General features: G+C 41.6%; 50 protein-coding genes and 1 tRNA gene (1 of these 51 running past the window's edge). 30 read left to right on the forward strand and 21 right to left on the reverse strand.

Annotated features, from left to right (window positions below):
• Positions 1 to 138 precede the first annotated feature (138 nt).
• Entirely contained in the window at positions 139 to 3,186 is a 3,048-nt protein-coding gene (locus V7K60_RS25165; RefSeq protein WP_334929432.1) for a hybrid sensor histidine kinase/response regulator, read from the reverse strand.
• Between the two features lie 5 nt (positions 3,187 to 3,191).
• Here V7K60_RS25165 and V7K60_RS25170 point away from each other — a divergent pair, with 5 nt between their 5' ends.
• The gene (locus V7K60_RS25170) at positions 3,192 to 3,515 is read left to right on the forward strand and encodes a hypothetical protein (protein WP_334929434.1); all 324 of its coding nucleotides are present in this window, start codon (positions 3,192 to 3,194) and stop codon (positions 3,513 to 3,515) included.
• A gap of 5 nt (positions 3,516 to 3,520) precedes the next feature.
• On the opposite strand, the gene V7K60_RS25175 is transcribed toward V7K60_RS25170, so the two are convergent.
• The 6 genes from V7K60_RS25175 to alr form a co-directional block, all read right to left on the reverse strand.
• Positions 3,521 to 6,334, reverse strand: a complete 2,814-nt coding sequence (locus V7K60_RS25175; protein ID WP_334929436.1) for a methyl-accepting chemotaxis protein — start codon at positions 6,332 to 6,334, stop codon at positions 3,521 to 3,523.
• A 62-nt stretch (positions 6,335 to 6,396) separates the two neighbouring features.
• Positions 6,397 to 6,894: a chemotaxis protein CheW gene (locus V7K60_RS25180; protein ID WP_334929438.1), complete on the reverse strand. Its 498-nt coding sequence runs from the start codon at positions 6,892 to 6,894 to the stop codon at positions 6,397 to 6,399.
• 4 nt (positions 6,895 to 6,898) lie between these two features.
• On the reverse strand, positions 6,899 to 7,276 hold the full coding sequence (locus V7K60_RS25185) for a response regulator transcription factor (RefSeq protein ID WP_069071198.1): 378 nt from the start codon (positions 7,274 to 7,276) through the stop codon (positions 6,899 to 6,901).
• Between the two features lie 62 nt (positions 7,277 to 7,338).
• Entirely contained in the window at positions 7,339 to 8,406 is a 1,068-nt protein-coding gene (locus V7K60_RS25190) for a response regulator (RefSeq protein WP_334929441.1), read from the reverse strand.
• Positions 8,407 to 9,055: 649 nt separating this feature from the next.
• Positions 9,056 to 9,137: transfer RNA gene (locus tag V7K60_RS25195), tRNA-Leu, on the reverse strand.
• A 142-nt stretch (positions 9,138 to 9,279) separates the two neighbouring features.
• Entirely contained in the window at positions 9,280 to 10,467 is a 1,188-nt protein-coding gene (gene alr / locus V7K60_RS25200; RefSeq protein ID WP_334929443.1) for an alanine racemase, read from the reverse strand.
• Between the two features lie 410 nt (positions 10,468 to 10,877).
• Here alr and V7K60_RS25205 point away from each other — a divergent pair, with 410 nt between their 5' ends.
• The 13 genes from V7K60_RS25205 to V7K60_RS25265 all read left to right on the forward strand — a co-directional run bounded on the left by V7K60_RS25205 (position 10,878) and on the right by V7K60_RS25265 (position 21,763).
• Positions 10,878 to 11,375: an HNH endonuclease gene (locus tag V7K60_RS25205; RefSeq protein ID WP_094349059.1), complete on the forward strand. Its 498-nt coding sequence runs from the start codon at positions 10,878 to 10,880 to the stop codon at positions 11,373 to 11,375.
• A gap of 662 nt (positions 11,376 to 12,037) precedes the next feature.
• A complete protein-coding gene (locus V7K60_RS25210; protein WP_334929445.1) occupies positions 12,038 to 13,321 on the forward strand; it encodes a DHH family phosphoesterase in 1,284 nt (427 codons plus the stop codon).
• 172 nt (positions 13,322 to 13,493) lie between these two features.
• Entirely contained in the window at positions 13,494 to 13,964 is a 471-nt protein-coding gene (locus V7K60_RS25215; RefSeq protein WP_334929446.1) for a DUF29 domain-containing protein, read from the forward strand.
• A 121-nt stretch (positions 13,965 to 14,085) separates the two neighbouring features.
• Complete coding sequence (locus V7K60_RS25220) at positions 14,086 to 14,580, forward strand: hypothetical protein (protein ID WP_334929448.1); 495 nt, start codon at positions 14,086 to 14,088, stop codon at positions 14,578 to 14,580.
• A gap of 202 nt (positions 14,581 to 14,782) precedes the next feature.
• Positions 14,783 to 15,337 carry an HNH endonuclease gene (locus tag V7K60_RS25225; protein ID WP_334929450.1) on the forward strand — a complete coding sequence of 185 codons (555 nt, stop codon included), beginning with the start codon at positions 14,783 to 14,785 and terminating at the stop codon, positions 15,335 to 15,337.
• 31 nt (positions 15,338 to 15,368) lie between these two features.
• Positions 15,369 to 15,635, forward strand: a complete 267-nt coding sequence (locus V7K60_RS25230; protein ID WP_334929452.1) for a hypothetical protein — start codon at positions 15,369 to 15,371, stop codon at positions 15,633 to 15,635.
• A 169-nt stretch (positions 15,636 to 15,804) separates the two neighbouring features.
• Positions 15,805 to 16,299 (forward strand): phosphohistidine phosphatase SixA, encoded by a 495-nt coding sequence (gene sixA, locus V7K60_RS25235; protein ID WP_334929454.1) that lies wholly within the window; start codon positions 15,805 to 15,807, stop codon positions 16,297 to 16,299.
• A 108-nt stretch (positions 16,300 to 16,407) separates the two neighbouring features.
• Complete coding sequence (locus V7K60_RS25240) at positions 16,408 to 17,544, forward strand: citrate synthase (RefSeq protein ID WP_334929456.1); 1,137 nt, start codon at positions 16,408 to 16,410, stop codon at positions 17,542 to 17,544.
• 275 nt (positions 17,545 to 17,819) lie between these two features.
• Positions 17,820 to 18,938, forward strand: a complete 1,119-nt coding sequence (gene nuoH / locus V7K60_RS25245; protein ID WP_292775066.1) for an NADH-quinone oxidoreductase subunit NuoH — start codon at positions 17,820 to 17,822, stop codon at positions 18,936 to 18,938.
• 236 nt (positions 18,939 to 19,174) lie between these two features.
• Positions 19,175 to 19,759 (forward strand): NAD(P)H-quinone oxidoreductase subunit I, encoded by a 585-nt coding sequence (gene ndhI, locus V7K60_RS25250; RefSeq protein ID WP_104906370.1) that lies wholly within the window; start codon positions 19,175 to 19,177, stop codon positions 19,757 to 19,759.
• Positions 19,760 to 19,855: 96 nt separating this feature from the next.
• Complete coding sequence (locus V7K60_RS25255) at positions 19,856 to 20,470, forward strand: NADH-quinone oxidoreductase subunit J (RefSeq protein ID WP_334929458.1); 615 nt, start codon at positions 19,856 to 19,858, stop codon at positions 20,468 to 20,470.
• Between the two features lie 60 nt (positions 20,471 to 20,530).
• Positions 20,531 to 20,836 (forward strand): NADH-quinone oxidoreductase subunit NuoK, encoded by a 306-nt coding sequence (gene nuoK, locus V7K60_RS25260; RefSeq protein ID WP_006199065.1) that lies wholly within the window; start codon positions 20,531 to 20,533, stop codon positions 20,834 to 20,836.
• Between the two features lie 6 nt (positions 20,837 to 20,842).
• Positions 20,843 to 21,763, forward strand: coding sequence for an NAD(+) kinase (locus tag V7K60_RS25265; RefSeq protein WP_334929460.1), 921 nt, complete (start codon positions 20,843 to 20,845; stop codon positions 21,761 to 21,763).
• A gap of 9 nt (positions 21,764 to 21,772) precedes the next feature.
• On the opposite strand, the gene V7K60_RS25270 is transcribed toward V7K60_RS25265, so the two are convergent.
• On the reverse strand, positions 21,773 to 21,895 hold the full coding sequence (locus V7K60_RS25270) for a hypothetical protein (protein WP_334929462.1): 123 nt from the start codon (positions 21,893 to 21,895) through the stop codon (positions 21,773 to 21,775).
• Between the two features lie 55 nt (positions 21,896 to 21,950).
• A complete protein-coding gene (locus tag V7K60_RS25275; RefSeq protein WP_334929464.1) occupies positions 21,951 to 23,720 on the reverse strand; it encodes a pentapeptide repeat-containing protein in 1,770 nt (589 codons plus the stop codon).
• Between the two features lie 548 nt (positions 23,721 to 24,268).
• On the opposite strand from V7K60_RS25275, the gene V7K60_RS25280 reads away from it, so the two are divergent.
• From V7K60_RS25280 to V7K60_RS25290, 3 genes are all read left to right on the forward strand, one after another.
• A complete protein-coding gene (locus V7K60_RS25280; protein WP_334929466.1) occupies positions 24,269 to 27,298 on the forward strand; it encodes a zinc-dependent metalloprotease in 3,030 nt (1,009 codons plus the stop codon).
• Between the two features lie 130 nt (positions 27,299 to 27,428).
• Positions 27,429 to 27,974 carry a hypothetical protein gene (locus V7K60_RS25285; protein WP_334929468.1) on the forward strand — a complete coding sequence of 182 codons (546 nt, stop codon included), beginning with the start codon at positions 27,429 to 27,431 and terminating at the stop codon, positions 27,972 to 27,974.
• A gap of 153 nt (positions 27,975 to 28,127) precedes the next feature.
• Positions 28,128 to 28,463 carry a XisI protein gene (locus V7K60_RS25290; protein WP_334929470.1) on the forward strand — a complete coding sequence of 112 codons (336 nt, stop codon included), beginning with the start codon at positions 28,128 to 28,130 and terminating at the stop codon, positions 28,461 to 28,463.
• 185 nt (positions 28,464 to 28,648) lie between these two features.
• Here the strand turns inward: V7K60_RS25290 and V7K60_RS25295 are convergent, their stop codons facing one another.
• On the reverse strand, positions 28,649 to 29,380 hold the full coding sequence (locus V7K60_RS25295) for a DUF1995 family protein (protein WP_334929471.1): 732 nt from the start codon (positions 29,378 to 29,380) through the stop codon (positions 28,649 to 28,651).
• Between the two features lie 236 nt (positions 29,381 to 29,616).
• Here V7K60_RS25295 and V7K60_RS25300 point away from each other — a divergent pair, with 236 nt between their 5' ends.
• The 4 genes from V7K60_RS25300 to V7K60_RS25315 all read left to right on the forward strand — a co-directional run bounded on the left by V7K60_RS25300 (position 29,617) and on the right by V7K60_RS25315 (position 34,089).
• Positions 29,617 to 30,429 carry a DUF2382 domain-containing protein gene (locus V7K60_RS25300; protein ID WP_334929473.1) on the forward strand — a complete coding sequence of 271 codons (813 nt, stop codon included), beginning with the start codon at positions 29,617 to 29,619 and terminating at the stop codon, positions 30,427 to 30,429.
• 460 nt (positions 30,430 to 30,889) lie between these two features.
• Positions 30,890 to 31,861 (forward strand): DUF2382 domain-containing protein, encoded by a 972-nt coding sequence (locus V7K60_RS25305; protein ID WP_334929474.1) that lies wholly within the window; start codon positions 30,890 to 30,892, stop codon positions 31,859 to 31,861.
• Between the two features lie 257 nt (positions 31,862 to 32,118).
• Positions 32,119 to 32,997 (forward strand): YsnF/AvaK domain-containing protein, encoded by an 879-nt coding sequence (locus tag V7K60_RS25310; protein WP_334929476.1) that lies wholly within the window; start codon positions 32,119 to 32,121, stop codon positions 32,995 to 32,997.
• 177 nt (positions 32,998 to 33,174) lie between these two features.
• Positions 33,175 to 34,089, forward strand: a complete 915-nt coding sequence (locus V7K60_RS25315; protein ID WP_334929478.1) for an ion channel — start codon at positions 33,175 to 33,177, stop codon at positions 34,087 to 34,089.
• 20 nt (positions 34,090 to 34,109) lie between these two features.
• On the opposite strand, the gene V7K60_RS25320 is transcribed toward V7K60_RS25315, so the two are convergent.
• Positions 34,110 to 34,304, reverse strand: coding sequence for a hypothetical protein (locus V7K60_RS25320; RefSeq protein ID WP_334929480.1), 195 nt, complete (start codon positions 34,302 to 34,304; stop codon positions 34,110 to 34,112).
• Positions 34,305 to 34,564: 260 nt separating this feature from the next.
• On the opposite strand from V7K60_RS25320, the gene V7K60_RS25325 reads away from it, so the two are divergent.
• Positions 34,565 to 36,283, forward strand: a complete 1,719-nt coding sequence (locus V7K60_RS25325; RefSeq protein WP_334929482.1) for an alpha/beta hydrolase — start codon at positions 34,565 to 34,567, stop codon at positions 36,281 to 36,283.
• 169 nt (positions 36,284 to 36,452) lie between these two features.
• On the opposite strand, the gene V7K60_RS25330 is transcribed toward V7K60_RS25325, so the two are convergent.
• The gene (locus V7K60_RS25330) at positions 36,453 to 37,709 is read right to left on the reverse strand and encodes an HlyD family efflux transporter periplasmic adaptor subunit (protein WP_334929484.1); all 1,257 of its coding nucleotides are present in this window, start codon (positions 37,707 to 37,709) and stop codon (positions 36,453 to 36,455) included.
• Positions 37,710 to 38,866: 1,157 nt separating this feature from the next.
• On the opposite strand from V7K60_RS25330, the gene V7K60_RS25335 reads away from it, so the two are divergent.
• Positions 38,867 to 39,688 (forward strand): SDR family NAD(P)-dependent oxidoreductase, encoded by an 822-nt coding sequence (locus V7K60_RS25335; RefSeq protein ID WP_334929486.1) that lies wholly within the window; start codon positions 38,867 to 38,869, stop codon positions 39,686 to 39,688.
• Between the two features lie 314 nt (positions 39,689 to 40,002).
• On the opposite strand, the gene V7K60_RS25340 is transcribed toward V7K60_RS25335, so the two are convergent.
• Positions 40,003 to 41,241: a ScyD/ScyE family protein gene (locus V7K60_RS25340; protein WP_334929488.1), complete on the reverse strand. Its 1,239-nt coding sequence runs from the start codon at positions 41,239 to 41,241 to the stop codon at positions 40,003 to 40,005.
• Between the two features lie 504 nt (positions 41,242 to 41,745).
• Between V7K60_RS25340 and V7K60_RS25345 the strand changes: the two genes are divergently transcribed.
• The 3 genes from V7K60_RS25345 to V7K60_RS25355 all read left to right on the forward strand — a co-directional run bounded on the left by V7K60_RS25345 (position 41,746) and on the right by V7K60_RS25355 (position 45,700).
• Positions 41,746 to 43,242: a glycosyl hydrolase family 57 gene (locus V7K60_RS25345; RefSeq protein WP_334929490.1), complete on the forward strand. Its 1,497-nt coding sequence runs from the start codon at positions 41,746 to 41,748 to the stop codon at positions 43,240 to 43,242.
• A 216-nt stretch (positions 43,243 to 43,458) separates the two neighbouring features.
• A complete protein-coding gene (locus tag V7K60_RS25350) occupies positions 43,459 to 44,616 on the forward strand; it encodes an FIST signal transduction protein (protein WP_334929492.1) in 1,158 nt (385 codons plus the stop codon).
• Between the two features lie 7 nt (positions 44,617 to 44,623).
• Positions 44,624 to 45,700, forward strand: a complete 1,077-nt coding sequence (locus tag V7K60_RS25355; protein ID WP_334929494.1) for a sensor histidine kinase — start codon at positions 44,624 to 44,626, stop codon at positions 45,698 to 45,700.
• Between the two features lie 37 nt (positions 45,701 to 45,737).
• Here the strand turns inward: V7K60_RS25355 and V7K60_RS25360 are convergent, their stop codons facing one another.
• Positions 45,738 to 47,096, reverse strand: coding sequence for a sensor histidine kinase (locus V7K60_RS25360; RefSeq protein ID WP_334929496.1), 1,359 nt, complete (start codon positions 47,094 to 47,096; stop codon positions 45,738 to 45,740).
• A 240-nt stretch (positions 47,097 to 47,336) separates the two neighbouring features.
• On the opposite strand from V7K60_RS25360, the gene V7K60_RS25365 reads away from it, so the two are divergent.
• A complete protein-coding gene (locus tag V7K60_RS25365; protein WP_334929498.1) occupies positions 47,337 to 48,104 on the forward strand; it encodes a Uma2 family endonuclease in 768 nt (255 codons plus the stop codon).
• Between the two features lie 133 nt (positions 48,105 to 48,237).
• Positions 48,238 to 49,410: an S-layer homology domain-containing protein gene (locus V7K60_RS25370; RefSeq protein WP_334929500.1), complete on the forward strand. Its 1,173-nt coding sequence runs from the start codon at positions 48,238 to 48,240 to the stop codon at positions 49,408 to 49,410.
• Positions 49,411 to 49,941: 531 nt separating this feature from the next.
• Here the strand turns inward: V7K60_RS25370 and V7K60_RS25375 are convergent.
• Positions 49,942 to 50,379, reverse strand: coding sequence for a CAAD domain-containing protein (locus V7K60_RS25375; protein WP_334929502.1), 438 nt, complete (start codon positions 50,377 to 50,379; stop codon positions 49,942 to 49,944).
• 1,043 nt (positions 50,380 to 51,422) lie between these two features.
• On the opposite strand from V7K60_RS25375, the gene V7K60_RS25380 reads away from it, so the two are divergent.
• A complete protein-coding gene (locus tag V7K60_RS25380) occupies positions 51,423 to 53,096 on the forward strand; it encodes a sensor histidine kinase (protein WP_334929504.1) in 1,674 nt (557 codons plus the stop codon).
• 219 nt (positions 53,097 to 53,315) lie between these two features.
• Here the strand turns inward: V7K60_RS25380 and V7K60_RS25385 are convergent, their stop codons facing one another.
• The 6 genes from V7K60_RS25385 to V7K60_RS25410 all read right to left on the reverse strand — a co-directional run bounded on the left by V7K60_RS25385 (position 53,316) and on the right by V7K60_RS25410 (position 56,470).
• Entirely contained in the window at positions 53,316 to 54,017 is a 702-nt protein-coding gene (locus V7K60_RS25385) for a carbonic anhydrase (protein ID WP_334929506.1), read from the reverse strand.
• A 28-nt stretch (positions 54,018 to 54,045) separates the two neighbouring features.
• Entirely contained in the window at positions 54,046 to 54,357 is a 312-nt protein-coding gene (locus V7K60_RS25390) for a P-II family nitrogen regulator (protein ID WP_334929508.1), read from the reverse strand.
• A gap of 4 nt (positions 54,358 to 54,361) precedes the next feature.
• Positions 54,362 to 55,330: a sodium-dependent bicarbonate transport family permease gene (locus V7K60_RS25395; protein WP_334929513.1), complete on the reverse strand. Its 969-nt coding sequence runs from the start codon at positions 55,328 to 55,330 to the stop codon at positions 54,362 to 54,364.
• 452 nt (positions 55,331 to 55,782) lie between these two features.
• A complete protein-coding gene (locus V7K60_RS25400; RefSeq protein WP_334929515.1) occupies positions 55,783 to 55,923 on the reverse strand; it encodes a hypothetical protein in 141 nt (46 codons plus the stop codon).
• Positions 55,924 to 55,973: 50 nt separating this feature from the next.
• Complete coding sequence (locus V7K60_RS25405; protein ID WP_334929517.1) at positions 55,974 to 56,195, reverse strand: hypothetical protein; 222 nt, start codon at positions 56,193 to 56,195, stop codon at positions 55,974 to 55,976.
• A 137-nt stretch (positions 56,196 to 56,332) separates the two neighbouring features.
• Positions 56,333 to 56,470, reverse strand: a complete 138-nt coding sequence (locus tag V7K60_RS25410) for a hypothetical protein (RefSeq protein ID WP_334929519.1) — start codon at positions 56,468 to 56,470, stop codon at positions 56,333 to 56,335.
• A gap of 201 nt (positions 56,471 to 56,671) precedes the next feature.
• On the opposite strand from V7K60_RS25410, the gene pcrA reads away from it, so the two are divergent.
• Positions 56,672 to 57,671, forward strand: the beginning of a protein-coding gene (gene pcrA / locus V7K60_RS25415) for a DNA helicase PcrA (RefSeq protein ID WP_334929521.1). 1,325 nt of this gene lie beyond the right edge of the window; the window shows 1,000 of its 2,325 coding nt (coding positions 1-1,000); the start codon lies at positions 56,672 to 56,674; its stop codon lies off the right edge, out of view.

A 57,671-nucleotide genomic window follows, 5' to 3' on the forward strand; every position in this document is an offset into this window, starting at 1 on the left:
AAGCACCGAATCATTGAGGAGCCGTGTGAGTTGGAAACTCTCATGCACGGTTTTGAAGACCAACGGGGTTGGTGACAACCTCGTTGAGTTTAATCGCCCTACGAAAATATTTGAAACTTAATTATGAATTATCAATTTTTAATTAGAAGCTGCCTTTTCTGCAACAGGATGAATTATTTCCTCCAGCGTTTGCAATAATTCTTGCTCGTTATAAGGTTTAGAAAAGTAAGCCCGTGCCCCCAATTGCATAGCTAGTTGCCGATGTTTATTGCTGCTACGAGAAGTTAACATCGCAACTGGAATATTTTTTGTATCAACGTCTGAATTTACCTTACCTAAAAAGCCATAACCATCAAGGCGAGGCATTTCAATATCGCAAATTACTGCCTCAACTTTCAATCCACTATGAAGTTTTTCTAAGGCATCTTGACCATCTTTAGCTTGCTCTACTTGATACCCTCCTTTTTCAAGGGTCAGGGCTAAAAAGCGGCGAACATTAATTGAATCATCTACGATTAAAATTGTGCCTTTGTGCTTAATAGATGCTGCTGATATTTTGTCTTCATCAAAAATTAGAAACGGTGTTTTTAACCTTGCTGATGGTAATTGAGTGCCTCTAGGTGTCCGCGGATTGGTAGCAATGCAATACAGCAACTCATTGACATTCACTAGTGGCACTACTCGACCATCACCGAGAATTGTGCAGTTGCTAAAACCTTCAGGTAAAGGTATATTCCCTTCAACTTGGCGAATAGCAACTTCTTGTTCGCCCCAACAACGGTCTATTTGGATTGCAACTGGTTGATTATTACCTTTGACTACTAACACACTGTTAGTACTAATGGCTGCCGGAATTTCCAACTCTGAGCTATCGTAGCGTAGGCAATTAAACTCTAAATAACGAGTTAGGCGAATCAGTGGCAGCATGGTTCCTTGCCAATTTAAAACTTCGCTACCAGCCATTTCAAAAACTCGCTCGTCTTGGAGTAAAGATATTTCTGAAATGACATCTGTGGGGAATGCTAATAGAATTTTATTGATTTCTACCAGCAGAACTCGGGCAACGGAAAGTGTAAACGGCACTGATAAGGTGAAGGTAGTACCAACTCCTGGTTCCGTATCAACTTTCACATCTCCTCGAATCAGTTTGAGGTTGTTGCGAACCACATCCATACCGACACCGCGACCAGATAATGCTGTGACTTGTTCAGAGGTAGTAAAACCTGGTTCAAAAATTAGTGATAATAGTTCTTCATCACTAGCATTAGCGAGTAAAGAAGCATCCAATCCCATAGCTAGGGCGCGGGTGCGAATTTTCTCCAGAGAAATGCCCCAACCATCATCACGGATAGTAATGAGAGTACGATTACTGCGGTGAGTAGCTGTAATTTCAATCAATCCTTGTTCTGGTTTACCCAAAAGGCGACGCGTCGCAGAGTCTTCGATACCATGATCGAAAGCGTTCCTTAATAGGTGCATCAAAGGTTCGTTTAAAGCTTCTAAAATGCTGCGTTCAATTAAAGTGTTGCCACCTTCAATTTTTAACTGAACATTTTTCCCATACTCGACATTTAAATCGCGCAAAGCTCTGGGAAAACGTTCAATTAAATCAGACAGCGGCCGCATTCGGATGTGATTTAGCTTGGTCTGTAACTGTTTCGATGTTTTGTTGAGTTTACGAGCAATATGGTCTGTATCATCTACACTGAGTTGCACATCTGTTGTGACTTCCTGTACCTGAACAATGGTTTCCATAACTTCCTGCGATCGCAGGTTTAATTCGTTATAGCGATCCATTTCTAAAGCATCAAATTCTGTGTTTGTATCTTGTACTTGGTGGACATTTTCAGCTTGTAGCTGTGCCCCATTAGACATGGTAGCTTGAGTAGAAATTTTGTCGGAGACTATACGTAATTCCTGGTTTTCGCGGTCGAGAACTTGGACTCGCTGGTTGAGGTTACGAACGAGTTTGCGTAATCTTTCTAGTTGCGAGTTTAACCCATTGCGCTGAACAATCAGTTCGCCAAATAAATCATTAATTTGCTCTAGTTGTTTGCTAGGAACTCGGACGCTATTTTCATGACTTTCTCGTTCTTTACCAACCGCAACTGGCTCTCCTTTGCCTTCGCTAAATTTGGCATCTGGAGGATTCTCTTCTTTAGCAAATATTGTATTGTGTTCAGTGATATTAACAGCATTTACGTCGTCGGCAAATTCTGCATCTATAAATGTAAAATTGGCTGCGATTGCTTCATCTTTAACCCAAGTTTCTGGAGTTATCTCTGCTTGCCAAACCGCTGTTGACACTACTTCTGTGTCGAGGACATCTGTGGGGAAAAGCTGTGGTATTACTTCTGCTGGTAATAATGGCTGGGATTGCGTATAACTACCCAAGTCAATTTCTGTAGGCAAGTTATCTAACTGATTTGTCAGCACCAAAGCTTGCGATCGCCGCCATGCTTGCAATGCTAACTGGGCAATTTCGGGAATGCGTTCCCCGAAGGGGTTGTCGAAGACATCGCTACTAACAGTTTCCAAATGCTGCGTTACCGACTCACAAAGCTTGCTAAAAGCTGGCAACTGGAGCATTTCTCCCAAACCGCCTAATTCAGCTGCCAGAATCGTAATTTCTTCATGCAATCCGGGCTGTTTGGTATCTGCCAATATAGATTCTAGACGCTGCAAACACTCTTCTACTTCTGTGGCAAATAGCAAAGGAATAACGTCTTGCCCGTCCTCTGGGGATAGCATAGTTGAGGCATCTTCTGGAGTGGGGTCGCCCAAGCGATCGTGTAACTCATCAAAGATGGGATAACAAAAAGTTGCTAACCACTGATCTTCAACAACATTCCCTTCTGCAAGCAATTCTACAATTTGACGCAGCCAGTCAACTCCAGATAGCAATAAACTTTGCAACTGAGTATCAATTTCTAAAGAATTTTTTTTAGTTTTTAAAACTTTAAAGGAATCTTCCAGACGGTGAGATAAATCACTTAGTGATTTAAATCCCATCATCCCTGCGCCACCTTTTATAGAATGAGTGGCCCGCAGTGCAGCATTGATTTTATCTAAATCGATGCGGTTACTAGTATCAATTTCTAGCAATACCCCTTCTAAGGTATTTAAGTAATCTGTTGCTTCTTCCAGAAACTGCATCTGGATTTCTAATTCTTTGTCTTGTAGCATGGTTTTTGTCCTTAGTCATTGGTCATTGGTCATTAGTCACTTGTACTGAGCGTTCGCGTAGCGTCTCGCAGAGAAGCCGAAGTATTGGTCATTGGTCATTAGTCACTTGTACTGAGCGTTCGCGTAGCGTCTCGCAGAGAAGCCGAAGTATTAGTCATTGGTCATTGGTCATTAGTAAAGGGACAAATGACAAGGGACAAATAACAAAAGTCATTCGTCATTGGTCATTAGTAAAAGGACAAAAGACAAATGACAACAGACAAATAACAAAAGTCATTCGTCATTGGTCACTAGCAAATCGCAAAGGACAAAGGACAAATGACAAATGACAAACTTAACTAACTTTGAAAGCCTCGACAGTCTCTTGCAATTGCTGGGAAATGTCCACAGTTTGTTGCAGAGATTGGGAAACTTGGTGAGAAGAATCGCTGGTGCGTTGTGATATAGCAGCGATATCTTTCATCAATTGGCTAACACTTTGTGATGTTTCAACCTGAGATGCTGTTGCAGTAGAAATCGACTGCACTAAGGAGTCAATTTGACACGATACATCTAAAATTTCACTCAGACTTTGTTTCGCCTCCTCTACAATTCGAGTACCTTCTACCACTTGGGTAGTGCCTATTTCCATTGCTTGCACTACTTCACTGGTTTCTCGTTGGATATTTTCAACAATTTGTTCAATTTCTTGGGTTGCTGCGGCACTCCTAACTGCTAGTTCGCCGACTTCTTCAGCCACCACGGCAAAACCTTGACCTTCTTCACCCGCACGTGCTGCTTCAATGCCGGCGTTGATAGCAAGCAAGTTGGTTTGAATCGCGATTTGGTTAATCAAGGAAACCACGCGAGAAATTTGTTGCGAAGACTCTCCCAAACGTTTCACTTTCTTGGCAGTTTCACCCACAGTTTCCCGCAAAGAGAGGATATTTTGTACTGTCAAATCCATCGCGTGTCCGCTATTGGTGGCGGTGTGAGCAGCATGGTTAGCAATGAAGGCAGCTTTTTCGGCACTTTCGGCTACAGCTTTCATTGATTGGGTCATTTGGTCAACAGCATCAAGGGTGTGGTTGATTTCGGCAGCTTGGGTGAGTGCTTCCTCTGCTAGGTGGCGGATGGCTCCTTCGTTAGAGCCAATGGCACTATTCACATGGATAGCAGCTTGTTTAACTTGGGTAACAATATCCCGGAGGCTTTCCACAATGGAGTTGAAAAAGTCGGCAACAGTGCCGATTTCACCAGCGGTTACGTCTGCACGTACTGTCAAGTCGCCTCTAGCTGCACCTTCTACGTCGTTGAGTAGTTGTAAAAGTTGTTGTTGCAGTGTTTCGTCTGATCCACTCACAGTTACATCTCTGACTTTTTCTATCTCTTCTAATAACTTGGCTTGTTCTAAGGCATAGCCGACTTGAGTTGCTATTTGTTGAAACAAGTCAATTTCTGCCTGTTGCCAAACACGAGGAGTTTCGCAATGATGAGCAATTAATAAGCCTAAAAGTTTTTCTTGGGCAAGAATCGGTACGATTAAATGACCTTTGACAGCAAATTTTTCCAACAGTTGGATATAACCGTCAGCGTTTTTCAGACTTTGGTCTTGATGAATATTGGCAACTACTTGCACCTCTTCATTGCGATCGCTTTTTAGATAATGTTCTCGAAAATAGGGGTCATCAATTTCCACTCCCAGCATTTCCGGCCAATTACCAGTTACCGATTCCGCAACGACAACGCCAGCCAAAGTACCTGGATTCAGACTATAAATGATTACTCGGTCTGTTTTGAGGATTCGCTGAACTTCTTTGACTGCTGCATGATAAATATCTTCAGTTTTGAGAATTCTCCGAATCCGTAGGGTAATATCTGCTAGTAATTTTGCCCCTTCAACGTCCAGTTCCTGTTGCTGTTCCTTAACTAAAACCTGCAATTGTTCAGCCATCAGGTTGATATTTGCACTCAATACCCCTAATTCGTCTTCTCTTTCAATTTCCAGACGGGTATTAAATTTACCTTGACCTAACTTTGCTAATGCCGCAGTTGCATTGAGAATTGGCTGTGTAGTCAGTTTAGCTAACCGAGATGCGATCGCACCCACAATCAATGCTGTCAGTGCTGTGCCGATGGCTATAGTCCACAACAATTGTCTTTGCGGCTCAAATACAGTTGCGGTGTCTGTAGATAAAAGTACCTGCCAGTTTAAATCAGGTAAGCCATCTAGGGTACTAAGTGGTACGTAGCTAACTAGCTCTTGTTTTTTGTGAGTTTTGGGAACTTCTATAAAACTATCTACCTTTTTAGCTGCTAGCAGCTTAGGTAAATTAGAATACTTTCCCTTGGCCTCTTTCCCCAATAATTCCTTTTGGGGACTCAAGAAAACCGTTCCCGAAGCATCGAGCAAATGGTATTGTTGTCCATTGGCTACGTAGTTTTTGATGACTTCCCCTAAAGATTTTACGGGCATACGTGCTTGTACCACGCCAATAGTTTGACCTGTTCTTGTCTCTTTCACAGGTGCGGCTAGATAAATACTCACAACACTAGTATTTTTTGCTGCTTCTGGTTTGCTAATGACAGGAGTATCTTTTTGTAAAGCGTCTTGAAAATAGATACGGTCTTTTTGATTTTCCAAGGGTTCCCCGCCTGTGGACTGAACAATCAAGTTACCTTGGCGATCAAAAACAGCAATGCTGTCATAAGCTTTGTAGGCTTCGACAAACCGATCTAAGACTGCTTGCTTTTCTTGAGTACTAATACTAGCTTGAGAACTTGTCAAAAATAGCAAGTTTGATATTACCTGAATATCACCGTAGCGTCCCAACATAAAGCGGTTAACTTTATCACTTAAGCCAGTGGCTTCAGCTTGTTGAGATTGAGTAATTTGCTTAGTAATAGATTTGTTAGCAAAACCAAAAGCGATCGCACCGATGCCCAAAACTGGTATTGTACCGATTGCGATCGCTAAAATAGTCGCTTTCTTAACCAATCCCAGCCTTGTAAAAGAGGCAATCCCCTGATTCAAAGAAGAATTATTAGCACTTTCAGTAGTCAGCTTAGTTGGTAGTTTTACTACAGTCCCAATGGCTTTTTGAGATGAAATCAGTGGTGCTCGATTTTGAGCGCTATTACCTTGATTCGTGTTGGTTTTATTAAACATAAAAGTAGTTCTCCTAAGTATGTGAATAAGAACACTAAAAATCTTTTTTTTAGTAGTAAACCCTAATCACTGCGGAGAATAGAAGACTGCACAATTGCCTGTGCATCTAATACCAGTAATATTTCTTTCTGTTGCACAACGCACCCACATAAATAAGGAACTAAACTGGATGCCACTTGTCCGATAGGAGAATGAATATCATCAACGATGAACTTAGTTGTACCTTTTATTTCTTGTACAACTAAGCCCAACACTAATGATTCCACTTGGATAACGATTACATTGTATTGGCGCAGTCGGTAATCTAGGTATTCTAAATTGAGCATTCTTGGTAAATCAACTACCCAAATTATCCGACTCCGCCAATTCATTAATCCTAATATGCAGGACGGCATATTGGGTATTGACGTAATAGATTCAACAGACACAAGAATTGCTTCTTGCGTATGCCTCATTGATAAAACAGCAGTTGTTTGTTGATTAAGCTGAAACTTCAGATAACCATCTGCTAAATTATTTGGGATTGGTTTTGAAGAAAGAGTAATGTTTGTACTAGTCATTAATTCAAATTACCACTGATTTAATAGTACGTAGGAGATGTTCGCGGGTATAAGGTTTAGTTATATAGGCATCTGCACCTTGTCTCATTGCCCACAAACGGTCAATCTCTTGATTTTTGGAACTACAAACCACAATCGGCACTTTTGCAGTAATCGGATTTCTTCTTAGAGAACGACATAATTCAAATCCGCTCATTTCTGGCATTACTACATCAGTAACGATCGCATCTGGTTTTTCTAACACAGCTTTTTCTAAACCCTCTTTTGCACCACTTGCTTTAATTACGTTGTAACCACTCTCTTTCAGATAATGGCTCATTAATTCCAATTCGCTGGGAGAATCTTCTACAATCAAAATTGTGCCAAGCAAAGTCAGGCTCACTATTAAATCTCCTAAAAAAATAAATTAAACATATTTTGTTATTTTTATTTGCCTTATTTTAATCAACCAAGATGCTTAAAAACCATTTTTAGCAATTCTGATTGTGTAAAAGGCTTAGTCAAATATCCTGACGATCTGACCATTTTAGCCTTTGCCCTGTCAATAAATCCTGTTCTCCCAGTCACCATAAGGATCGGTGTATTTTTAAAAACTGAATGTTTACGTAATAAGGAACATAGTTCATAGCCATCTAAACTTGGCATTTCAACATCTAGTAAAATCAAATCGGGCTTACTGCGCAGAATTTGCATTAAAGCTTTTACCGGATCGTTGATCATCACAACTGAAAATGTGTTTTCATCCAAAAAGTGCTTAATGGAATTCAAAACAGTTTGGCTATCATCAATGCAGGCAATTGTATATAGTTTTTTGCCAACAGCTGACTGAGTAGTTTTATTATTATCAGGAATATCAAAATTGATTGGTATTGGCAATTTTTGTCCAATCTTTATTTGCATCTGTGGCTGAACTTGAGACGTTTGTGTTGTAGAAAAAACTTGGGAACTCCCACCAGCCGGAATTGATGACTGAATATTTTGCCGATTTCGTAACTGCTTTTGACAGTGTTCAACAAGTAACCGTAAATCCAGGCGACAGAACTTTGGTAATTCATCCAAAGAGCTTTCTGGACTGAATTCATAGCTACCTTCTTTTAAACACAAAAATGATTCCATTACTTCTTTTGCCAATTCGTCTATCAGGTTTCCTGCTTGCACAGAGGTAATATAGTCCTGATTTACTAACCAACAAATAGCTTGGTAATCCGCATTTGATATTGATTGATGTTCATTCTTCATCTCAAACATCAGCCGCATCTGTACACGAGTGGCGCTGTTGAGAGCAGGAATTTGCTGACTCAAGCGCCGTAAGTGACTGTCAAGGCGCTCAAATAGTTTATCTGAATAGGAGGCATAAGTAAGTTTACCGTCCTCTAGATAGATTGACCAAGAAACTATCCCGGTAAATACGCTTAAGCAACCCGTAGCACGCCGACTAGTTAATTGTGCCAACAGAGATAGCGGATGTAGTTTCTGGAACAACCTGTAGCTACCTATAGGAGTTGTGCTCATTTTGCTTTTACTTCAGCTAAAATTCGATACGTGTAAGCTAAATTCGTGTAGAGTTATTCCACAATTAAAATCAAGTAAAAAGCATTAAACTTTTGTATTTTAAAGTACATCAGTTTACGTCTAGGTTTGTGGTGAAACTCAACGAGAGTAGCGTATTTTGAGATGAGCAAATCTTAGTAAATTCGTAAATTGTGATTAATCTACTTAGTGTTACTGAGATTTATAAACATCTTTCGAGAAATAAGACATAAAAATGTCAAGACTAGATGAAGCCACTTTCCATTGAGTAACCCCAATCTGACCAGAGAAATAATACTGATTTTGTTGATGGTAATATCTTTGAACTTCTGTATTTACACTTAAGTAAAATCTAGTTTGTAAATAAATAAGAACTAAATGAAGCCACTTTGCATCGGGTAACTTCAAATCTACCTCAGTAATAATACTTATTTATTGCTTTTAGCACATGTATTTTTTATTATTTATATTTAAAAACGTAGATTAAACATTCTGCAAAAGGGAAGTTTTGCAGAGTGTTTTACCGCCGATTTTTATATAAGCCATATTTAAATAGGCTGGTAACTATCCTTGAAGTTTTCACTCAAGTACTAAGTACCAGCCTAAACAAGGCAATTTAATTTATCAAAAGTGCGGATGAAAGGACTTGAACCTTCACTCCTTTCAGAACTAGAACCTAAATCTAGCGCGTCTGCCAATTTCGCCACATCCGCATCATCAGTTTACTATCATAGCATAATAAATTATTTTTGGGAATAGGGAATAAGGAGGACAAGGGGAAGTTATCGATCAATCTCTCCCTTGTCTTCCCCCCCTTCCCTGTCCCCCTTGTCTCTTCTCATGCCCCATGCCCAATTACATGACTGCAACACGAGGCAGACGATGCTTAAATCCACAGAGAATTTCCCAAGAAATAGTGTTTAATTGTTTTGCCCAGTCGTCCGCTGAAATTTGTTCTTTTCCCTGTTCTCCTAATAAGGTGACTACTTCTCCTTCTTGGATATTAGGTATGGTACTCACATCCAGCATCAACTGATCCATTGTAATTGTCCCGATTTGCGACACCCGCTGACCGCGAATTAACGCCTGCATTTTGTTGGAAAGACTGCGAGGAACACCATCAGCATAGCCAATTCCCACAACTGCGAGGCGAAGTTCGTGTGGGGCAATAAATTGATGCCCGTAGCTAACACCAGTTCCTGCAGCAATTGTTTTAACTTGGGTGACTCGTGCTTTAAGTTGCAAAACGGGCTTGAGATTGATCGCATTTTGTAAATGCGGTGCTGGATATAGTCCGTAAACAGCTAAACCTACACGTACCATGTCGTAATGCAGTGCTGGATTTGTGAGTGCAGCAGCTGAGTTTGCCAAGTGCAAACAGGGTACTTGAATTCCCATTGCTTTGATTTGAGCGATCGCATCCTCAAATCGTTTATGCTGTGCCTCCATTGCCGTGGTATCAGGATCGTCTGCTGTCGCCAAATGAGAATAAATACTGGCAATCTCAAGATGCGGTAATCGCTGCACTAATTGCACAAATTCGCCAGCTTGCTGCCAATCAGTTCCCAATCTAGACATTCCCGTGTCTAATTTAATGTGTACGGGCACTGGAGAACCATGATTCATCGATTCTAAGGTATCAGAAAATACTAAAGCTTGTTTAGGGCTACAGAGTGTGGGCTGAAGTTTCCATTGTGCGATCGCATGAATCTGCTCTAGTGTATGAGTTGCCCCTAAAATCAAAATGGGCGCTTGAATCCCGCCTTCTCGCAATTGAATAGCTTCTGGAACTGTAGCCACTCCCAGCCAACTAGCTCCCGATTGGATGGCAATTTGGGCGACTGTCACTGCTCCATGTCCATAGGCATCAGCTTTTACTACTGCCATCAACTGGGTACGCGGCGATAAAAACTCCACCAATTGCTTTACATTGTACGACAACGCCTCTAAATCAATTTCTACCCAAGCTCGTTGCGAAAACCACGCGTAGGTATCGCACTGCTGATTAGGAACTACACCAGGGATTTGTTTGCGACTTAACATTTGTACTGACTCCTATCCCGCCACGGCTAAACTTTCAAGTTATCTATCTATACACGCTCCTAAAAGCGAGATCAGATTAAATAGGAAGTTTAACCTTCAGATTGGAATTGATACAAGATGTTGCGGCGCTAGAGTAAAAGTTAAGAGTTATGAGTGAGGAGTTAGGAGTTAGAAGTAAATCTTACAGTTCAACTTTTCACTCCGTTCTTCTCTACGAGACGCTGCACGATTGCGTCAGTCTAGGTAATAATTTTAATCAAGTGATAAATTTGACTTTCCAACTCTTAACTCCTCACTCCTAACTCCTAACTTAATTTCCAAATTCTCCCGAAAGTATAATTTCTTCTCATCTCCCTAGCAGGGTGTATTTGTGTTAATATATTGTAAAACTCATACCCTGAGCGCAAATAATGGGGAAGGTTTTAGTCTTAAACGCCTCTTACGAACCTCTCAATATAACGAGTTGGCGTCGTGCTGTGGTTCTTTTAATCAAGGGCAAAGCAGAACGCGTGGAACACAACGGTAAATTTCTGTACACAGATTTCCCGTTGCCGACCGTGATCCGGTTGCGTCATTATGTACGCGTTCCTTATAAAGAAATCCCTCTAACTCGCCGAAATATATTGCACCGTGATGGTCATGCCTGTCAATACTGTGGTTACACAGGGGATGAGTTGACACTAGACCATGTAATACCGCGATCGCGCGGCGGAGGCGATACTTGGGAGAATATTGTTACCGCTTGTGTCCGTTGCAATGTCAAAAAAGGCAGTCGGACTCCTCACGAAGCTCACATGCCTTTGCGTCATCCCCCGCGCCAACCTTATAGCAGTCTCTATTTCGAGGTCAGCAAACATCTTAAGAGTGGACTGCATACAGAGTGGCAAAAGTATGTTATAGGTCTTTGAGCAAAAAATCAGAGGAGCAAAGGAAAAAGAAGAAATACCCTCTTTCTTTGGGAGATAGCCAATAACTTTAGTTATTGAATGTTAAAAAATTGGTGGCTATATGGCTGGCAACGAAGGCGATTGCATCAACTATCAAGCTTTTAAATTTGTTGTATGTATATAGGTTTCCCCTTTGCTCTTTACTTTTCTTGTATTTTGCCCCTTTCCATTGGACTTTACTCTAAATTTCCAGAATTTTCAAAGGGGATAGGAAACACGCGTTGTTAATCAAAAATAATTGTTAATTGCTCAATAGTTACAAGAATGAGAATAGTAAGTATAAGAATATTTAAAAAATCAAGGACTAATTTTAAAGTATAAAATAGAAAATATACCCTAAGTTAGATAAAAATCCCCCTGATTCAATTTACGAAAGAGAACAAAACTCCTAATACATATTTATGCTGCCAGATACAGCCCGATATCCTAAACTTCTTTGCTGTATGCCCTTTAGTGGAAATTAGTTGATTGTTGAGCGCTGTTAGTGACAAGAAATATACTTAGATGTATAGTGCAATGTTTTCAGATTTTTGCGAAGATCATAATAATGTGGCTAAATTCAGTGAATTGCTGCTCGTAGTATTTCTGAATTAAAGGAGCCTCACACTTTAAAAAAGTTCCCTATGTACTTTAATTCTCCCGTTACTCAGTTTGAGAGTTTGTCATTGACCACAGAGCCAAACCCAGAGGAACCTGAAATCGAGAAAGCGCCAGTGGAAGTTGCATTTAAAAGTCCGTCATTACCGCCATCGGTAGGTGATGGGGCTATATATCTTAGTCAGCGTGGTAATTCTCTGGCACAACAAAAGTCAGAAGAACTGCAAAAAACCCTTTTGGCACACCGACACGATCGCCAACTGGTAATTTTGCAAGATTTTCCTGACCCTGATGCCCTTTCCTGTGCCTGGGCTTACCAGTTAATTGCCCAGCAATATGATATCAAATGTGAAATCATTTATGCTGGCGCATTGAGCCATCAAGAAAATATTGCCTTGGTAAGGCTGACTAATTTACCTATCCAACGCTGGACAACACAAACCTTGAAAACAAAAGATTTGTCATCTTATCAAGGTTTTGTCTTAATTGACAACCAAGGAACCACTTCACAACTACTGTCAGCGGTGCAGCAGGCTGGAATTCCTTTAGTGGTACTCATTGACCATCACAGTATCCAAGGCGATCTGCAATCAGAGTTTGAGGATATTCGTCCTTATGTAAGAGCGACGGCAACAATTTTTACTCAATATCTCCAAACAGGATTATTAGCATTAGATAGCAGCATAAATCAACATGTCAAATGCGCTACTGCCTTGATGCATGGCTTGCGATCGGATACAAATCGGCTCATGCAAGCGCAAGAAGAAGATTTTATGGCAGCGGCGTATTTAAGCCGATTTTATGACGCCCAACTGCTAAATGCCATTTTACAGGCGAACCGTTCCAAGCGGGTAATGGATGTGATCGAGCGATCGCTCAAAAATCGCATCGTCCAAAATAACTTTTCCATTGCTGGTGTTGGCTACTTACGCTACGAAGACCGTGATGCCATCCCCCAAGCGGCTGATTTTCTTGTCACCGAAGAAAACGTTCACACTGCCGTAGTTTACGGCATTGTTCACGATGAAGACGAAGAATTAGAAATAGTCATTGGCTCCCTGAGAACCAGCAAACTTACCCTTGACCCCGATGAATTCATCAAAGAAGCCTTTGGACAAGATAGTGCAGGGCGCTTTTTCGGCGGTGGAAGAACAAGCGCAGGCGGCTTTGAAATTCCAATGGGCTTCTTATCTGGCAGCAACGAAAATTCTGCTTATGCGAAAATGAAATGGGAAGTATTCGACGCTCAAATTAAGCAAAAACTGTTGAGGTTAGTTAATCCTAGAGATAATCCGATTCAGTCGGAGTAGAGGGAACTCAAGGAGACGTGGAAAACTCCTAACCAATGCAGCAGTCAAGTTTGTTCAGATAGCATCCCTTCCCGATTTTTGATAAAAGTCGGGAATTTGGGTTTTATGACGAATGCTGAACTTAATCAAAGTTAACTTGCGCCTACCTATTTATTTGTGAAGAAGGAGCGCCATGAAGTCTATAAAACTCCAAATCTTACAAACTCTGTATAAGCAAGATTTTTATGCTTGGGTAGAGCAGACAGCAGAGCTTTTGCGATCGCACCACTGGGAGGCGCTGGATTTAGAACACTTAATTGAGGAAGTGGTGGACTTGGGTAAGAGTCAACAACGGGCGTTGCAAAGTGCGTTGCGGTTAGTCTTATCACATTTGTTGAAGTGGAAGTATCAACCCGAACGCCGCAGCCGCAGTTGGCAAGTTACCATTACCCGTGAGCGACTGAATATAGATGAATTGCTGCAAGAAAGTCCTAGCTTGCAGCGTTTTTTAAATGATGCTGAGTGGATTAATACTATATATCAAAGAGCGCGGCGAGAGGCAATGGTGGAAACAAGTTTATCAGAGGATAACTTTGCGATCGCTTGTCCCTTTACTGGCGATGAGATTTTAGACTTAGACTTTTATCCTAACGCTGACCAATGATCGTAAGGTTATTTACCCTATAATAACTGCTACACATACTCTAAATTGGGTAAATATACGGCTTATTTTTAGTATTATAAATGGCTAGCATCATGACAATCATGATTAGTCAATTTTATCTATGATGGAAACTATAATTTTTCTTTGCAACGGTGAAGCAAAATATAACAGTGGACAAGGAATCATTAAAAATAGTAAACTTCCTGGCTTGATAAAGTCAGAAATTTCGTCAGGAGAATACTACGAAACATCCTGGAGTTGCTCGAATTCTAGATTCATACAGGTTGGAGATAGAGCGTACTTTCAGAGAAGCGGAAATACTGGCAATGAACCTAGTGGCTTTATTGCTGCTGGTCATATTATTGCAGCACCAAAAGATTATCAACTAAAGGTTTTAGATAGCAAAAAATATTCAGATTTAAGTGAAGCGTACATATCCGATAATGCTGGATGTTTTTTCGTTTACATTCAAATAGATTCAGTTGTTGATTTTGATTTCCCTCTAAAACAAAAAAATTTAAAAAAATTACCTCAATTTCAAGGTATAAATTTTAATTTTGGAGGTGGCGGTTGTAGATTCAATAGTAAAGCTGCTCCCTTTTTAGATTCAGAATGAAAAGAACATTCTCTCAAATATCAAAGGTTAGAAAAAGGGCGAAGACTTGTTGATGTATTTGTTGAACAAGGTGATGATTGGAAGAAAAAAAAGCAGTATCAAGCTGCAATTGATGCTTATCAACTAGCTTTGGAAGTTGATCCAAAAGATGGCAAAGCAATTGAGAGAATAAAGAATTGTAAATCAATTATTAAAAGGGAGAGTGAGATATCTAAGCCTCCAGAAGCTACCGATAGAACCAAAGCCTAAAATACTGCTGATTGAGTCAGAGCCATCGCCAGAGACGAATGAACTATTGCCCGCAATAGAAGAGCTTGATAAGGAAAACTTCTTCACTTGTACAAGTGATACTGAGGCTCGTCAAAAAATTGCTGTATCAATAGTTAGGAGGCAGGGTCAATCACAGTTTCGTCAATCTTTGCTGAAAGCCTATTCTTGCAAATGTGCAATTACAAATTTTGATGCTGAGGCTGCACTTGAAGCTGCCTACATTATTCCTTACATTGAAACTGAAAATAATCATCCGTCAAATGGTTTGTTATTACGTGCTGATTTGCATACCTTATTTGACTTAAACCTCATTGCCATTAATCCAACAACAATGATGGTCTATATTTCCCCTATTCTCCGAACCACTGAGTATCGAACAATTCAGGGAAGAAAGCTACAGGTTCCAAAAGATGAAATCTGCCGTCCCAACCAACAATTTTTGAAACAGAGGTTTCAGCAGTGTAAATGGTGTCAAAATATTTTATAGTTATCACCTTCAATTTTTTTAAGGCATAAGAATGACACAGCAAGAATTGTTGAATGAGTTTTTATCCCTTCCTCCTGAAGCACAGCGTCAACTCATGGAATTTATTGCTTTTTTGCGACAAAGATATGCAGTAGTTGAATCTGCCTCTCAGTCGCCAGATATTGACTTGATAAATGATAGCTTTATTGGGATGTGGAGCGTAGATGTAGCCCGTCGTAGACATCGCCAAGATTTAGCTGATAGCACTGCTTGGGTGCGCGGTGTTCGAGAAAATGAGTGGTCAAAGTCACATGACTAACTCAACCATCATTTTGCCATATCCATAACATGTTAAAACGCCTAACACTTTACTACATCAGACAGATGGCAGATTCACGAATACGTAATGATGATTAAGATTAAGATAGATTAATGAACATAAGCGTAACTAATAACTCAGTACAGGCTACGCTAATAAAATTAAAAATATGGAACTATATTTAATTCGTCATGGCATCGCTGAAGACAAGGGATTAGGCATCCAAGATGAAAAGCGCAGCCTTACCAAAGAAGGAAGGCAAAAAACTGAGAAAGTTGCCCAGAAACTTGTTAAATTAGGTTTAAACTTTGATTTAATTCTCACCAGTCCCTTAGTGCGGGCCCGCCAAACGGCTGAAATTTTAATAGCAGAAAAACTAAGCTCTCAGTTAGAGGAATCTAGCCACCTCGCCCACAATGGTCAAATTTCTAGTTGGCTAAAAGACTGGTTAGAACCAAGAAATTATTCCCAAAATACCCAACTGGCGCTGGTTGGACACGAACCTGATTTGACCAGTTGGGCTGAAATTCTCCTGTGGGGAGAAGTCAAAGCAAGCTTAGTCTTGAAAAAAGCAGGTATGATTGGGATAAAACTACCAGAAACAGGTTCTCCTCTGGGTCGTAGTCAGATGTTTTGGTTGACACCGCCCAAGTACCTGCTATAACAGTTTTTCAACATTTTCGATTGTTGTTAGAACGGCTACTGTTATGGCGACAATAAATTTCTGGTAAGTTAGCTTGATCAGATATTTCACAAAGCGAATGGTGTTGCCATGATGGTGTGCGAATACAAGCCTGGTTTAGAAGGCATTCCCGCCGCTCAATCAAGTATCAGCTATGTTGATGGGCAAAAGGGAATACTAGAATATCGTGGCATTAGGATTGAGGAATTAGCAGAAAAAAGTACATTCTTAGAAACTGCTTATCTCTTAATCTGGGGTAAACTGCCAAGCAAAGAAGAACTGGAAACATTTGAGCATGAAGTTCGTTACCACCGACGGATAAAATACCGCATTCGGGACATGATGAAATGCTTTCCAGAAAGCGGTCATCCAATGGATGCCTTGCAAGCCTCCGCTGCTGCTTTAGGCTTGTTTTATTCGCTCCGCGATTTACATAATCCTGTCTATATTCGAGATTCGGTGGTGCGCCTGATAGCAACCATTCCCACAATGGTGGCGGCGTTCCAACTGATGCGAAAAGGCAACGATCCGGTACGTCCCCGTGATGACTTAGACTACTCCGCTAACTTTTTATACATGCTCAATGAGCAAGAACCCGATCCTCTGATGGCGCGGATTTTTGATATCTGCTTGATACTTCAGGTCGAGCATACAATGAATGCTTCCACTTTCAGTGCCAGGGTGACAGCTTCCACCTTGACCGATCCTTATGCTGTGGTTGCTAGTGCTGTCGGAACTTTGGGTGGGCCTCTGCATGGTGGAGCCAATGAAGAAGTAATTCAGATGTTGGAAAAAATTGGCTCTGTGGAAAATGTCCGTCCCTACATAGAGGACTGTCTGCAAAGTAAATCTAAGATTATGGGCTTTGGACATCGTGTCTATAAAGTTAAAGACCCACGAGCCACAATTTTACAAGGACTAGCAGAGCAACTGTTTGAGAAGTTTGGCCATGACAAATTCTATGACATTGCTCAAGAAATGGAACGAGTGGTAGAGGAAAAACTCGGTAGCAAGGGGATCTATCCCAATATTGACTTTTATTCCGGTTTGGTGTATAGAAAGATGGGGATTCCCACAGACTTGTTTACGCCAATATTTGCGATCGCTCGTGTTGCCGGTTGGCTAGCCCACTGGAAAGAACAACTAGCAGAAAACCGGATTTTCCGTCCTACCCAGGTTTACAACGGTCATCACGAAGTAACTTATACCCCCATTGACAAACGGTAATTGGGCATTGGGTATGGGGTATAGGGCATAGTTATTCTCCTTATCCTCTCATCCTATATCCACTCAATAGCGAATCTCAATGCCAACCATAAGTAGAAGTTCTCATCTCGCTTCAGGGTGCTCAAACCATCCAACGATATACTAGGCATGGGAATTGGCAACAAATCTTCAATCGGGCGTCATTACAGCAAAAATTAAAAATGAGTGAATTTACAGGTATTAATTTAACTAATAGTTGTAACTCACCATAACTCGATGTCTTAAAGAGCGGAAACATGAATTCAGGAATTGACCTCCAAGGAACTTTTATTGAATCCCTCCGGGATTTAGGTATACCAGCAGGAACAGCCAAAGCGATTTGGATGCCGCTGCCAATGATACTGATGCTGATTGGGGCGACAGTGGGGGTATTAGTTGCTACTTGGCTAGAACGGAAAATTTCTGCCTCTGCACAGCAGCGAATTGGGCCAGAATACCAAGGGCCTTTTGGGTTGCTGGTGCCTGTAGCGGATGGTCTGAAGCTGGTATTTAAAGAAGATATAGTACCAGCCAAGTCTGACCCCTGGCTGTTTACCCTTGGCCCGATTATTGTTGTAATTCCGGTGTTTCTGTCGTTCCTGATTGTGCCCTTTGGACAGAATATCGTAATTAGCAATGTGGGCATGGGCGTATTTTTGTGGATTGCCTTGTCAAGCATTCAACCCATTGGTTTATTAATGGCTGGCTACGCATCTAATAACAAATACTCCCTCTTAGGGGGGTTGCGGGCAGCAGCGCAATCTATTAGTTATGAAATTCCTTTGGCGCTGGCGGTGTTAGCGATCGCTATGATGTCTAACAGCCTCGACACCGTTGATATTGTAAATCAACAGTCTGGCTACGGCATTCTGGGCTGGAACATTTGGCGACAACCAATCGGTTTTCTGATCTTTTGGATAGCCGCCCTAGCTGAATGCGAACGATTACCCTTTGACTTACCCGAAGCGGAAGAAGAAATCGTCGCTGGCTATCAGACTGAATACTCAGGTATGAAATTCGGTCTGTTCTACCTGGGTTCCTACGTTAACTTGATCCTTTCTTCCTTACTAGTAGCAATTCTCTATCTGGGCGGTTGGGACTTTCCTATTCCCCTCAACCTCATTGCTGGTTGGCTGGGAGTCAGTGAAGTAAATCCTGTGTTCCAGATAGTAACTGCGGCTTTGGGTATCATCATGACCGTGTTCAAAGCCTATTTACTAGTGTTTGTCGCCATCCTGTTGCGCTGGACAGTGCCACGGGTACGGATTGACCAACTGTTAGATTTAGGATGGAAGTTTTTGTTGCCAGTTGGTTTGGTTAATCTGCTATTAACCGCCGCCTTGAAACTAGCCTTTCCCTTCGCTTTTGGTGGTTAGTCATTAGTCATTAGTCATTAGTGAGCCAGCGCGGTTTTCTCCCAAAGGGAGAGGCTAGCGCCAAGGGGGTTTCCCCATGAGTGACTGGCGTTAGCGTTTGCGCAGCGTCTCGTAGAGAAGCGGTAGCGACGCAGGAGCGTCACCCGTAAGGGTCATTAGTACAAATGACTAATGACCAAGGACGAAAGACAAGGGACAAATAACGCTGATAGCTTCAAAAGAGAGAGTGAAACACAATGCTAAAGTTCCTAAAACAAGTTGGTGATTACGCCAAAGAAACGGTACAAGCTGCGCGTTACATTGGTCAGGGACTTTCTGTCACCTTCGACCACATGCGGCGGCGTCCAATTACTGTACAGTACCCTTACGAGAAACTAATTCTTGGCGAACGGTTTCGCGGTAGGATTCACTTTGAATTTGATAAGTGCATCGCTTGCGAAGTTTGCGTTCGCGTTTGTCCAATTAACCTACCTGTAGTCGATTGGGAATTCGACAAAGCCAGCAAAAAGAAAAAACTCAACCACTACAGCATTGACTTTGGAGTTTGTATCTTTTGCGGTAATTGTGTGGAATTTTGCCCAACTAACTGTCTATCGATGACAGAAGAGTATGAGCTTTCCACTTACGATCGCCATGAATTGAACTACGACAACGTAGCACTAGGTCGTCTGCCTTATAAGGTAACAGACGATCCAATGGTTACACCACTGCGTGAACTAGTTTACCTACCCAAAGGCGTCCTCGAACCCCACGGACTACCCGCAGATGCGCCACGTGCAGGTGCGCGTCCAGAAGACTTGGTAGAACAAACAGAAAAATAAATATCATTTGTCATTTGTCCATTGTCCTTTCTTAATGACCAATGACCAATGACCAATGACTAATGACCAATGACAATTGACTAAGGACAAAAAACAGTGAATCTAGCAGAAGGAGTACAGTTAGTATCACTTGGCATACTGGGCGTGATGATGATTGGGGCAGCCATTGGTGTGGTGCTGTTCTCTAACATCGTCTATTCTGCCTTTTTGCTAGGGGGTGTGTTCATCAGCATAGCGGGAATGTACCTGTTGCTAAATGCTGATTTTGTTGCGGCTGCACAAATACTAATTTACGTTGGGGCGGTTAACGTGCTGATTTTGTTTGCCATTATGTTGGTGAACAAGCGACAGAACTTTGTAGCATTTCCTAACTCTTGGGTGCGTAAAGTACTTACGGGTGTAGTTAGCGTAGGATTGTTTGGTCTTTTAAGTACGATGGTGCTGGCTACCCCTTGGACCTACTCAACTGCTCCTGTAGCGCGTGGTGAAAGTTCTATAGTTTTGATTGGAGAACATTTCTTCACTGACTTTTTACTACCTTTTGAACTGGCTTCCATTTTGCTGCTGATAGCGATGGTAGGAGCAATTATTTTGGCACGTCGTGAGTATTTGCCAGATCAACTGACACGATCCGATCTGGGGCAAACTGTTTTGACTTTGCAAGAACGCCCCAGAGAACTAGTATCAACAACCAGCGAAACAAAAGAGTAATATTTGCGACCTGAGTCGCAGAAAAACAGCCAGATTTTTCCAGGAGGGATACTCAGATTCATGCAACTCCAGTACTTTTTATTACTAGCAGCAGCTTTATTCTGCATCGGCATCTACGGTTTAATTACCAGCCGCAACGCTGTGCGGGTGCTGATGTCAATTGAATTACTGCTCAATGCTGTTAATCTGAATTTAATGGCATTTTCCAACTTCCTCGACTCAACATTAATTAAGGGTCAGGTTTTCACAGTATTTGTGATTACCGTGGCCGCAGCCGAGGCGGCGGTGGGTTTAGCGATCGTGCTGGCCATTTATCGCAACCGTGATACCGTCGATATGGAGCAGTTTAATCTCCTGAAATGGTAATTGTGCGTGCAACTCAAGCAGGTAATCATTGCTTATAAAGCGCGGGATGCCCGGAGTAAAGAATGGGCAGAAATCTGTGCTAAACAACTAGAAAGCCGCGATTGCCAAGTGTTGATGGGGCCTAGCGGGCCGAAAGACAACCCCTATCCAGTCTTTTTGGCTTCGGCGGGTCAACCAATCGATCTCGCTTTGGTACTCGGTGGCGATGGTACTGTTTTAACTGGTGCCAGACATTTAGCCCCAGCTGGTATCCCAATTCTGGGAGTGAATGTGGGAGGTCATCTGGGGTTTTTAACTGAGTCAGTGGAAGAGTTTCAGGATACAGAGAAAGTTTGGGATCGGCTGTTTGAGGATCGCTATGCTATCCAACGACGGATGATGTTGCAAGCTGCGGTGTATGAGGGTCATGGATCTAATTTAGAACCAGTGAGCGAACGTTACCTGGCTTTGAATGAATTTTGTGTTAAACCCGCCTCCGCTGACCGAATGATCACCTCAATTCTGGAAATGGAAATCGATGGTGAGGTAGTCGATCAATACGTCGGGGATGGGTTGATTATTTCCACTCCTACAGGTTCCACAGGTTATACTGTTTCTGCTAATGGGCCAATTATGCATGATGGTATGGAGGCGATTACCGTCACTCCTATTTGTGCAATGAGCCTTTCTAGTCGTCCCCTCGTTTTACCCCCTGGTTCTGTGGTGAGTATTTGGCCTTTAGGGGATTACGATTTGAGTACCAAGCTGTGGACAGATGGGGTTTTAGGGACTTCAATTTGGCCGGGACACCGTGTTGATGTGCGGATGGCAGAGTGTCGGGCTAAATTTATTATTTTGCGCGAGAACAATTCTTACTATCAGACGCTGCGGGAGAAGTTGCTTTGGGCAGGTACAAGGGTTCACTACAGCAATAATCACCGTAATTAATTAAGTATTCTAGAGTGCATTTATCGCAGATTGCGATCGCGTACCCGCCCGCCGTAGGCGATCGCAACCGAAATTACCCAAGCCCCTGGATTCATCTGGGGGCTTTCTAGTTGTATGGAGAAACCTATACATATTTATAGATAAATGTATTGGCTCTTTAAACTTTAGTATAAAATCTCGTCTCATCTCAATTCAATCCCAGTTCTTCCTTCAACGCCTCCGGTACATTAACTGCTGTCTCTAATCCCCGCACACTTTCCCACTGCTGCTTTTTACCCCAGATCATTTCTTCTAGATTGGCGTCGCTAAGGTCTGCACCACCTAGAATGGCATAACTGAGGTTGCTATGGCTAAGATTCGCGCCGTTGAGGATAGCACCACTGAGGTTACTGCCACTGAGGTTAGCACTGTTAAGGTTGGCATAGCTGAAGTCTGTGCCAAACAGGATGGCGTCGGTGAGGTCAGCACCACTGAGGTCGGCGTCGTTGAGAATCACGCCGCTGAGGTCAGCTTCATTGAGAATCACCTGACTCAGGTCTACGCCGCTGAGGTCGGCACCTAAGAACATTGCACCATTAAGTCTGGCATTATTAAGTTTGGCACCGTTGAGTTTGGCATAGCTGAGGTCTGCGGCAACAAGGATAGCATTGCTGAGGTTGGTACTGAAAAGAATTGTGTCACTGAGGTTAGTACCGTTGAGGATGGCGTAACTCAAATCAGCACCACTGAGGTCGGCGCGGCAAAGGTCGGCATGGCTAAGGCTGACGCTATTAAGATTGGCTTCACTCAGATTTGCACCGAAAAGGATGGCGTTACTTAGGTCAGCATGGCTGAGGTTAGTGCTGCTAAGGTCGGCGCGGTTGAGGTCGGCGTGGCTAAGGTCGGCACGGCTAAGGTTGGTATTGCTAAGGTCGGCGCGGTTGAGGTCGGTGCGGCTAAGGTTGGCACAGCTAAGGTTAGCACCGCTGAGGTTGGTGCTACTGAGGTCGGCACCGCTGAGGTTAACACCGCTGAGGTTGGCACCGCTGAGGTTGGCATCGCCGAGGTTGGCACCGCTAAGGTTAGCACCGCTGAAGTTTACGCCAGTTAAGTTGGCATCGCCGAGATAAGCAAGGCTTAGGTCAGCACCACTAAAATCTACCCCTGTAAGGTTGGCATCGCCGAGGTAAGCATTGCGAAAGTTACCGCCTTTAAGGAATTGTCCAACTATACTGCTAAAGTTGCCAATTTCCAGGGCATCGCTATAATTGATAATCCGCAGCAGTTGGGATGTGAAAAAATTGTCTGTGTCCGGTTGTGCAGATGGATAGAAGGTGATTTTTTGTTTGAGTTCATCTCGCCCTTGGGCGTAACGGTGTAACTCTAATAATAAAATCAGTACGTTCAGCCCTGTATATATGTCTACCTGTCTCAACCCGAGCGCAATATTTTGTGCCGCTAGCTTTAACTTTGTTTTCTGAGGCAGGTTATCATCTGGTGTCCCATCAATAAATTCTCCGTGACACCAGCGACGATAAAAATCTTCTAGCCGCCCAAAAAGCAATTCTGGACGAATTTTTTGACTAGTCACAACCAATTCCATTAGTTGGTTGACTATTTCAGGTTTCAGGGCACCACTACCCAATAAATCATAAATCTCCTCATACATCTGGCGATCGCATACTTTAAAGCAAAACCCAGTGAGTAAAGTGCCCAATGTGCGATCGTCTATCTGAGAAGTCAAACCGTTCTTTGGTATTGTCCATTTTTCTAAGCTTTTTTGCAGTTTTGGAGAGTATAAATATTCCTGCAAATTATCTTGAGCTAATCTCACGCTTTTATCTGGTTCTTTAATATTTTTTCCTAGAGTTAAAACTGCTTCAGTTTCTGGTGATGTGGTCTTTGGCATCTCTTGTAACCTTGTACCACTCACATAATTTCTCAGTAGTTGCCAGACTTGAGATAAATATGTTGACATTTTTGTTTCCGTTGTTACATTTAAATAACTGTTTTTGATAATCCTGAATTAAAAACTTTTCTATGCTAGTTTGGTTTGCATTCCCAACAATCAATAGTATAAATAAATACTATAGTAAAAAAATCATGAGTTGGCGATGTTAACGACGGGCTACTTCTGATGAATTTGCCAACGGTGTTTCTGGATGGCGGCTTCTTGCTCACCTGTAGTAGCCTTAAGCTTCTTCTTATGATGTAAACAAAGTGTTAACTTAAAAATTCTTTCAAAAACCAAGTAATTCCATGCTTTGGCTAATTTGTTATACTTTTTTCCCATAAATTTACTAGTCTGATGTAAAAATCATACTTACTGTTTGTCGGAGATACAATTGTTAGGAAAAATCCTACACTAAAACAGCACAACAAAGCTGAAAAATGGCAACTAAAATTTAACTTGAAAGTTTGTTGCCTAATATAAAGCAGCTAAGAGATAGAATCGGCAGAGGGCAGGCTATTTGGCTTTGCAAAAGTTAAAAATTAACGAGAGATAGTTATCAGGTCATGAATGCAATGAACAGATTAACCTTTTATATGATTTTGTTACATAGTTTGTTTTTAGGGATAGCGACAGCTAGCGCTAAGTCACCGTTTGTTAACAATGTTGATACAGATTTGTCAGCCAACCAAATCGTTGTAGAAGATGTGGTTACAGCCAGAAATGAAAAAAAATCCCATAGTCAGTTATCGACAGAAACTTCTTCAATTAAAATCTCAGCTTTATCATTAAAGGATATTAGTACTCCTGAGAAACAGAGGCTACCATCAGGGCAAGTTTGGGTAGTTAATCAAAATAAACACGTACAGCCTCAACCGTTTATTTGGATAGTCAAAAACCTAAAACAAGCAAGTCAGCAACCATTTTTACAAGTTGTAAAACCAGCAGAAAAACCGAATGCAAAGCCTAAACCTAGTCCTAAACCAGCAGCAAAAGATGATTTAGAGCCATTTGACGAAGTAATTAAAAATACCCAAAAGTCAGGGGGATTGTTCACACTTTATCGCAATAAAGAAAAGAATAAGATTTATCTAGAAATTAAGCCAGAACAACTTAATAAAAATTACCTAGCTACCGCAACCCTGGAATCCGGTATTGGCGAACAAGGTATTTACAGTGGTATGCCTCTGCAAGATTTTTTGTTTTATTTCCAACGGGTAGATGATAAACTACACTTTGTCATCCGCAATGTGAATTTTCGCACTCGTGAGGGAGATCCCCAGGTGCGATCGCTGACGCGATCTTTTAGTGACTCTGTTCTCTACACAATTTCCATCAAAAGCATTCATCCACAACGCAAAACTATTCTCATTGACTTGGGAGATTTGTTACTCACAGACTTAGCTGGATTATCTGCAAGTTTAGGAGTTCCCGCAAGCACAGACCAGTCCTATTTTGGTACTGCTAAAGCCTTTCCCCAAAACTTAGAAGTCGAGTCAGTTTTGAATTACTCTAGTAGCGTTGAACCCAACAGTGAAGTAGCAAGCTTTGCATCGCTAGCTGACAACCGTGGCTTTACCCTGCGCGTCCATTACAGTCTCTCCCAACTACCCGATCAAGATTATCGACCGCGCTTTGCTGACGATCGCATTGGCTATTTCATCACCGCGTACCAAGATTTATCCAAAGACGATGATCGCAGCGATTCTTTTGTCCGCTACATCAATCGTTGGCATTTAGAAAAACAAGACCCGAAAGCAGTCATTTCTCATCCCAAAAAACCGATTGTCTTCTGGATTGATAACGCTGTACCCTTAGAATACCGCGATGCCATGAAAGAAGGCGTTCTCATGTGGAACAAAGCCTTTCTCAAAGCCGGATTCAAGGATGCAATTGAAGTCCGCCAAATGCCAGATGATGCTACCTGGGACCCGGCAGATATTCGTTACAACACGATTCGCTGGATTAATACAGTCGATGGCTACTTTGCGATGGGGCCATCCCGCGTTAACCCATTGACAGGGGAAATTTTGGATGCAGACATTCTGGTAGATGCTAGCTTTATCCGGGCACTCAAGAGTGAATATCGCAAAATCGTCCAACCCAGCCAAACAGAAAATCGCACTACCTTATCAGCTTTGATGCAAAATCGTCTACTTTGCGGCAATGGTTTAGATGCGAAAAACAATGGTGTGCCCCAGAAGATGCAAGGGCAACAGGGGTTGTTGAATCGTTTATCGAAAATGGCAGGCGAATACGATCTATGCTACGGGATGGAAGCTGCTAACCAGTTTGCCTTTGGTTCACTGGCGATGTCACTGCTGCCTGATACTATGGCTACTCCAGACCAGGTGAAAGAATATATTAATCAATATCTACGTTTAATCATCGCTCACGAAGTTGGACATACTCTTGGTTTACGTCATAACTTCCGTGGTAGCACGCTGCTACCACCACAAGAGATGAATAATACAGAAATTACCAAAAATAAAGGTCTGACAACTTCTGTCATGGACTATATTCCTCCAAATATCGCCCCTCAAGGGACAAAACAAGGAGATTATTTTCCGAGTATGGTGGGGCCTTATGATGAATGGGCAATTAAGTACGGCTACACAATAATTCAGACATCAACTCCCGTAGCAGAAAAGCCAATTTTGGAGGAAATTGCTGCACAATCCTACAAGCCAGAGTTGAGTTATTCCACAGATGAAGATGTATATGACCTTGACCCCACAGCTGATGCTTGGGATAACAGCGGTAATGTGCTGCTTTATTCTCAGTGGCAGTTGAATAATTCGCGGGTGATGTGGGAACGTCTGGATAAGCGTTTCCCAATGGCTGGTGATAGTTACAGCGATGTCAGCGAACGTTTTAGCACAGTATTGGGTAACTATTTCCAGCAAATATATTTCACAACAAAATACATTGGGGGGCAATCTTTCTATCGCATTCACCCCAGCGAGATACCTTCTGAGAAAGTCTCTGGAGTCCCCCAACACCGTTTACCATTTGAACCAGTACCAGTTGAAGAACAACGCCAAGCTTTAGAAACGCTACAAAAATATGTATTTGCAGAAGATGCCCTCAGTTTTTCACCAGAATTACTGAATAAATTAGCACCTTCTCGTTGGCGACATTGGGGTAGTTCTCCACAAGTTGGTCGTTTGGATTTTCCCATTCATGACTTAGTGCTACTGATGCAGGGTTCTGTGTTGCGAGATTTACTCTCAGGCGATCGCCTCTCTCGTCTTAAGGATATTGAACTCAAAACTCCCGAAGGAAAAGCACTGAGTTTGCCAGAACTATTTGACACTTTACAGTTTGGTATTTGGACGGAAGTTATTCAACCAAAAGGTAAACCAATGAAGATCGCCAGTTTGCGGCGAGGCTTGCAGCGTCAATATTTGGACATTTTGACTGGTATGGTATTGCGAAAAGAAAATGTTCCAGAAGATGCTCGTACTTTAGCATGGTATAAACTAAAACAACTTGATGAAAAACTCAAGGGTGTTAATTCTGAGGATGAATACACCAAAGCGCACTTATTAGAAACGCGCGATCGCATTGAGAAAGTGTTAAATGCGCCATTGCAAGCGAATTAAAAAAGTTAGGAGTTAGCACTTTCAAATTAGTGGTGTTAAAAATGACCTATAACCCCAACCCAAAAAACACTATTTGTTTGAATTTCATGCGACTAACATCCTTTATTCCACTTACAAAAGAAGGTGGTAAATGCAATACAAATGGATAGTTTCACTCGTCGTTCTACCTTTATTAACGGTTAGTTGTATTTATGCTGTACGTGGACAGTCAACTCCTCAAGTTGTGCAACCAGGAAAACCTGTACTTACTGTAGGATCTGAGATACCTGTAACTATCTCTCTTTTGGCAGAAAAAGTTTTACAAGGAAGAGATGGGGTTCAATTCCTGCCAATGAATCCTCCAGATAATTTACCTGTTTCTGCTACAGAAGCTCTTGAATTAGCAAATAAAACAACGCTTTCACTTTTAACTAGAAAGCCAATTAGGACTACGGTTGAGTTTATGAATTATACAGACGCTTCCCGAGGTATGCAGAATAGAATGGTATGGAAAGTTACTTATTGGGGTGCTCCAATAGTAATGGTTGGCCCTGCTTCTAGTACAAATCTTTCTCAACCTAAAGTTCAACAACCAAATAGTCAAAGGGCAATAACTTATGTTCTAATAGATCCTCTCGCTCCTAATCCCAAAGACGACTTTATTTCTAGGGTTTCAGCAGGCCCAACCAGTGACTAACAAGGGGGTAAAAGTAGTGAGAAGCTCAGATCCCCGACTTCTTGAAGAAGTCGGGGATCTTTTTGTTCGTAACTCCTGCAAGGATTGCTATATTATCCAGCGCAGTCAGATCAATCTGATAGTTTATGATGTGGAAACGGAGGAAATTATCCGATGGCAGATTTAGATAGATATCGAGAGTGTATTCGGCAATTACTTACAGAATATGCTCAACGCGCCTCCTCTAATAATGAAATTGAAGCTCAAACAATTTTTGACGTAGAACAAGACCATTACCAACTCATATATATTGGTTGGCAAAATAGACGTAGGGTTTTTGGCCCTGTGATGCATTTTGATATTAAAAACGGCAAAATTTGGATTCAGTGGAATGGTACAGAAGAGGATGTAGGTGAGCAACTTACAGCAATGGGAGTACCAAAACACGATATTGTGGTTGGGTTTCACCCGCCTTACATACGGCAGTATACAGATTATGCTGTAAGTTAAAGGGTTGTTGCTAAACTACTTGTAAAAATATCATTCGCTCTACGCGTGCTGCACCTTTAAGAAACTGTAAGCGATACACATCTAGATTGTTCAATTTTTCCTAGTAAGTATAACCAATGCGATGTATAAAAACTCAAAATAAGGCAGCAGATAATAAAATATATCTCTGCTACCTCTGCATTATCCTAACTACTCAATGCTTTTAAGAACCGTTGCAAACTCTTAAATACACTGGGCTTTTTCGCAGGTGTCGCGTCTGTTGTTTGCGGTTGTCCTTTTAAAACAATAAGATCCAAATCATCACCAGATGGTTTTGTGGGTAATTCGGCAATTCTTTGATATTCGCCGCCGGTTTCCAGCCAAACTTCCCACTGTCCTGGGTAGCAGCGATATAGGGCACTTTGATCGTCGATGGGGCGCACGTAATAGGCTGATTCAATGGTACTGATAAAGCGATCGCGGATTTTTCTCGCTGTATAACCAATACCCACAACCCCAGAATCTTCTAAACGGGGATTTAACAAAACTAAAGGGCGATCGCCTATTACTTCACACAGCTTTTCCAACTGCGGCACTTCTACAGATGTGGGGGCAATGAATAAGAAAATTTCATCCTCTGGCTGAATTTTTGTCTGCAAGGAAGCAGCCCTACCCGTACCAATATCCAAAATTTGAAATGGTGCATCTGCCCAATCACGACGGGCTAGAGCCGCAGCCCCAGCGTCAGCAAAGAAAATCTTCAAACGGGAATCATAATCTGTAAACGCTGGCAGAAATTGTTCCGCCACCGGCATAAACTTTAGTTCTGGGAACAGGAACTCAACTTGTAAGCGAGTACAGCCATCTGCAAGGGCAGCTTGGACGGCTACACGAGATTGGGCGATCGCATCTTCAAGAGTATTTGGAAGTTCACTCATAATCTGTATGGTTCTGTAGTATCTACTCCCATTGTTTCAGTATTGGCTCTTAATTAGGACTGACGCAGACGAGATCGCTCAATCCCCTTAAAACGCAGGGCTGTTTCACTTGAGTATTCCCCTAATAATATAAATCCTCAAATATCTCCATTGAACTCAGTCGCCAGCAGGAGGATACTTAGGACAATATTTTTTAGACTAGTAAATAAACCTTATAAACAACTTAGGAACAGCGTATGCCTCTTCATAAACTTGAACATTTTGACCAAAATTATCGAGATAGTTTTGGCGGAGACGATCTCAAAGCGCTGGATATTTATACTGACGGAGGAGACAGAGTTGGCTCGGTTGCTGACGTTTTAGTTGATGATGATGGTCATTTTCGGTATTTAATTATTGATATCAGCTTAGATTTTGTTAGCAAGAAAATCTTACTACCAATTGGTCTTTGCCGGATCAGTTATCCAGAAAGACGCGTCTATGTTGATGGGTTAAGTAGACAGCAAATAGAAGGTTTACCCGATCACACAGAAGACGCGATCATTAATAATGATTATGAAGAAAAGGTACGTACTGTATTTCGTTCCCCAACTAGCGGTGTGAGTTACGATCGCGATACATACAACTACCAACAAGATCCAGATTTATATGGGTTGAATGAGCAATCTCATCAAACTTTTAAACTCTATGAAGAACGATTAATTGCCAACAAACACCGCATCAAAATTGGAGAAGTAACCGTTGGTAAGCATATTGAAACAGAAACTGTACGCGTTACAGTACCCGTTCAAAGAGAACGAGTTCTGATTGAGCGAGTTACGCCAATAGAAGCAGGAAAGGTTGTAAATTCTAATGAACTTCAGTTTCAAGAAGGGGAAGTAGCACGCATAGAAGTGTATGAAGAAACGCCTGAGATACATAAAGAAGCGTTTTTGCGTGAAGAAGTCCGGGTGAAGAAAGTAGTAGAACAGGACACTGTGGAAGCACAAGATACTATTCGTCGAGAAGAGTTAGATGTTGATACTGCGGGGAATTTACATGTGCAATAATATGGTGTTGCTGCATATAAAGTTATTTAATTAGCTGGTTTATAAATTTGTTTGATAGATTTATTTAAAAATAATCATTCAGGCAAAGTAAATTTTTATCTCTGCCTGTGTTTTTTATTCAATAACAAGATTCTCGACTTTCTAAGAAGTCGGGAGTCTTAACATTAAAAAAAATTATATTTTGAGAACACATGTACAGATCCAAAGATACAAAACTTTGCGGTAAGGATTTTAATATATATAGTGAATTCTGTCTAATAAAGCTAGATATATCTTTACAAAAGTAAAACGAGATGCTCCTAATTTCATGTCTATAGTTAGCCATATCAATCAAAATTCTCTATAACTTTCGGTTATTTAACCCTGAAAATAATTCATTCGGCAGAAGGATGTGCAAAAATAAATAAATGTCTAGTTTAGTTGTTAGGAGATGACAAAAAAATATTTGAGGTTAAACATAATGGTTCTTTACAAATTAGAAGATTTTGAGCCTAGCTATCAAGAGAGCTTTGATGGTCATGACATTAAAGGGCTGGGTGTATATACACAGGGAACTGATGAAAAAGTTGGTACTGTTAGCGATGTTTTAGTTGATGAAGAAGGTCATTTTCGCTATCTAGTTGTTGACTTAGGCTTCTGGATTTTTGGTAAAAAAGTATTACTGCCAATTGGCCGCGCCCGTATTGATTATAACGTTGATCGCGTTTACACAATTGGCTTGACTAGAGAGCAAGCTGAAGATTTGCCTGAGTTTAATGAACGTCAAACCCTTGATTACGACTATGAAGAACGGGTGCGTGGTGTATATCGCCAACCCACAAACTACAACCTTCCTGTAGAAGCTGCAACACCATTAGACCCTTTAGCAGGATTAGATCCTTTAGGATCGCCTGTAACACCATTAGGTACAACTCCAACTTACGCCCGTGATAGCTATACTTCCGAAAATGAGCCTCCATTAGGTACAACTCCTACAACTCCTAGTTACGCCCGTGATAGCTATACTTACGAAAATGAGCCTGCTTTATACGGGTTAAATGAGCAAGATAATCAAACTCTGAAATTGTATGAAGAACGGCTGATTGCCAGCAAACGACGCCAAAAAACTGGAGAAGTAACAATTGGCAAGCGTGTTGAAACTGATACTGCACGGGTTGCAATACCAGTAGAAAGAGAACGAGTTGTGATTGAGCGTGTAACTCCAGCAGATGCAGGTACGGCTGTTTCTGGGCGCGAAGCAGACTTCCGTGAAGGTGAAGTTGCTCGCATAGAAATCCATGAAGAAACTGCTGATGTTCGCAAAGAAGCATTTTTGCGTGAAGAAGTCAGAGTTAGAAAAGTAGTCGATCAAGACACAGTTGAAACTCAAGAAACCGTGCGTCGTGAAGAGTTAGATGTTAATTCTGGTAATCTTCCGATTGAAGAACGCTAACTAAACATAGTCATTAGTTACTAGCTAATGACTAATAATTAATTCTATACAGTACAGGTAAGGCTGTTGAATTAGCTTTACCTGTGCTTACAATAGCTCATACCACTTAGAACTTTTGATTGCAAATATTACTCTGGATATGAGTTGGATAAATGCAGCGATCGCCAATATTTTCTAAATGGTATCCAGATGATTAATACATTTAATTTAGCTAAGTAGAAAGCAGTTAGTAAACTTTCCAGATAAATAGCCAAACTATGGCAAAAAATACTTTACAGGCAAAGGGTAATTCTCGCACTATCTCCTCGCTGGCAGATTTAAGAAAGAAGGTGAACAATTTTGCTGTGTTTGATAATCAAGGTCAGCTAGTAGGAGTAGTTCATGATTTAATTGTGGATGGTAATCGTCGGCTAAACCTCGTTATATCTAACCAGGCTAATCAAAAAACTGCTGAATATAGCCAGCAGTTAGCTGAGAAACATCCTTCTTTATTTCAGTTGCAGAGCCAGAGAATAAAAAAAATAGACAAGCCGACTCAATCTGTTTTCATAGACTTAAACAAATCAGAAATTGAATATATGCCTGAATATTTAGAATCAGAAACACCAGGCGATTTAAACTCAACTGAGCAACTAGCTAACAATCAAATGATAAATAGCCCAGTTGAGTCATTAAATAATTTAGAACAGGTTCCTGAAGAACAGATTATTCGTCTACTAGAAGAACGACTAGTTGTTGAAAGCAGTAAGCGTAAAGTTGGTGAGGTAATTGTTCGCAAAGTAATTGAAACTCGGATGGTACAAGTTCCTGTCCGGCGTGAAAAGCTGATTGTGGAACAAATTGGCCCAGAACACAAACAACTCGCAGAAATTGATTTAGGACAAGGAGAAATTCCTGGCGTTGACTTGGCTGAACTCGAAAGACTTGAAGTTACACATTTTGACAACGGTTTAACGGTAAGCGGCGAATTTAGCTCACCTAAAATTGCTAATTTATTATTGAATGCGATCGCACTAGAACGAAATAACGGCTGCAAGCAGGTGCGTGTTACCATTACTGTTGAAGATGAGTCACACCAGAAAAAATACCAGGAGTGGTTTGACCGCTGTTCTAAAAGTCAATCATTAAAGCCATAACAATAAGTTTCTAGCAGATAAATTAGTAGGGTGGGCATTGCACACCCTATTTTTGTGCTGATTTAAGAAAAGAAAGTTTAAATTTCCACTCCCTACTCTCTAATTGTCTAGAGTGAATGTCTCTAAAGCAACTTAATTTACAATACTAAGCAGTTGCCGTTCTTTTGGCTACTTGCAATGAAATTTCGACTGAAGAGACTTTCACTCAAGAAACGACACCGTCCGATCTCACCGATTAAAATTGAAGTTCAAGATGGAAAATTTGAGATTATAGGTATGGGTGCATGGCATTCCTACTGGCGCGATCCCTATCATCTGCTGTTAACGATTCCCTGGACTGGCTTTCTGCTCCTGATTTGTACTTTCTATGTAACTATTAATGCTCTATTTGCCCTAGCTTACTTGATCGGAGGAGATTGTATTGCCAACGCCCGATCAGGCTCTTTTTTAGATGTCTTTTTCTTTAGCGTCCAAACCCTAGCATCCATCGGCTATGGGGCAATGTATCCAAAAACAACTTACGCCAACATTATTGTCACCATCGAAGCAATGATCGGTTTGGTGGGAATTGCTGTGATGACAGGACTAGCCTTTGCTCGATTCTCTCGGCCTACAGCCCGTGTACTCTTTAGCCGTGTTGCTGTCATTACAGTTCATGATGCGATGCCGACTCTCATATTTCGCAGTGCTAATAAGCGTCGCAATACGATTCTGGAGGCGCAGATGCGAGTCTACTTGATGCGCGACGAAGTAACCCTAGAAGGACAATTCATGCGTCGGTTCCACGATCTCAAACTGGTGAGGAACCAAACACCTAGCTTCACGTTAAGCTGGTCAGTGATGCATGTGATTGATGAGTTTAGTCCTTTATATGGGATGACACCAGAATCATTAACCCAGACAAATACTATGCTGATTGTTTCTTTGAGTGGCATTGATGAAACGGTTGTCCAGGTCGTCAATGCCCGTCATAGCTATGGTGCTAATGAGATTTTGTGGAACAATCAATTTGTCGATATCTTTCACCACACACCCGATGGAAATCGCTACATTGATTACAACCGCTTCCACGATGTTTTACCTTTAGAGTGAAGGGGTGAAATTCCTGAAAATTACTCGGAAGTCTGATTGAATAGTGGTTGTAAGGGTTTAACGACCACTCGACCATTTTCAATTACAGTGCAACTTTTAACCGCACTCTTACTGTGGTTAACTGGCACATCCTGGCACTGCTTTTGGTAGGAGATATTTTGCTCTTGTTGTTGGTTGAGGACGACAACAGAACAGGCGCAGGAAGCAAAGGACATATAACTTAATTTTGATCTCTTTTGATCTCTATATCTATTATCGCTCTACTGATGCTGTTTGACTGAAAAATTTGCTACTTATGTAATTTTGATCGTTAAAAGCTCCTGCCTGTCAAATTTATGGTAAGTACTTGCTTTATTGTGCTTCTAGCCTGTTTGATATATCTAAACCAATTCAACAGGAAAGCGGTTATATATCCCGCCCCGCTTTCCTCCCTGCTTAAACAAGTTTAAGCAGGGTTAGATAGTGGGTTTTTCTAATGAAAAAATTTTTGAGATATCTGGGTTTAGGTTTGCTATCTACGTTCTTGACTGCTACTCCCGGATTGGGGGCTGAACGCATTAGCTTTTATTATCCTCCCTTCGGCGAATTTTCCTTATCGGTGGATTCGTTGGAAACCTTTGCGAAAGTTGGCAAAATCGATCAGGATTTTTCATTTTATGCTAGTCGTGCGACTCCTGAACAACTTGCTCAATTGCGGGATCTACTCCAGCAGCGCTTTAATATCACTCCTACACTAGTATCTCAAGTTACCTACTCACCGATAGGCGAGCAGCTGGTGCAACAACTGGGAAAATTACTCCTCACTGAGTCTCGAAAAAATGGCTTCTATGCCATACGTGCCTCTTTAATTTTGTCTGCTGCTGATCAAAAAGAGGGGTTAACGGTTGTCAATTTATTGCGGAAATTTCCTAGCGATACTATCCGGGTGAATTTCACAGAGGGGTTAAGGATAGTCGATGACTTGTCGCAATTGATCAAAAGAAAGGATGAAGTTTTTGCCTCTCTTCAAAAAGAAGCGATCGCTCAAGCAGCCACTTCCAACATTGATTTCTCCCAAAAACCAGATTTGCGATCGCCAGGAAAATTTACCTGGCAGAAAAAAAGCCTGGAGTTAAATGACATTTCTCGCTCACGCCGTCTACCTGTGGATATCTATCTGCCATCAGCAGGTTCACAAAAAGCTGGAGATTTACTCTCGCCTCCCTTTCCTCTAATTGTAATTTCTCACGGACTGGCCTCAGACCGCTCTACCTTTGTCTACTTGGCTGAACATCTAGCATCCTATGGTTTTGCCGTTGCAGTACTAGAACACCCTGGTAGTAATGCCGAACGCTTTCAACAATATTTTGCGGGTTTGGCAGGGCCGCCTGATGCAGCAGAATTTATCAACCGACCTTTGGATATCAAATATCTACTCAATGAACTCCAGCGTCTAGATAAATCCGATCCCACCCTCCAGGGAAAACTCAATTTTCAGCAAGTTGGGGCGATCGGTCAGTCTTTTGGTGGTTATACTGTTTTGACTTTAGCAGGAGCGAATATTAACTTTAGTCAACTGAGGCAAGATTGTAAACCCGATAATTCATCCTTTAATTTGTCGCTGTTTTTGCAGTGTCAAGCAAACGATTTACCTCCAAAAAATTACGAACTCAAAGACGATCGCATCAAGGCGATCGTTGCGATTAATCCCATTGACAGCTCAGTTTTGGGTCAGGCGGGAATCAGTCAAATTAAAATTCCGGTCATGCTGGTAGCAGGTAGTCAAGATGTTTTCGCACCACCCGTATCTGAGCAAATTCGCCCCTTTACCTGGCTTTCTGACTCCAATAAGTACCTGGCTTTAATTGAAAATGCCACCCACTTCTCAGCGATCGCCGAACCTACTCCTCAAAACGATGTCTTACCTGTGCCACCTGCCTTGCTGGGCCCCCCCGATCGTGCTGCTGTTTATTCCTATCTCAACGCCCTCAGCGTCGCTTTTTTAGAAACCCATCTCCTTAACCGCCCTGAATATCGTTCCTATTTGCAGCCTTCTTACGCGACTTTTATCAGCAAAGAGCCGCTTAATCTCAGTATTTTACAGTCGTTGTCAGTAGCTCAGTTGAATCAAGTTTGGAGTGGATCAACTCCCCAGTCTAGCAAACCATCAAATCCTCAACCTACTCCTGCCCCTTATCAACCTTTGAGGCAATGAAACACCCCTGTCGCTTTTGCAGGGGGTTGGAGGGATCAAAAACCTGTGGTGCAACTCTCAAATACTTGTGTCTACACACAAGTATTTGAGGAGAATTAGGGAGGATCGAGGTTTCCGGTTTTGCGTAAATTCTGAGTGGTTCTCAATGGCGTGGAATACAGGAAGAAGCCTACAAATCTGTTAGCAGCCTTGCTTTTCTCAGAATAAATGTCATTACGGTTTCTTTTTTGGAAATGATATCAGCTGTAACTTCCATCCCTGATTGAATGGGATAGGATTTATCGCCCTTTTTTAAATAAAGTCTCTCTGCCTCAATTGTCACCTCATAGTAAGGCGGAATTGGATTGCCGTTAACTTGAGATGTAATAGCGTCGGCGGTTACGGCTCTGACAGCACCTTTGAGGATACCGTAATCTGGGTAAGGATAGGCAGAAAGCCGCATTTGTACTTCCCCTTGTGAACATTTTGTTACTTGTACGACTTTACACACCTGTACTTTGCTAATATCAGAAGCGGCAACACGGGCTTTGATCACCAGAGGTGCTTTACTAGGAGCAATTTGAGCGATCGCATCCCCAATCTGCACAACTTGCCCAGGATTTCTTAATTCTAGTTTCAGGATAGTGCCTGCCTCTGAAGCCTGAATTACAGTTTTTTGCAGTTCTGTTGAGAGTTGTTTTAGCTCTTCTTGAGCGCTGCTGATTTGATTTTGAATTTCTACTTGACGGCCAATCAGTTCTTGTTTTTCTTTGTTCAATGTAGCTAGGGTAGACTCACCCTTTGCCTGTTCTTGAGGAATCCTTTCTTGGGCGATCTCCACATTTGCGCTACTGGGATTGAGTCCAGTTTTGATCTGTTCTAATTTGGCAAGTGCTGCTTTGAAAGCTTGTTCTTTTTCCTTAATTTGTAGAGTTGCGATCGCTCCAGTATCTGCTAGCTGCTGATATTGCCTCAGTTCCTCCTTTGCTAACTCCACAGAGGCTTCTACTTCTTCCACTTCTGCCTGAGTCGTAATTTGCTTGTCTTTATAGTCCCGTTGATTACGACTCAGATCGGCTTGCGCAGAGATAATCGCCCGCCGCATCGAGTTGGACTCAGCTGTGATTTGAGTCTGTAGCGCTCTTAGTTGTGCATCGATTTGCGTTCTTTGTAAATGATTCTGCCGAATATTTCCGGCAATTTGGCTTTTTTTACTTTGTAATTGGGTGTCGTAGAGCAGTGCAATCTCATCTCCCTTTTTCACAACTTGATTTTCTTTCACCCTAATGCTTCTAACTGTTCCCTTTACTGCTGCTTGCACTAACCGTATTTCTTCCGTGGGACGGACAGTACCATCTGCTCTTACTACTATGTTGTATTGAATGACACTTGCAAGTCCAAAAGCAACACCAACACTTGCAATTAAAAATATCCCTCCCCAATGCATCGGGGAGGGTTAGGGTGGGGTAAAACTGACGCAAAAAACCAGGTGAGTTAGCTATTTGAGACTTGTGTATACACCGTAGCCTTGGTAAGGGGGGACGGCTCAGACATTGAGATCAAAAGTGCGATGCCTGGCTCTGGGCTAATGAACGAAACCCAACATTTTGCTTGGTTTCTTGGGTAACGCTTATGCTCAACCCAACCTACGAATATTTTTAACCGAGCAGTATTCATATCCATCCTTGCTGCGAGTAAGCCGATTTAACCGTGGGGTAATAATTAATAATTACGTAAATGTACGGAGTGCAGTTTTCGGCGGAATCATCAATTTGGAATCATATTGACTTACACTTCAGATCGCCGATTTATTAGAGAAATCGGCGATCTTATTGTTCGAGAACAATTGAAGTTTGCTATGGACCAGGCAAGTCTCAAGCATTACTTTGATGAACTCAAAGCTAAACCTAAACAAATTACTATTTATCATAAAGTTTTGGCAGATAATTTCAGACAACGATCTAGCTCTTTTTGATTATTTTCAATAAATAAAAGCCATCAACCTTACTTTTCAAGAAAACAGTAAATATACTGTTGCAATTATATGAGTTAGCTAAAAGTTCTAACTATTGCAACCATCAGCCAAAATGCTATATGTCTTTTTTGTTTCTAAATCATGAATTAGATATCACAATTTCCTAAAACAAGGCTATTTGTCAGGAAAATGAGATATTTATACTGAGGGATTCATAAAAACTTATTTAATAAAATCTTTTGTATATATATACTTGTCGTTAAGAAGTATTAAGAAATCCTGATTAAAGAATATTGCAATAGCTTGATTTAATTGCTAACGTGTGTATGACAGCAATGCTGATGAACGCTCGGATCTAGGAGAAATAAAATCTATGAGCTATAACCATTCAGCCAAGTGTGTTAGGCTTTGACGGGTTCAAAACGAGAAATTTCTGCCTCATATAGACAACTATGAGGGATTGCAGATTAACCAAGAAATATCTGGTTGCTAAAGGCTTAGTTTCAGTTTGATTTGAATTGTGATTGATTATTTGTCTTACTTTGTGCCGACAAGGAGGTAGCTCTTGCTTGTGTGTATCGGCAATAACGAAGAGTTTGGTAAGACTTAAATTTTAGAGGATAAAACCAATGGAGATTCAAGGTAAAGTTGCCCTAATTACAGGGGCTTCGCGTGGAATTGGACGAGCGATCGCCCTCGAATTAGCGCAACAAGGTATCAAACGGATGATATTGGTAGCACGCGATCGCCGCAAGTTATTGGAGGTAGCCAACGAAATCGAGGCTATGGGTACAGAAGCTGCGATCGTGGCCTTAGATTTGACGCAAACAATAGAAGTAAATATCGCTGTTGCTCAACTATGGCGCAATTATGGACAGATTCACCTGCTGGTTAATTGTGCGGGAGTCGCATATCAAAGTTCATTTTTGCAATCTAAAATGCCCCAAGTTCAAGAAGAACTCTCTGTGAACTTGTTGGGAATGTACAACCTCACTAGTTTGATTGCTCGACGCATGGCCAGCCAAAGACAAGGGACAATTGTCAATGTATCGAGCCTGATGGGGAAAGTGGCTGCACCAACGATGGCGACATACTCAGCAACCAAGTTTGCCATCTTAGGATTTACCCAAGCCTTGCGCCAAGAACTAGCCGAACACAATATCCGCGTCATTGCATTACTGCCTTCTCTGACAGACACAGACATGGTGCGCGACTTAAAATTATTTCGCTGGGTGATCCCCATGACTCCCCAGCAAGTGGCTAAAGCACTCGTCAGCGGAATGCAGAATGATTCATCAGAAATTTTAGTCGGATGGCAAAGTCATTTAGCCGTGTTGTGTCAACGCCTCGCCCCTTGGTTGTTAGAGCTAATTTTACGAATAGCAACACCACCAGCACCAAAAAGACAACGGTTTATTGAAAAACTTACCCCTTCGCGTAGCGTCTCGTAGAGAAGGGGGGACGCCGAAGGCGATCGCTTCAGTAGTGCTGAGTGCTGAGTGCTGAGTGTTGAGTGTTGAGTTGTTGAGTGTTGAGTGTTGAGTTGTTGAGTGCTGAGTGTTGACGTTACTCAGCACTCAGCAAGGACATATCCTAAGCACAGTCCCCCGCAGGCATTCCTATCTTTGCTCTATATGGGCACGACTACCCTATATGCTGAGTGCAATTAATTTTACTTTTTACTCAGCACTCATTACTCAGCGAGAAGTCAGATCGGCGGAAGCCACCGATCTGAACTTCGGTGACTCAGCACTGTTTTGGTGACTCAACACTCCTGAACAAACTTGTCCGAAATCTTCACTCCTTTGGCTTTACCCTTGTGCAAAAAAGTAAGGCTCACAGTGCCAAGAAATGCTAATAAGCTGAAAGTAGAAGTAGATTCAGGAACAGACTTGGAATTCTCAATTTTGATAACTTGTCCTTGTCCTGGGCCATCGCCTCGGTTTGTCACGTAAATAGCATCATCAGCACCAATAGTCAAAGCAGTAGGAGACTCTAATCCATTGCCATTAAGAATAGTTGTGCGAGTCCCATCCCTCGCTATTTTAATTACAGAACCATCTACATTACCTTTCCAGAGTGACTGATTAGCGTACTGCAAAGCATATAAATTACCCTGACTATCAAAATCTAAGTCAGTAAGTTGGGTAAAGCCATCGGTATAAACTGTTGGTTGACCATCAGCACCAACTCGATAGATTTTTGCTTCACCTTCTGGAAAAGGGAAACCAGTTAATTGGCTAATATAATAAGCGCCATCTGGGCCTTTAGCGATATTTGTGGGTACTGCTTGGATTTCAAATGGCGATGACGATGCACCAGAGGGAAAAATTGGATTAGTTAATGTCTGCCGGGGAATTGTGGCGATCGCCTTTAAATTACTGCCATCAGTACCTACGCTGAGTAACTCGTTAGCACCAGTATCAACTGCAACAATCTTATTTCCATCTAAAAGAAGAGAGAAGGGATTGCTAATTAGATCGCCTCCATCGGTATTATTTGCAAGTTCATAATTAGCTAAATCAGCAACACTAGTCCAGGAATTTGTATTGAAATTAGCAGTGATGATTTTTCCCAAGTCAGTGTTACCTAATGTGGCTCGAAATGTGGGATCAGAAGCATACCCAATTGCAATATAAGGTTTGCCACTGGCATCAAATTTTATATCATGAGGCCCAGCAGTATCAGTACCATCTGGTAATGCTAAAGAAGGAAGTCCTGTAAGTACACGTTCTTGTGTACCATTTCCAATTTTTGTCACTGCACCAGTTGTGCCATAACATAAAGATTGACCTGCGGCACTCGGTGAAGGAACACAAGCTCCACTTCCGCCTGTTCCTGCCTCTGTGACATAGAGACTGCCGTCAGGGCCAAAACTTAGACCCCGTGGACTATTAAGATCGTCGGCAATTACTGAAAATGATGCCGCTTCTGCTGCTTTCATTCCCGAAAAAGCAGCAATACAAACACTCAAAAATGTAATTCCAAATTGTTTTAGTTTCATTAGACCCGTCCTAAAATTAAATTTGCATAAATCAAAGATAGAGAAGTTTGATATTTTTTAACTTGTTAATATTTATACCAATTTTCTCCAAGAAGGCAACAGATTCAAACCTAAAAATTTGTCGTTGGATAAGACAGGAGGCAAAGGAAAGACGGTTATAACCTCGTTTATCTTTCTTTATATAATTTAGTTTTATGATGCCAACTTACTTAGATGAAATCTGAATTTGTTAATTTCGAGTTGTATCATACCATTTTCAAAAATTTTTGCAACATATTGAATTATCTGTAGTGATGTACAGATGTACGCCTCTAACAACAAATTAAATAGGATGGCTGTATATTTTCTAACATTATTTATATAAGTGGAATATCTGAACTGTTGAATTACACAGATATTGCAGACTACAAAGCGATCGCAGTTTGCATTAATAGATAAAGTTGTAGATCAGAAATTGCTGTGCGATCGCATAATTAGACATACCTTGTTTCAGAGCAATCAGAAATGCTTTCCTTCCCCACAACCCTGACTCCTTTGCCCGAAATCATTGATGGCTTGCCGAATATTTCTGGTTGGGAAACAGAGGTTCTCTCTGTAGTTAACCACGATCAACCAGTATTTTTACCAACAACGAATATTCGTTTAGAAGACGTAAATGCTGTGTTTGCGATCGCCTTACACATGCACCAGCCAACTATACCTGCTGGAAATGGCGGTACACTCATCAGCAATCTGCAATATATGTTTGAACATCCTCATGAAGGGGATAACCACAATGCAGATCCTTTTGCATATTGTTATAGCCGTATGGGTGACTTGATCCCCGAACTTGTAAGTCAAGGTTGCAATCCCCGTGTGATGTTGGATTACTCTGGTAATCTTCTGTGGGGACTGCGGCAAATGGGACGCGGTGATGTTCTGGATAATCTTAAACGTATCACTTGCGATCGCACCTACCAACCTTATGTAGAGTGGCTGGGTACAATGTGGGGTCATGCAGTTATTCCTTCCACACCCATAGCAGATATTAAATTACAGATAGTTGCATGGCAACATCACTTTGCGGCAATTTTCGGTTGGGAAGCACTAGCGCGAGTCAAAGGATTTTCGCCCCCAGAAATGCACCTACCAAATCACCCTGATGCTCTCTTTGAATTTGTGAAAGCGCTAAAAGAATGTGGATATCGCTGGTTACTTGTTCAAGAACATTCTGTAGAAACTCTTACTGGTCAATCTCTGACTTATAAACATTTACCACATCGTCTAATTGCCCGGAATTCTCAAGGCGAAACAATTAGCATCACAGCTTTAATTAAAACCCAAGGTTCCGATACGAAATTAGTTGCTCAGATGCAGCCTTATTACGAAGCTAAAACATTATCTAAACAACAAATTGGCAGTGTGTTTGTACCACCAATAGTTAGCCAAATTGGCGATGGTGAAAATGGCGGCGTGATGATGAATGAATTTCCTAGCGCTTTTAAACAAGCTTGGTGGGATATGGTAAATAATGGGGGAGGAAAATCAGGTGTAGTTGGGATGTGTGGTACAGAATATTTAGAATTAATCGAAGCTGCTGGATGCAAACCTGAAGATTATCCAACTTGTCAGCCAGTAGGACAACATCAAATTTGGGAGCGAGTTTCACCAGATAATATTCAACCACAAGCTGTAGAGAATACCATTCAAGAATTAAAGCAAACAAACTCTAATTTTCATCTGGATGGAGCCTCGTGGACAAATCATATTAGTTGGGTAAAAGGATATGAAAATGTGTTGTCTCCCATGTATCAATTAAGCAGTTTATTCCATCAAAAGATAGATCCATTACTGCAAACTGACTCAGCAGAACCGATTACTAGACAATCTCAATACCGTAACGTTCTCCTACATAACCTTTTGCTGCAAACTAGTTGTTTTCGTTATTGGGGACAAGGCGCTTGGACTGATTACGCGCGGGACATTTATCAACGTGGCGAAAATTTATTGCAGATGAATTGAACAGGAGACTGGAAACTAGGGAGTTGATTTTGTAGAAAATGCTCCCCAAGTTTGTTAAGCATATTTCGTATCGTCAGATACAGCGAAAAAAAACAATCAGGTGAATCGAGATTTAGTTCAAGTAAGTGGGAAATCTAAATGTAGGTTACTGGGTGCTGATATCAAGATTGAATTAGCACGCTAGGATTCAAACTTACGATAAGGTAGCAGATAGTTGTGTTTCGAGTTGTTGTTGGTCATAGTGACGATCCTGATTCTCAAAATGCGATCGCTGAAGTTCTTCAAGAATGTAGCCGTTCCCTTGCAGGAGCAATTCCTCAGGCTGGACTTTTATTCACTGCTATAGACTTTGACCATGCGTTAATTTTGCAACGCATCCAGGATGCTTTCCCCAGAATTGAGTTGATTGGTGGAACTACGAATGGAGAAATCTCCTCAATTCTGGAGTTTCAGCAAGATTCTCTAACTTTAATGCTGTTTGCTAGTGATGAAGTGGAAATTTGGGCAGGTATTGGACGAGGAGCATCCAAAAATCCAGCCCTTGCAGCCCAACAAGCGATCGCACAAGCAAAGGCAAAGAGTGCATCCCTACCCCAATTGTGCCTCACCTTTCCCGATAGTTTGACGAGCAATGGGGTCTTGATTTTAGAGGGTTTAAAACAAAGCCTGGGAGAGGATGTTCCGATCATTGGGGGAACGACTGCCGATGACTATACCTTTGATAAAACCTACCAATTCTTCCAGGGTGAAGTATTGAGTGATTCAGTTCCAGTGCTGTTATTCTCTGGAAAACTACTATTTTCTCACGGAGTTGCCTGTGGTTGGACTCCCATTAGTCAACGTAGCCGTGTAACTAAAGTGGATGGCAACGTCGTTTATGAAATTGATGGACAGCGTGCCTTAGATTTCTATCAGCATTATCTTGGTGAAGAAAGATTTGCATCCAATTATGCCATCTATGCTCTAGCAGTTTTTGAGGATCAAAATCATTTCTATTTACGGGCACCCAATGGCTACGATCAACAGTCTGGTAGCGTGAAGTTCTTTTTAGATATTCCTGAACAGGCAGTTGTACAAATCACCGATGCAACTCGTGACAATATTCTGTCCGCTTCAGAGACATCCTTAAAGAATGCTCTTGCCGATTATCCAGGTGTGGAGCCAACAGCAGCATTACTTATTTCCTGTGCAGCCCGTCGGCGAATTCTGGGAACTTTGACAAGACTTGAATATCAGCTTGTGAAAACTCATTTACCAAAGGCATTGCCTTGCTGTGGTTTCTACGCTTACGGTGAAATTGCTCCTTTGGTTGACAAAGGTCAAACGCAATTTCACAATAAAACGTTTGTCACACTGCTAATGGGAACAAAATAAGTAGTGTATGGATAACCAAGACGATTCCATACAGCTCCAAGAGTTGAAAAAGAAAAACCGTATCTTGCAAAAAAAGCTAGAACGCTGTGAAGCTGAACGCCGCCAGCTAGAAACTGACATTAGTACGAAGGAATTTTTATTGAAGAAAGTTATTTGTGAGTTAGAAGACTCTCGCACAGACTTGCAGTATAGAAGCCTAGAGTTAGAAAATACGTTAGATAGCTTGCATTTTATGCAAGCTCAAATGATTCAAAGCGAAAAGATGTCTGCCCTGGGTCAAATGGTGGCAGGCATTGCTCACGAAATCAACAATCCTGTTAGCTTTATTCACGGAAACCTCAGCCATATAAAGCAATATACCCATGACTTACTAGGACTGGTCGAGCTTTATCACCGTTACTTCCCCAACCCCCCTGCTGAAATTCAAACTGAACGCGAAACCATCGATTTAGACTTTCTAGAAAAAGACGCGATTATGGTATTGGACTCAATGAATATCGGGACGGAGCGTATCCGAAATATTGTGCTGTCACTACGTAACTTCTCGCGCCTAGATGAAAGTGAGTTCAAAGCGGTAGATATTCATGAAGGCATCGACAATACTTTGATGATTTTGCAGCACCGCATCAAAGCCACTGACAAAAGTCCACAGATTCAGATTATCAGAGACTACGGCAATTTATCCAATGTAGAATGCTACGCCGGACAGCTAAACCAGGTATTTATGAATATTCTAGTAAATGCTCTCGATGCCCTTGAAGAACTCAATACCGAACGAACTTATCAAGAAATCCGGGATAATCCGAGTTGTATCACGATTCGTACCTCTGTCGTTGATTTGAAATGGGTAAAAATTGCGATCGCAGACAATGGTTCTGGGATTTCTGAATCGATTCAAAAACAGATTTTCAATCCCTTCTTCACAACCAAACCTGTTGGTAAGGGAACAGGAATGGGAATGGCTATCAGCTATCAAATCATCACCAAAAAACATGGCGGCAAGTTAGAATTTTTTTCCACACCTGGAAAGGGAACGGAGTTTGTGGTTCAAATTCCTATCCAGCAGAAAATTTGTCTAATATAACGAAACGTTATCATGGGTATTTTGAATTCTGAATCAATCAAACTAAAGGTAATAAAATTTCAAATTTTGTACCTATACCAATCTGTGAATGAAAATTCAATTTCCCACCATGTCTGACGGTGATAATTCGATAACTTACCGCTAAACTAGTATTTTTACCATTCTTTGTTTCCAGAGAAAAAGACTCCATAATTTGCTGTTGTAAGTCTTCAGGCATTCCAGAACCATTGTCAGCAATGCGAATTAAAACCCAGCGAGAATCAGGTGCATCTGGATTGCTTGCTTCTTGTGATATAACTTCTGTGGTAATCTCAATTCGAGGTTTTTGAACAGTCTTTGTCTCTTCTGAATTTAACTGTTGTCGCACTGCTTCATTAAGTAAAGCATCTACAACTTCGCTTAAAATATTCATCAAAACCTGGTTAAACTGCCCCATGAAGCAATACACAGGGGGTAATTGACCATAGTATTTGACGATTTCAATTTCTCCTTGAAGGCGACTATTAATTAATAAAATGATGCTATCTATACAGGCGTGTAAATCTACTGGCTTGGGATAAAGTTCATCAATATGACAGAAGTTTTGCAAGCTAGTAACGAGTTTTTTTAATCTTTCCGCTCCCGTGCGAATACTAGCAAGCGATCGCGACAAATCTTGTTCTAAAAAATCAAATTCAATCTCTTCTTTAATCTGATTAATTGCCTGAGAAACTGATGGTAACTCTTGATCGTAAGCTGCTATGAGCTTGAGTAAATCTTGACTGTAATTTGAAACATAAATGATGTTACCCCAAATAAAACCCACTGGGTCTAAAATTTCGTGCGCTACGCCGTCTACCAAACGCCCCAAATTTGCCATTTTATCATTTTGAATCATTTGGGCTTGACTGCGTTCATAGCGGATCAGATTGTCGATTCCCCGAATTTGCCAAGAAATAATATTCAATTCTTGGACATCTAACAATCTATAAGCACCAGATTCGGTTTGTACTACAATTGGTTCTGCTAATAATTCTGGCGATCGCTTTAAGCTAAGTTGCATTGTTGTTAAAATCGATGTTGTATCAGCAACCAGCAACATCGGTGTCCGCACATAGCTGTAGAGAACAGCTAATGGTTGCTGAATAAATAACTCTTGTCCGAATGGACGAATCGAAAATTCCAGTAGTCGCCGCCGCGAAATCATCCCAATAAATTGTCCCTGTTCTACCAAAATTACTCCTGGTAGCAAGGGGTATTTTTCCAAAAAACTAGCCACTTCCATACCAGTGTGGCTAATTTCCACCGGGAAGTTATACATTGGTAGTTCTTGGAGGGTTGAATCTAAACCAAGATCGCGATCGCTACCCTCAGACAAAAATGGCGGTGAAATTTGGCAACTAAATTCTTCTGGCACTAGACACCCTGATTTTTTCAAAGACAGGTAAAGAATAAGTTAATATTTTACATTCTGCCACTCTCAAAATCCGGTTTTAGTTTAGGTATCTAATAAAACTAGTGGTCTATCAAGGTAAAAATCTTTCTCAGGCGACTAGAAGTAATTGGCGTGCAATTTATAATCTGGGTGGAGAATATTCAGAAAGCGATCGCAAGCTAAACTAAAAATAACCTTTACCAAGAGTGCAAAGGTAGCGTTATGACCTCTGTAACCAATCCGCCCAACGCCCTCACTCCTTTCCCCTTCCCGGATCATACTCAACTTCCTGAGTCCGATGGTACTTTTGTGTTCGTGGAGTGTGCCGAAGGCAAGAACTGGCAAGAACATCCCCAAAGCATTTTACTGACTGACTCTATTACACCCATCCTCAAGCAATTAAATCCTGAAGGTGAATACTGTATAGGGCAAGACTTAGGCATTTACTGGCGCTTGACTGATCCCCCTGAAAAAGTCGCAGAAGCACCTGATTGGTTTTATGTACCGAATGTACCATTTTTGCTCAATGGGAAAACGCGACGTTCTTATGTGTTGTGGCGAGAGTTTATTGCCCCGTTGATTGTCTTAGAATTTGTCTCTGGGGATGGTAGTGAAGAACGGGATAAAACTCCTTTGAAGGGGAAATTTTGGATTTATGAGCAAGTCATTCGTCCTCCCTTCTACGGCATTTATGAAGCGAGTAAAGCCAGCCTAGAGGTTTATCATCTAATTGAAGGACAGTATCAGATATTACCAGCAAATGAACGAGGACATTATCCTATAGTTTCTTTGGGTGTTGAATTAGGCTTATGGCTAGGAGTTTATCAGAATGTGGAATTACCCTGGCTGCGTTGGTGGGATTTACAAGATAATTCGTTGTTGAATGGCGATGAAAGAGCCGAACAGGAATCTCAAAGAGCAGAACAGGAATCCCAAAGAGCCGATCGCCTAGCTGCCCAATTGCGTAGACGCAAAGCGGCTTGTCGTTAGACATCGCTCAGTATTGAACCAGAAACTTGATATCCTACTACGAATTACGAATTAAAAAAGGGCTGGTGTAAAAGAGTCATCTGTGGCTTAATTTGTTTAGACACAAATTTTTACTGCTACCTGGGTAATCACGATGACAAATAGACCTCCTTCCGAACCGGAGTCATCCCAAAAAACTGCCCTTGGCTTTGATGAATTTATAGCCATTCTGGTTGCCTTCGCCACTATCGGAGCGATTCTTTTTTGGTCATTGTCCCGCAGGGATTCTAGTTGGAACTTAAACGGGCTGCTGTTGCCTTCTTCCACTCCATCTCCTAGTGTTCGACCAAATCCAGTATTGCCCTCTCCTACTGCCAAGGTAGAACCTTATGCAGTCCCCAACAACGTTTTGCCCTCTTCTCCACCTGAAGCTGTTGTTGAACCCACCACACGTTCATTCCCAACTAACAGTGCAACTCCTTACCGCGCAATGTTACCATCTGTTCTGGTAATCCCAACTCAATCCCCACAAGCACAAACACCTGTATCCCCTCCAACAGAACTTGAGTCATCACTCAAATCATCAGCGTTGCCTTTAGTAACTCCGGCAAAACCAAAATCAATCATTCCGCCGCCAATTGCATTTAACGATGTGCCCGATAACTTTTGGAGTCGGCGTTTTATAGACGTTCTTTCTGCCCGTGGGATTCTCAAAGGGTTTCCTGATTATTCTTTTAGACCAAATCAGCCTGTAAACCGCGCCGAATTTGCTGCCATACTAGAAAAAGCCTTTGACCAAGAACCGTCTAAGACTACGATCGCATTTCAAGATGTACCAACAAAATTCTGGGCAACTCCAGCAATTGACCAAGCCATTAGTGGCGGATTCCTCAAAGGCTACCCGAAAAAAACCTTCAAACCACAACAAAATATTTCACGAGTGCAAGTTTTAGTTGCCCTTGTCAGTGGGTTGAATTTGAAAGCACCCACTTCCCCAAATCAGATTATCAATGTCTATAAAGATGCTAAAGATATTCCACCTTATGCTATCGGCAAAATCGCTGCTGCTACAACCAATGGTCTGGTAGTTAACTATCCAAATCCTCAAGTCCTAGATCCAAACAAAGTAGCTAGTCGGGCACAAGTGGCAGCAATGATTCATCAAGCTTTAGTTAAACGGGGCAAATTGGAGGCAATTACATCTCCTAATATAATGCGTAGGCGTAGCCCACCGCAGGCATCGCCCAAAATATCTCCAAAACTTCCACACACTCCAAAACCGAACCCAAAAGTTAAATTGCCCACCGGAGGTTCGCCTCAACAATAATTACTAATTCGTAATTCGTAGTGACGCTCGATAACTCGCTCTAAGCGTACTCCTACGGAGAAGCAAGCTACGCGTAGCGTCTCGTAGAGAAGCCATGCCGTTGGCGTTCGCGTTCGCGTCTCTGAAAGAGAAGAGAAGGCTTTACGCTGCGCTATGCGCTAAAGCGTCTCCCCTTCTCCAAAGGGAGAGGCTAACGCCTTCGCGGAGCGTCTCGTAGAGAAGGGAGAAGACTCGCTACCGCTGCGCTAACGTAATTCGTAATTCAACGCAGGGTCAGAAGGAGCGAATTCTATACGAAGTGTTAGTAAACTTCGTAGGGCATTTTGAGAGAAGTCTGAACGCCGGAAGTCGGCGTTCAGACTTCGGGGATTTGGAATTAGAGCGTACTTCTACACAGGAGCAAGCTACGCGTAGCGTGATGCCCTGAACTTGCCGTACCACTTGCCTACGGCACGCTCCGCGAACGTGGAAGCAAGCTCAGGGCATTGCGTCTTCAAGAGAAGGGTCTCATAGAGAAGCGATAATTAGATATTAAGCTTCTGGAATTTCTTTACCAACAACTTGTGATTTAAGAGTGGTGATTTCACTAGTTAACTCTTTCCTGGTTGAGGCTTTGAGTAAATAGCGGTAAACAAACCAGGCAGAGTAACCAATACCGATCAGCTCAAAAGTAGGCGCTACCAAAGGGATATCATTCAAAGCATCTAATATTGCCAAGAGTACTTTAACGGCAACAATTGATCCTACAATTAAACCAACTGTTACCAGGGGTTGCTTATATTGATTAAAGAAGCTTCCCAGATAATCTGGTAATGTTGCTAAAAAGGTAGAAATTTGCTCCCCGTATTTTAGCCATTCGTCTTGAGACTGTGCCGGAGGCTGGAGTTTGGTGATGGTTCCTGTTTGGTTGTTGATCTCTGCCACTGTAGTCTCTTTAGATGCGGTTTCAGTAAATTCTTGTTCTGGCATTTTCGCTCCTATTAATTTGACTGTTGAGTTTTTCTAATCTGGATAATTACAACCAAAAGGTTGTTGATTAGGTAATGTACTTGTGCATCAGTACAATTTGGTGAAAGGCACAAAAAGATTTTAGTGTCCTATAACCCTATAACCATAGTTGCCCCGTACTATCTACTGCATCAACTACAAGGTAGACAATCAGTAGGAGGATAGAACTCAGAAGGCAGCAGGATGTATTACAATCAACTTCCTAAGTTCTATTTTTGGAATCAACTGGAATCCTCAGGTTGTGATTATCCCATTTCATGTCATTTGCTCATAATCGTACTAAATCTAAGTACAAATGATGCAAAAATCACTCCACTTCTCATTTATATAAGCCTAGAAGCCGATTTTATCCGATATTAAAGCTATTTTAAGCCGCGTTCGTCAATTAACGCATTCGTATTGATATTAATACGTAATGAAAATTTTTTTGTGTTTATATAGGCTAGACTTTTAAACTATTTTATGATATATGTGCCTGGGATGATGGAGACAAGGGGACAAGGAGATAAACCAAACTCAGCACTCTTTTGCCCAATCCTTAATCCTTAAGAAGTATGAAACCTTTTGTTTTTCTCCTGATTGTATTAATTTTATAAGGAAGCAGTAAGGTAGAGTAGTGGCGTAGGCGATCGCAAAAACTCATTGCCTGCTATCAACCGCATATTGAAGAAAGTAGTGTGGTAAGGAGAAGACGCTCTCAGGCGCGTTTTTAGTGCAGAAAACTATATCGTTGCTCCTAAAAAAAAGTGAATTCTGTGAAATCTAGTAATTATACTTGGTTAACTTGTTGTAAAATTTACTTATATAATTTAGGGTGATGCTAATTATCTAGCAAGCAATGATTTGCTCTTGCAATAAAAGAAGATAATGTAGATGTTAATGACTAATTAAGGTATTTTGACAATTTAGACTAATTTGATTATTTTTGCGGGAAGGCAAGGAGGTTTGAGAAATGCTTTCCTCAAAAGCCAACCCCTATCTACAGCAGTTCAGAAAGCAAAAAAGTGTCAGCCGAAGAGCCATCGACAGACGAACTCCCAACTATAGAATTTCCTTCACGAGGAAAACTCAAAGCTAGTTCTTGGCGTATCCATCAAAAAATTGGCTATGGGTACTTTGTAGCGATCGGAATTGGCTTTTTTGGTTCACTGACTGGGTTAGTGATTGCTAGTTACTACCGGGGAAGGGAAGTTAGACAATTCAATCAAGCTTATCAACAAGGACAACTACTAAGTAATTATAAAGATGCCGTAGTAGGGGCGCAATTACATAGTTCTAACCTAGTTGCTGTATTAGAAAATTCACAACAACTGCAAAGCAAAAAAGCTGATTTTCTGAAGAATGTTGAAAAAGCCAAGCAACTAGAGTCAAAAATTGGCGGATTTATCGATAGTAAACCTAAAAGACTAGCAGCAACAAGTTCGACTTTACAGACGTTATTGCTGGATTATAAGACTAATTTAAAAGCCTACGTTGACCAAATCGAGGTCGTCTTACAGAAAATTGACTCCCCAAAAGTACAACCTCAGAAGATTTCCTCTGCCCGATCGCAGTTATTAACAATAATGCGTGGTGAAACAGCCATGCGGCTAGACCAGCTTTCTCAAAGCTTGACTAACATCCTGCAAACTGCTCAAGATCAAGAGCAAGAAAGGCAAAAAGCCGTTGAGCAGGCGAGAATAGTTGAGCGATTGATCGTGATCGTGAGTATGCTGGTTTCGGTAGCGATCGCAGCTATTGTAGCTTGGCGTACTAGTCGGGCGATCGCAGAACCAGTTATCACTGTAACCCAAGTAGCTGAACAAGTTGCAAGGAAACATAATTTCGATTTGCGAGCGCCTGTCACCACTGAAGATGAAATTGGCCTACTCGCCAAATCTCTAAATCGTCTAATTGAGCGAGTATCTGAGCGAACAAAAGAACTACAACAAGCTAAAGAATTAGCCGAAGCTGCTAGCAAAGCAAAAAGCGTATTTTTAGCCAATGTCAGCCACGAATTACGCACACCATTAAATGCTGTCATTGGCTTAAGCCAACTACTAGAAGACGACGCTACCGATCTTGGTTTATCGGCAGATTTTATCACAGATTTAGAAACAATTAATGCTGCTGGTAAGCATCTACTGCACTTGATTAACGAAATCCTCGACTTGTCAAAAATTGAAGCGGGGAAAATGACCTTGTATCCTGAGACATTCGAGATTGCAATGCTGATTCATAACATTGTCCTCACAGTCAAACCAGCTATAGAAAAAAATGCCAATGTTTTAGAGGTGGATTTTGATGAGCAACTTGGCACCATGTACGCCGATCAAACTAGGATGCGGCAAGTGTTGTTAAACTTACTCAGCAACGCCAGTAAATTTACTACAAATGGCAAGGTGACGCTGACAGTCAACAGAGAAAAGGATGAATTTCGACCGGAGGCTCCTTTGGGCAGCATTATTTTCACCGTTACCGACACAGGTATCGGTATGTCTAACCATCAACAGCAGCAGTTATTTCAACCTTTTACACAAGGTGATACCTCAACTACGAAAAAGTATGGAGGTACGGGACTGGGGTTGGCAATTAGCCGCCACTTTTGCCAGATGATGGGTGGTGAAATTATTGTCAAAAGTCAGCCAGGAATTGGCTCTACTTTCACTATTCGTCTGCCAATGACTGTGCAGGATTAAATGTTGGGCATGGGAAAGAGGACTTGGGGACAAGGGGAAAGACTTGTTACTTGTGTAAGTTATGAATTACAGCAATTTTCATGTATTTGAACCACATCTGTCGTAAGGGCACAGCAATGCTGTGCCCCTACCGCGTGGTCTATTTACCTGAAAATAACTGTAAGTCTCCTTGTCTCCCCTGCTTCCCTGCTCCCCCTCATCTCAGAATCCTCTACGGAATTAAGTAATAATAGTCACCCTACCTGTATCCAAGTCGTAACGACCCCCGACAATTTTCAATTTGCCTGACTCCACCTGCTTAGTTAAAAGCTTTGAGTGCTTCAACCGTTCAATTTGATATTGCACATTTGCCACCACAGCGTTTTCAACCGCATCACCCGGCTGATTCTTGACCTTTTTCAGGGCTGGCTTAATTGCCTTAACAAAAGTACTAATATCACCAGGTAATGATTCCTTTTGGACAGCTGCGGTTACTGCGCCACAACGCTCATGACCCATCACCATCAGCAGTGGAGAACCTAATAAGGCGACTGCATATTCAATACTACCGATCGCTTCATGTGTAGCAATATTTCCGGCAATCCGAACATCAAAGATGTCCCCAATGCCTTGATCAAAAACAATTTCTGCGGGTACTCGTGAATCCGCACAACTAAGAATAGTTGCAAATGGATGTTGAGCTTGAGCAACTTCGTGCAGCCGCAGCTCAGATTGATCGGGATATTGGGGATGATGATCAATAAACCGCTGATTTCCCTCTATCAGCTTTTGTAAGGCTGCATCGGGACTGAGGGATTCAGGGGAAGTTGAGGGGATTTCGGCAGCTTTAGCCTGTTCAACCCGCCAGAGTAAATCGCTGGCAGATAGCATCATCCCAAACGCCCCGGTCATTCCTAACTTTAAAAAATCACGACGTTCCATGAAATGCTTCATTGAATTTATCACTCTCTTACATCGACGCAACACATCTGACAGAGCGAATCTCCATCACATCGGAAACGTAGCAAGTACCTCCGAACTTATTAAGGAGTGGTTTGATATTTTCGACAACCGGCTTAAGTTGTTCTGGCATACAAAACGCGAGGATGTAAACATTATCAAGCATGGTCATGTCTAAATCTTCTGTCGTTCCTTGTAATCCTTTACCAGCTACATTTCGGATTATGGCATGGTTATGTACACCCGACTTGTCTAATTTATCTAAAATTTTGGCAAGCTCAAAGGAGTTGGCGATAATTTCTATCTTTTTAACTACGTGCATATTATTACCTCCAAAATAGGTTAATTCCGTAAAGATACAACGGAATTCCTACAATAATATTGAACGGAAATGTGACTGCTAGAGCGGTAGAAACATACAGGCTGGGATTTGCTTCGGGAACAGTCATCCGCATCGCCGCCGGGACAGCAATGTAAGAAGCACTGGCACACAATACAGCGAATAACAGCGAATCTCCGCGAGGCATACCGATGAATTTAGCAATCGCTAACCCAATGCCTGCATTGAGTATTGGAATTAGTATGGCAAATAAAATCAGGAAAACTCCGGTTTTTTGCAAGTCTTTAATTCTTCTGGCAGCGACTAGTCCCATGTCCAGTAAAAAGAAGGTGAGAACACCATAAAACAACCCTTGAGTAAAGGGTTCTAATACGTGCCAACCGCGTTCTCCTGTCAAGACACCTATTAATAGACTACCGACTAGGAGAAAAACTGAACTATTAAGAAATGCTTCTTGCAAAACTTCCGGCCACGAAAAGTCCCGCTTTCCATCGTTGGTGAATATATTCACCAAAATTAGACCAACTATAATCGCTGGGGATTCCATGAGCGCAAGGGCTGCCACCATGTAACCATCAAAAGTAATGCCAAGCTCAGTTAAAAAAGCGCTAGCCGTGATGAAGGTGACGGCACTGATAGAGCCGTAGGTTGCAGCGATCGCAGCCGCATCGTAAGTATCCAATTTCAACTTCAGGATAAAAAAGGTGTAAATTGGAACAACACAAGCCATCATCATTGCTGCCGCGAGTGTGAGGATTACTTCCTGAGTTATACCGCTTTTGATTAGTTCTACCCCTCCTTTAAAACCAATCGCAAGCAGCAGATACAACGAAAAAAGTTTGGGCATTGGTGCGGGAATTTCTAGATCAGACTTGACAAAAACAGCAGTCATGCCTAAAAAGAAAAACAGGATTGGCGGATTCAAAATGTTGGATACAATTAAGCTAACATCCATATCCACCCCTCCTTGTATTGGTTAAACCTGAAATTAAAGAAATTTTTCATCTTTAAAAATTTAACGGTTGAATCATGATGTACCGTGTATCACTACCCAATGTCAATTGGGTACTCAAGGAGTGAATAGTCCGATTGGTGACAATAGTGTCGGCGAGGTATCACAGCGTTTTTCACTTCAATAAACCACGGGCTAGGGAACATTGCAGTGTCCCTACAAAAATCCGTAGTTAAATTAACTGAAAATAGCTGTGAAGCTCTGTTAACAACAGAACAAGTAAGAGCTTGCCCAGTATTTTTATGATGTTTGATTCCCCGTCGCTGATTTTACGACAGAACGCGCAGGAATAACTCGTGGCTAACCTATCTACGTAGAAAAATTAACGTATTGTAGAGGCAATTCATGAATTGCCCTGGCAAAAACCTTGTCTAAATCCCAGTATTTTTTATGATTTACAACAGTTTGGTAAACCCCGCTTGCTGAAAATGACGGTCAGATTTAAAGGCTTGAGTAATCCCCTCTTGTGTCATCACCGCAAAGCTGATACAGTCAGTTAACTCCCAATCTTTATCGGGACGCTGGCTGTATAACATCCAACCTTCATTCAACAATTTTTGACTGAAAGGGAGGATTTGCACACTTTTTAAAAGTCGCAACGCAAACTGTTAATGAAAGCAACTGTCTGAACACGACTAATTGGTGTACACAGAGCATCTGCAATCTCCAATAGTACAAACTCTGTTGTTACCAAAGGCGTTTCTAAACGCACAAGTCTATCCATTACCTCACTTGCCTGGTGATGAAGATTATCCCTAATATTAAGAAGGGCAATCCAGGCAGCTGTGAAGACAAAAACTTTCGTCAAGGTTATGATTCTCGCTTTTGCATTCCATAGAGATAATGGTCATGCTGGTGTGCCAAATCGCCAATATCTGTATCAACTGCACAGTTTTTAATCAACTGCCTCAGTTGATCCCAATCTGAGTTTTCTGGTGTTGCTAGCTAAGGTGTGTGGTTTTCTTCAACAAACACAATTATAACTGACTGTCCCTCATGCCCTTCAATTGGTTCGTTAGGATGAACTACACCGTTTTGGAATCTGCCTTTGACTGACAGCATAGCTTTTTCTTGCTTCCACATAAATCATGATAGAGTACCATTCTGGTTAAGAATATTGCCACACAATCTTTGTTGACCAAGTTTCGTTAGGATATTGTAACCTGGGCAATAGCAACTCTCTATTGATGTGACGCCAGGCATAGGCGTAGCCCGCACTTCTCTACGAGACGCTGCGCGAACGACAAGCTCAGTGACCATCGGAGACATCGCTTTTTCACATCCATGACAACAACCATCGACTTTCTTAGTCACCTTAACCCCAGCCAACGTCAAGCTGTCGAACATTACTGCGGCCCGTTGCTAGTTGTTGCTGGCGCAGGTTCCGGTAAAACACGAGCGCTGACTTATCGTATTGCCAATCTGATTCTGAAACACCGTGTTGATCCAGAAAATATCCTGGCGGTTACTTTTACCAACAAAGCCGCGCGGGAGATGAAAGACCGGATTCAACGGCTGTTTGCTGAACAACTGGCAATGAAACAACACGGTCAACGTTTTGATTTGTTGACAGAATACCAGCAAACGCTACTGCGATCGCAAGTTTACAAAAACACGATCAAAGACTTATGGTGTGGCACTTTCCACAGTCTATTTTCTCGCATTCTCCGCTTTGATATTGAAAAATACGTAGACGAAAAAGGACGCCGTTGGAATCGCAATTTCTCTATCTTTGATGAATCAGATGTTATCAGTCTGATCAAAGAAATCGTTAATAAAGAGCTAAATTTAGACGATAAAAAGTTTGATGCCCGCTCTGTCCGCTACGCTATTAGTAATGCTAAAAACCAAGGTTTATCACCCCAAGAATTTGAGCGAGATCAACCTAATTATCGCGGACGGGTAATTGCCCAAGTTTACAATTTATATCAAGATAAATTAGCACAAAACAACGCTCTTGACTTTGACGATCTAATTCTTGTACCTACGAGATTATTTCAACAAAACGAGCAAGTATTGGGTTACTGGCATCGCAAGTTTCGTCATATCCTCGTAGATGAATATCAGGATACTAACCGCACTCAGTATCAACTGATTAATTTATTAGTTACTAATGGCGAAACCAAAAAGAGCGAATGGGAATGGGAAAATCGCTCAGTTTTTGTTGTCGGCGATGCAGACCAATCAATTTACAGCTTTCGGATGGCAGATTTCACCATCTTGCTAGGATTTCAGGAAGACTTTGGCGATGGTTTGGTAGATGATGACACCCGGACGATGGTTA

This window comes from Nostoc sp. (assembly GCF_036917555.1).
Taxonomy (GTDB): domain Bacteria; phylum Cyanobacteriota; class Cyanobacteriia; order Cyanobacteriales; family Nostocaceae; genus Nostoc.

Bases quoted from the DNA above. Each gene is read 5' to 3' on its own strand.
- V7K60_RS25410 (WP_334929519.1), bottom strand. From the start codon at position 56,470: ATGTGGAAGCAAGAAAAAGCTATGCTGTCAGTCAAAGGCAGATTCCAA.
- V7K60_RS25295 (WP_334929471.1), bottom strand. From the start codon at position 29,380: ATGAGTGAACTTCCAAATACTCTTGAAGATGCGATCGCCCAATCTCGT.
- alr (WP_334929443.1), bottom strand. From the start codon at position 10,467: ATGTTAAGTCGCAAACAAATCCCTGGTGTAGTTCCTAATCAGCAGTGC.
- sixA (WP_334929454.1), top strand. From the start codon at position 15,805: ATGGAACTATATTTAATTCGTCATGGCATCGCTGAAGACAAGGGATTA.
- V7K60_RS25215 (WP_334929446.1), top strand. From the start codon at position 13,494: ATGAAGTCTATAAAACTCCAAATCTTACAAACTCTGTATAAGCAAGAT.
- V7K60_RS25165 (WP_334929432.1), bottom strand. From the start codon at position 3,186: ATGCTACAAGACAAAGAATTAGAAATCCAGATGCAGTTTCTGGAAGAA.
- V7K60_RS25240 (WP_334929456.1), top strand. From the start codon at position 16,408: ATGATGGTGTGCGAATACAAGCCTGGTTTAGAAGGCATTCCCGCCGCT.
- V7K60_RS25385 (WP_334929506.1), bottom strand. From the start codon at position 54,017: ATGGAACGTCGTGATTTTTTAAAGTTAGGAATGACCGGGGCGTTTGGG.
- V7K60_RS25395 (WP_334929513.1), bottom strand. From the start codon at position 55,330: ATGGATGTTAGCTTAATTGTATCCAACATTTTGAATCCGCCAATCCTG.
- V7K60_RS25335 (WP_334929486.1), top strand. From the start codon at position 38,867: ATGGAGATTCAAGGTAAAGTTGCCCTAATTACAGGGGCTTCGCGTGGA.
- V7K60_RS25365 (WP_334929498.1), top strand. From the start codon at position 47,337: ATGACCTCTGTAACCAATCCGCCCAACGCCCTCACTCCTTTCCCCTTC.
- V7K60_RS25175 (WP_334929436.1), bottom strand. From the start codon at position 6,334: ATGTTTAATAAAACCAACACGAATCAAGGTAATAGCGCTCAAAATCGA.
- V7K60_RS25210 (WP_334929445.1), top strand. From the start codon at position 12,038: ATGTACTTTAATTCTCCCGTTACTCAGTTTGAGAGTTTGTCATTGACC.
- V7K60_RS25400 (WP_334929515.1), bottom strand. From the start codon at position 55,923: ATGTTATACAGCCAGCGTCCCGATAAAGATTGGGAGTTAACTGACTGT.
- V7K60_RS25320 (WP_334929480.1), bottom strand. From the start codon at position 34,304: ATGTCCTTTGCTTCCTGCGCCTGTTCTGTTGTCGTCCTCAACCAACAA.
- V7K60_RS25345 (WP_334929490.1), top strand. From the start codon at position 41,746: ATGCTTTCCTTCCCCACAACCCTGACTCCTTTGCCCGAAATCATTGAT.
- V7K60_RS25280 (WP_334929466.1), top strand. From the start codon at position 24,269: ATGAACAGATTAACCTTTTATATGATTTTGTTACATAGTTTGTTTTTA.
- V7K60_RS25180 (WP_334929438.1), bottom strand. From the start codon at position 6,894: ATGACTAGTACAAACATTACTCTTTCTTCAAAACCAATCCCAAATAAT.
- V7K60_RS25285 (WP_334929468.1), top strand. From the start codon at position 27,429: ATGCAATACAAATGGATAGTTTCACTCGTCGTTCTACCTTTATTAACG.
- nuoH (WP_292775066.1), top strand. From the start codon at position 17,820: ATGAATTCAGGAATTGACCTCCAAGGAACTTTTATTGAATCCCTCCGG.
- V7K60_RS25290 (WP_334929470.1), top strand. From the start codon at position 28,128: ATGGCAGATTTAGATAGATATCGAGAGTGTATTCGGCAATTACTTACA.
- V7K60_RS25310 (WP_334929476.1), top strand. From the start codon at position 32,119: ATGGCAAAAAATACTTTACAGGCAAAGGGTAATTCTCGCACTATCTCC.
- V7K60_RS25330 (WP_334929484.1), bottom strand. From the start codon at position 37,709: ATGCATTGGGGAGGGATATTTTTAATTGCAAGTGTTGGTGTTGCTTTT.
- V7K60_RS25275 (WP_334929464.1), bottom strand. From the start codon at position 23,720: ATGTCAACATATTTATCTCAAGTCTGGCAACTACTGAGAAATTATGTG.
- ndhI (WP_104906370.1), top strand. From the start codon at position 19,175: ATGCTAAAGTTCCTAAAACAAGTTGGTGATTACGCCAAAGAAACGGTA.
- V7K60_RS25220 (WP_334929448.1), top strand. From the start codon at position 14,086: ATGATGGAAACTATAATTTTTCTTTGCAACGGTGAAGCAAAATATAAC.
- V7K60_RS25315 (WP_334929478.1), top strand. From the start codon at position 33,175: ATGAAATTTCGACTGAAGAGACTTTCACTCAAGAAACGACACCGTCCG.
- V7K60_RS25390 (WP_334929508.1), bottom strand. From the start codon at position 54,357: ATGCACGTAGTTAAAAAGATAGAAATTATCGCCAACTCCTTTGAGCTT.
- V7K60_RS25340 (WP_334929488.1), bottom strand. From the start codon at position 41,241: ATGAAACTAAAACAATTTGGAATTACATTTTTGAGTGTTTGTATTGCT.
- V7K60_RS25270 (WP_334929462.1), bottom strand. From the start codon at position 21,895: ATGTATAGGTTTCTCCATACAACTAGAAAGCCCCCAGATGAATCCAGG.
- V7K60_RS25325 (WP_334929482.1), top strand. From the start codon at position 34,565: ATGAAAAAATTTTTGAGATATCTGGGTTTAGGTTTGCTATCTACGTTC.
- nuoK (WP_006199065.1), top strand. From the start codon at position 20,531: ATGCAACTCCAGTACTTTTTATTACTAGCAGCAGCTTTATTCTGCATC.
- V7K60_RS25355 (WP_334929494.1), top strand. From the start codon at position 44,624: ATGGATAACCAAGACGATTCCATACAGCTCCAAGAGTTGAAAAAGAAA.
- V7K60_RS25370 (WP_334929500.1), top strand. From the start codon at position 48,238: ATGACAAATAGACCTCCTTCCGAACCGGAGTCATCCCAAAAAACTGCC.
- V7K60_RS25305 (WP_334929474.1), top strand. From the start codon at position 30,890: ATGGTTCTTTACAAATTAGAAGATTTTGAGCCTAGCTATCAAGAGAGC.
- V7K60_RS25375 (WP_334929502.1), bottom strand. From the start codon at position 50,379: ATGCCAGAACAAGAATTTACTGAAACCGCATCTAAAGAGACTACAGTG.
- V7K60_RS25300 (WP_334929473.1), top strand. From the start codon at position 29,617: ATGCCTCTTCATAAACTTGAACATTTTGACCAAAATTATCGAGATAGT.
- V7K60_RS25230 (WP_334929452.1), top strand. From the start codon at position 15,369: ATGACACAGCAAGAATTGTTGAATGAGTTTTTATCCCTTCCTCCTGAA.
- V7K60_RS25190 (WP_334929441.1), bottom strand. From the start codon at position 8,406: ATGAGCACAACTCCTATAGGTAGCTACAGGTTGTTCCAGAAACTACAT.
- V7K60_RS25205 (WP_094349059.1), top strand. From the start codon at position 10,878: ATGGGGAAGGTTTTAGTCTTAAACGCCTCTTACGAACCTCTCAATATA.